The following is a 55,612-nucleotide window of genomic DNA, read 5'->3' as shown; positions in this document are numbered from 1 at the left end:
GCCTGGGTCAGGAAGGTGGCAAGGTTCATCACCCTGGTCGAAACCGGGCGCTGGCCGCCGGCCGGGTCGATGGCGGGTTCCGTCATTTCACGCGCTCCAGGATCGAGCAATAGCTGGCGACCGCCGCGCCGCCCATGTTGAAGACCCCGCCCAAGCTGGCGCCCGGCACCTGCATGGCGCCGGCATCGCCGGCCAGCTGCATCGCGACCATGACATGCTGCGAGACGCCGGTGGCGCCGATCGGATGGCCGCGCGACTTCAGCCCGCCCGAGGGGTTCACCGGCAGCGCGCCGTCGAACCGGGTCACGCCGTCGCGGATGACGCGCCAGCCCTGGCCGCGGGGCGCAAGGCCCATGGCCTCGTATTCGATCATCTCGGCGGTGGTGAAGCAGTCATGGGTTTCGACCAGCGCCAGGTCCATGATGCCGAGCCCGGCCTGATCGAGCGCCGCCGCCCAGGCCCGGTGCGGGCCGTCGAAGGCGATGGGATCGCGCCGCGACAGCGCCAGCAGGTCGCCGGCCTGGGCGCGGGCGCGAAAACGGATGGCGCGCTGCAGTTCGGCCGCCACCTCGGGCGCGGCCAGCACCAGCGCCGCCGCCCCGTCCGAGACCAGCGAGCAATCGGTGCGCCGCAGCGGCCCGGCGACGCGCGGGTTCTTGTCCGAGATGGTGTTGCAGAAGGCCAGGTCGAAGGGCTTTTGCATATGCGCATAGGGGTTGCGCATGCCGTTTTCATGGTTCTTGGCGGCGATCATCGCCAGTTCCTCGGAACGGTCGCCGTGGCGCTGGAAATAGCTCTCGGTGATGCGGCCGAAGACGCCGGCGAAGCCGCCGGGGATCTCGCCCTCCTCGGGGACGTAGCTGGCGGACAGCAGGATGTCGCCGACCTGGTCGCCGGGGGTCGCGCTCATCTTCTCGGCGCCGATCACCAGGGCGACCTGGCCGCGGCCCGAGGCGATGAAATCCGCCGCCGCATACAGCGCGGCCGAGCCGGTGGCGCAGGCGTTTTCCGTGCGCATGAAGGGCACGCCCGCCAGTTCCGGCGTGCCCATGGCGACCAGCGCGCCCTGGAAATCCTGGCGCGAGAAGCCGTTGTTGTAGACGCCGACGAAGATGCCGTCGACGGCATCGGGCGGCAGGCCGGCATGGTCCAGCGCGGGCCGCGCCACCTCGGCCATCAGGGCCAGCGTGTCGGGCGCCTCGGACTTGCCGAATTTCGTATGTGCCCAGCCGACGATCAGCGGATCTGTCATGCGATGTTCCTTTTCGGTTGCGTGTCCAGCGCGGCAAGGCGGGCTTCGACCAGCCGCGCCTCGCGATGCAGCAGGGCGGCCAGCTCGGCCTGCCGGGCCTCGCCCATGCGGTTCTCGATGGCGGCGATGGACAGCGCGCCGGCCGGCCGCCCGTCCGGCCACAGGATCGCCACGCCCAGGCCCCACGACCCCGGCACCACCCGGCCGGGGTTCAGCGCATGGCCGGCCGCGCGCGCCTGCGCCAGATCCTCGGCCAGGGCCGGGGCAAGGCCGGGGGCCAGCGCCTCGGCCAAGGGCGCCACGCGGCGCAGCAGCGCGTCGCCCTCGGGCGCGGGCAGGGCGGCGAGGATCGCCAGCGCGCCCGCGCCGACGCCGGCCGGCTTGCGGTCGCCGCGCATCAGGGCGTGGGTGCGGATCGGGAAATCGCCCTCGATCCGCTCGAGGCACAGGGTATGGTCGCCCTGCGGCACGGTCAGCAGCAGGGTGTCGCCGGTCTGGCGCGCCAGCCGCAGCATCGAGTCGCGGGCGTGATGCAGGATGCCGTGGCGCTCGGCGGCGAACGTGCCCAGCAGATAGGCCTCGGGGCCCAGGTGATAGCGCCGGCTGCGGCGGTCCTGCTCGACCATGCGCGCTGCGGCCAGGGCCAGCAGCAGCCGCCGCACCGTGGGCCTTGTCAGCCCCGAGGCGGCGGCCAATTGCCCCAGCGCCAGCCCCGCGTCGCCGCCCCTTCCGACCAGCGACAGCAGCGACAGCGCGCGCGCCACCGCCTGCGCGCCGCCGGTCGCTTCAGGGGCGGGCGCGTCCGTCATCAGGCCAGCTTCCGGCCGACGGCGGCTTCCAGGATCTCCCATGCCTCGTCGCCATAGGTCTTTTTCCACTCGGCATAGAAGCCGGCTTCGCGCAGCTTGTCCTCGAAGGGCTGCGGGTCCACGTCGTTGAAGACGAAGCCCTGGCTTTCCAGGTCGCCGCGCAGGGTGGCGTTCAGCGCCATGACATCCTCGCGCTGGCGTTCCGCGCCGGCGTTGAAATGCTTGGCGACGACCTGCTGCGCGTCCTCGGGCAGGGCGCCCCAGGCGCGGCGGTTGCCCAGCAGCCAGAACCCGTCCCACATGTGGTTGGTCATGGACAGGTATTTCTGCACCTCCCACAGCTTCGCGACCTTCATGATCGCCAGCGGGTTTTCCTGCCCGTCGACGATGCCGGTCTGCAGCGCGGTATAGACCTCGGCAAAGTTGATTGAGGCAGGCGCGGCGCCGAAGGCCGAGAACAGCGAGGTCCAGAGTGGGCTGACCGGCACGCGGATCTTGAAACCCTGGAAATCCTCGGGCGTCTGGATGGGCTTGGTCGAGGTGGTGGTCTGCCGGAAACCGTTGTCCCAGATCTTGTCCATCACCACCAGGCCGGCATTCTCGATCTGGCCGCGGGCATAGGCGCCCAGCTCGCCGTCCATCGCCTTCCAGACGGTGTCGTAGTCGGGGAAGGCGAAGCCCACGCCGTTGATCGAGGCGTTCGGCACCAGCGTCGACAGGATCACCGGCGAAAGCTGGAAGAACTCGACCCCGCCCGAGCGCAGCTGGCCCAGCACGTCGGTATCGGCGCCCAGCTGGTTCGAGGGGAAGATCTGGATGTCCACCGCGCCCGAGGTTTCCTCGAGGATCGCCTTGACCGCCTCGGCCAGCCGCACGTTGCTGGGATGCTCCAAGGGCTGGTTGTTCGCGATCTTGTAGCTGAACTCGGCGGCGCGGGCGGCGCCCGGCCGGATGAAGGGCGCGGCAAGCGCGCCTGCGGCGGCACCCATCAGGATGCTGCGGCGGGTGATGGTCATGGTTTCCTCCTCCCCGAGGGTTGTTGACGTCAAAGCAAGGCGGTCGAGAACGCCGGCACGGCGGCGATGGCCAGCAGGCCGACCAGCAGCGCCGCCAGATAGGGCCAGATCCGGCGCATGACCTGGTCGGCGGGCACGTTGGCGATCTTGCAGGCGATGTAGAAGCCGATGCCGATGGGCGGCGCCATCAGCCCGATGTTCATCGCGGTGACGATGACCATGGCGTAATGGATGTCGTGGATGCCCAGGCCGCGGGCGATGGGGAACATGATCGGCGCCAAGAGCACGATGGCCGGCAGCCCCTCGAGCACGCAGCCGAGGATCAGGAAGATCAGGATCGAGGCCAGCATGAACACCACCCAGCCGCCCGGCAGGCCGGTGACGACGGCCATCAGGTCGCGGGCGAAACCCGATTGCGTCAGCGCCCAGGCCATTGCGGATGCCGCGCCCAGGATCAGCAGGATCGCGCCGGACATGGCGGCCGTCTCGACCAGCATGGTGCCCAGCCTGCGGATCGGGATGCCGCCGTAAAGCACGACGCCGATGACGAAGGCATAGACCACGGCGATGGTCGAGACCTCGGTCGCGGTCGCCACGCCGCCGCCGACCAGGCTGCGGATCATGAAGGGCAGGACCAGCGCCGGCGCGGCGATGATCGCGGTCCTGCCGATCAGCGGCAGGGTGGCGGCGCGCACGCCCGACATGTCCTCGGCCCGTGCCTTCCAGCGCGCCAGCACCGCCAGCACGACCAGCAGCACCATCGCGATCACGAAGCCCGAGGTGAAGAGCCCTGCGATCGACACCCCGGCGACCGAGCCCAGGACGATCAGCACGATCGAAGGCGGCACGGTATCGGCCATGGCCGCGCCCGTCGCGAGCAGCGCCGTCATCTCGGGCGCGGAATGGCCCCGCCTGCGCATCTCGGGGAACAGCGCCGGGGCCACCGTCGCCATGTCCGAGACCTTGGAGCCGGAAATCCCCGAGACGAGGAACATCGAGCCCAGCAGCACATAGCTCATCCCCGCCTTGACGTGGCCGAGGAGCGAGGCGAGGAAATTGACGATGGCCTTGCCCATGCCGGTGGCGTCGAGGATGCAGCCCAGCAGCACGAAGACCGGGACCGACAGCAGGATCAGCGAGGACATCCCTTCGTCGATGCGGCCCATCATCACGAAGATCGGCGCATGGCTGGCGAAGGTCAGATAGGCCAGCGTCCCCAGCGCAAAGCAGAAGGCGATGGGCACGCCGATGCAAAGCAGCACCGCGACCAGCAGGCCCAGCCAGATCGGCAGGTTCCAGTTGCCGATGGACAGAAGCGCCGGCCGCGCGAACCACATCAGCGCCACCGCCGCCGCCGTGACGGCCAGGGTCGCGGCGATGATGCGCCATTCGCGCGACCGCAGGACCGAAATCACCGCCAGCACCGCCATCAGCCCGATCCCCGCCGGCAGGGCCGAGGCGCGCCAGGACATCGGCAGCCCCAGCGCCGGCGACCTGACGAAGCTTTCCTCATAGGCATATTCCACCGCGACCGGCAAAAGCCGCAGCAGCAGGACGCAGACCAGCACCTGCCCCGCCACCTCGGCCACCCGCGCCAGCCGCTCGGGCAGCAGCGGCAGGAACACGGTCAGGCGCATATGCTCGTGCCGGTCCACCGCCAGCGCCGCGCCCAGCATCGCCATCCAGATGAAGCTGATGGATGCGACCTCGTCGCCCCAGATCAGCGGCTTGGCCAGCACATAGCGGAAGAACACGTTCGCCAGCACGGTGACGATCATCACCACAAGAAGGCCGGCGGCCAGGATCTCGACCGGGCGCATCCAGCGTTCGGCGCGCTTGGGCTCGGCCAAGGCCTCGATGCCGCCCAGGGCCAGCTCGCCCTCTGGCTGGGTGTCGGTCAGTTGCATCGCATCCCTCCCATGGCGGCGGGCCTCCCCTCCCTGCTGGCGATCCATGATATGGACATGACAGCTGCCGCGTTTTCGGGAATTTCTGGGCGATTCTCGGCAAAGTGCAAGTAAAAATTGCTGGGAGCCGGGCTTTCGGCCCTCTCTGGCCATATTCTGCAGATATGTCATTCCATGTAATGGAATATCTTCTCCGGGCGGCAAACGACAACGGCCGCGCCAAGCCGGCGCGGCCGTTTCTGTCAGCGGGCTTGCGCCCCGCGTCCATCGAATGGTGGTCTTGCCGTCGATGCGCTGGAAGGCACCGATCAGGCCATTTGCCCGGATCGGAGGCTCGCCCCTTACTCGGCCGCCAGCGCCGGGCTGTCGGCCAGGTCCAGCGCCTGCATCACCGCATCGACGCGCTGCCGGAAAGCCTCGGCGCTGTTCGCCGTGGCCGCGACATAGAAATCCGGCCGGATCAGCACGTATTTCGCGTCGATCTCGTCGAGCCAGCGCTTGTAGGTGCCTTCGGTGTCGATCACCGCGCAGCCGCCGCCGGGGGCGCAGACCTGCACGCCGAACCCCTCCAGCAGGTCGAGCTGCGCCCGCTGTCCGGGCGTCAGCGCCGCCAGCGGATCGGCCTCGTAGCCGATCACCACCCAGCCCCGGCCCACCGCCTGGTCGAAGCGGTCGCGCCGGCCCTTGTGCTCGACCACGCCCTGCACCGACAGCTCGCCGGCATGGGCGCTGGCCGGGCACCAGGCGCCGGGGCCGAGATGGCAGATGTCGGTCGGCACCGGCCGCTGGCCGCGGGCCTGAAGCTCGGCGATCATGCGGGCGTCGCGCGCGGCGGCCTCGGCCTCGTCGGCGATGCAGATGATGCTGCCCAGCTCCTGGCTGAAGTCGATGTAGTGGCAGGCGTGGTCCTTGCGCTCGCTGGTATAGCTGTCCAGCAGGCCGAGGCCCGCCTTGCCTTCGAGGATCAGGTTCAGCCGCCAGGCCATGGCCACCGCGTCGCGGACGCCGGCGCACATGCCCTCGCCGGCAAAGGGCGGCATCAGATGCGCCGCGTCGCCGCCGATCAGGCAGCGGCCCTTGTGCCATTGCTTCGCCCAGCGGGCCTGGAAGCGATAGACGGCGGCGCGCTCCAGCTCGGCATTCTCGGGGGTCAGGCCCCAGGGTTGCAGCAGTTCCCACGCCCTTTCCGGGCTCTGCATCTCGGCCGCCGATTCGCCGGGCAGGACCATGAACTCCCAGCGGCGACGGTCGGGCTGGCCGGGCTGCGGCGCGGGCCCGCCGGGGACGATGGTGGTCGGGCGCCTGGGGTCGCAAAGCTGCCACTGCGCCGGCTCATCCGGGCGCGAGGCGCGGTAGTCGAATTTCGGCAGCATGTCGAGGATCAGCCAGTCGAAGAAATAGCCCTTGTCCTCGTTCTCGATGCCAAGCGCATGGCGCACGAAGCTGTTGGCGCCGTCGGTGCCGGCGACGAATTTCGCCCGGATCGTCCGGCGCTCGCCGTCCGGGCCGACTTCCTCGGGGTTCTGTTGCAGCGCCAGGGTGACGCCCTCGGCATCCTGGTCCAGCGCGACGGCGTTCCAGCCGCGCATCATGGTGATTTCCGGCATGCCGCCCGCCAGCTTCAGCAGGCGCTTTTCCAGCAGCGGCTGGTTGAACCAGTAGCGCACGCGCCAGCCGCTGGCCGACTGGCTCTGCCAGTCCACCACCTGCAGGTTCTCGCCCCTGGCGTTGCGCCAGTAATAAAGCTCGTCGTGATGGTTGATCGAGGGGTCGGTCTCGGCGTCGATGCCCAGCGTGGCCAGGATGCGCGCGATCTCGTGGTCGAAGGTCACGGCGCGCGGCAGGTCGTAATGCGTGCTCCAGCGCTCGATCAGCGTCACGCGCTTGCCGCGCTGGCCCAGCAGGATCGCCAGCAGCGTGCCGACCGGGCCGGCGCCGACGATGGCGACATCGGTGTCGCTGGCTTGGGTTGATGGGGTCATCCTTGCTCCTCCCTGAAACGATTGCCGGGGTTCCGGCCCGATCGCCCACGCTCCCTTGCGGGCGGATCGGTCGGCGGTGAATTTGTTCTAAAAATGAATGATCGTCAACTTTGATTATAATTCATACCGGCCGGGAACTTGCAACGCATTGGCTGGACGCCAAAAACTCCCGCACTACCCGCGGCTTCTTGTCGCGCCGGCGGCGCAAGCCCGCCCCTCGGCTTGAGATCCGATTCGTTTCCGAATATGGTTCATGTCCGAATACGGAGCAGGACATGGCCGAGGCAGGGATCCAGGGCGAAGGCCGCGTGGCGCGGCGCCAGCGGCGCAACAGGGCGGCGCTGATCAAGGCCGCGCGCGAGATCATGACCGAAAAGGGCGCCGAGGCCGCCACCATGCTGGAGATTGCCGAGCGCGCCGATGTCGGTGCCGGAACGATCTACAACTATTTCCGGTCCAAGGACGAACTGGCCATCGCCGTGCTCGAGGGGCTGATGCACGACCTGGGGGTCAGCATCCAGGCCGTCACCGACAGGTTCGAGGATCCGGCGCAGGTCTATGCCTTCGGCATCCGCACCGTGCTGGACACCGCGACCGGCGATCCGCGCTGGCGGCAGATGCTGCACCGTTCCGAGGTGATCGCGGATGCGCTGTTCCGCATGATGGGCCCCTTTGCCATCCGCGACCTGCGCCAGGCCTCGGCGGCCGGCCGGTTCGAGGCCGAAGCGGCCGAACTGACCTGGCGGCTGACCTGCCACGCGCTGATCGGCGCCAGCCTGGCGATCACCGAGGGCCAGCTTTCGCCCGCGGAAAGCGAGCGGATCGTGGCCCGCCTGCTCTGCATGGCCGGCCTGGACCTGGCCAGCGCCACCGAGCTGGCCGGCCGGCCGCGCCCGCCGCTGCCCGGCCGCTAGCGCAGCACCCGGCGCAGCCCCTCCTGCACCCGGAGCAGCGCCGGCAGGTAGAGCGTGACCAGCTCCTCGGCCGAGGATTGCACCGCCGCCACCCCGGTATTCAGCGCCGCCACCACCCGGCCATGCGCATTCCAAAGCGGCACGGCAAGCGAGCGCAGGCCCAGCTCGACCTCCTGGTCGATCACCGCATGGCCGTCGGCGCGGGCCTGCCGGATGCGCGCCATGATCTCGTCCGGCGCGGTCAGGCTGTGGCGGGTGCGCGGCGTCAGGTCCGAGCGCTCGACGATGGCGCGCGCCTCGGGCTCGGGCAGGGCGGCCAGCAGCACCCGGCCCATCGAGGTGCAATGCGCCGGCAGCCGCGAGCCCGGCATCAGCCCGATGGACATCACCCGCCGCTGCGCCGCCCGCGCCAGATAGACGATCTCGGTCCCGTCCAGGATCGAGACCGAGGTCGATTGCCCGATCTGCTCGGACAGCTGGTCCAGCCAGGGCTGCACCAGCTGCGCCAGCGGCATCGCCGCCAGCGCCCCCATGCCCAGCCGCAGGATGCGCGGCGTCAGGGTGAAGAACTTGCCGTCGTAATCGGCATAGCCCAGTTCGTGCAGGGTCAGCAGGCAGCGCCGCGCCGTCGCCCGGTCCAGCCCCGTCGCCTCGGCCACCTCGGCGATGGAAAGGCGCGGGCGTTCGGCCCGGAACGCCTCGATCACGCCAAGCCCCTTGGCAAGCGAGGCGATGAAATCGGTCTTGTTCACCATGCGCACAGGTTTTTACGCAGTTTGAACAAATGTCAACATCCGCACGAAACCTCTGGCCTCGCGGCGCCCAGGCGCGCATGACATCCCCGGAACCCGCAGGAGGAGTTCATGGACAAACGCATCCCCAACCTGGCCGAGGCGATCGTCGGCATCCCGGACGGCGCCACGGTGATGATCGGCGGCTTCGGCGGCTCGGGCGCGCCGATCGAGCTGATCCACGCGCTGATCGACCGCTCTCTGGCCACCGGCAGCCCCAGGGACCTGACCGTCATCAACAACAATGCCGGCAACGGCCATGTCGGCATCGCGGCGATGATCGAGCAGGGCATGGTCCGCAAGATGGTCTGTTCCTTCCCGCGCTCGGCCGATCCGCGGGTCTTTACCGAGAAATACCTGGCCGGAGAGATCGAGTTGGACCTGGTGCCGCAGGGCACGCTGGCCGAGCGCATCCGTGCCGGCGGCGCGGGCATCCCCGCCTTCTACACGCCCACCAGCTATGGCACCGACCTGGCCCGCGGCAAGCCGGTGGCCGAGTTCGACGGCCGGCCCTATGTGCAGGAACGCTGGCTCAAGGCCGATGTGGCGCTGATCAAGGCCGAGTTGGGCGACCATTACGGCAACCTGACCTATCGCATGGCGGCGCGGAACTTCTCGCCCCTGATGGCGATGGCGGCGGCGCGCACCATCGCGCAGGTGACGCGGGCGGTCGCGCCGGGCGGCATCGACCCCGAACATGTGGTGACGCCGGGCATCTTCGTCTCTGGCATCGTCGAGGTTGCGAACCCGGCGCAGGAAGAGGCGCTGAACCGCGCCGATGCGGCCCATCCCCCCGCCCGTCCCCAGGAGGTGCAGGCATGACCCGGAAACTGACCAACGCCCAGATCGCCTGGCGCGCGGCGCAGGACATCGCCGACGGCGCCTATGTGAACCTTGGCATCGGCTTTCCCGAGATGGTGGCCAAGTTCCAGCCCCCCGGCCGCCAGGCGGTGTTCCATACCGAGAACGGCGTCCTGGGCTTTGGCGAGGCCCCGCCCGCGGGCCAGGAGGACTGGGATCTGATCAACGCCGGCAAGAAGGCGATCACGCTGAAGCCCGGCGCGGCCTTCTTCCACCATGCCGACAGCTTCGCCATGGTGCGCGGCGGGCACTTGGACGTGGCGATCCTGGGCGCCTACCAGGTGGCGCAGAACGGCGACCTGGCGAACTGGTCCACCGGACCCAAGGGCGTGCCGGCGGTCGGCGGCGCGATGGACCTGGTGCATGGCGCCAAGCGCGTCGCGGTCATCACCGATCATGTCACCAAGGACGGCAAGCCCAAACTGCTGGAAGCCTGCACCCTGCCGCTGACCGGCGTAGGTTGCGTGACCCGCGTCTATACCTCGCTCGCCGTGGTGGACGTGCAGGACGGCCGTTTCGTGCTGCGCGAGAAGCTGCCGGCGATTTCCCTTGACGACCTGCAAGCCGTGACCGGCGCGCGGCTGCACCTGGACGGTGCGGTCGGCGACCTGGTCGTGCCGGAGCTGTGACATGACCGAAGTCTTTATCTGCGATTACATCCGCACCCCCATCGGCCGTTTCGGCGGCGCGCTGGCCTCGGTCCGCGCCGACGACCTGGGCGCGGTGCCGCTGCGCGCGCTGATGGCGCGTCATGCGGGGCTCGACTGGCAGGCGGTCGACGACGTGGTCTATGGCTGCGCCAACCAGGCCGGCGAGGACAACCGCAACGTCGCCCGCATGTCCCTGCTGCTGGCGGGCCTTCCGCTCGAAGTGCCGGGCACCACCATCAACCGGCTTTGCGGCTCGGGCATGGACGCGGTGCTGGTTGCCGCGCGCCAGATCGCAGCGGGCGAGGCCGGGCTGATGATCGCCGGCGGCGTCGAGTCGATGTCCCGCGCGCCCTTCGTGCTGCCCAAGGCGGAAACCGCCTTCAGCCGCCATGCCGAGATCCACGACACCACCATCGGCTGGCGCTTCATCAACCCGGCGATGGACGCGGCTTACGGCACCGATTCCATGCCGCAGACCGGCCAGAATGTCGCCGATGATTTCGGCATCGACCGCGAGGCGCAGGACGCCATGGCGCTGGCCTCGCAAGCCAAGGCAGCGGCAGCCATCGCCAGCGGGCGGCTCGCGGCCGAGATCGCGCCGGTGACGATCCCGCAGCGCAAGGGCGCGCCGCTGGTGGTCGATACCGACGAGCACCCCCGCGCCACCACGGCCGAGGCGCTGGCCAAGCTGCGGCCATTGTTCCCGAACGGCTCGGTCACGGCGGGCAATGCCTCGGGGGTGAACGACGGGGCGGCGGCGCTGATCCTGGCCTCGGCGGCGGCGGCGCGCGCGCATGGGTTGACGCCCATCGCCCGCGTGTTAGGCGGGGCGACGGCGGGCGTGCCGCCGCGCATCATGGGCATCGGCCCGGCGCCGGCGTCGCAGAAGCTGATGGCGCGGCTGGGCCTGACCCCGGCCGATTTCGACGTGATCGAGCTGAACGAGGCCTTCGCCGCCCAGGGTCTCGCGACGCTGCGCCAGCTGGGCATTGCCGACGACGACCCGCGGGTGAACCCGAACGGCGGCGCCATCGCACTGGGGCATCCGCTGGGCATGTCCGGCGCCCGGATCACCGGCAGCGCGGCGCTGGAGCTGGCGCTGAAAGGCGGCAGGCGGTCGCTTTCGACCATGTGCATCGGCGTCGGCCAAGGCATCGCCATGGCGCTGGAGCGGGTCTAGGCCGCTGGCGGCGGCGGGGGCCTAACAGGCTGCTGAAAAAGTCCTTGCGACAGGACAGCGCGGGCGGGGAACCGGGAAATCCGCCTCAAATTTGCCGAAAGCACCCCATTTTCGGGCCGATATTAGCTGGATCCAGAACGATTTCCGCTGCGTCGCCCTCTCAAAATCCTTTTTCAGCAGCCTGCTAGTGCTTCCGCCGCGCGGCTAGAGCTGCCGGATGCAGCGAAAGCCCAGGTGCCCGGTGGTCATGTCCGTCTGCTGCGGATGGCGGGCGGCCGGGCGGTAGCGCTGGCAATAGTTCGGCGCGCAGAGATAGGAGCCGCCCTTGATGACCTTGGTCGCGGCGCCGCTGGCCTGCGGCTTGCGGCAGCAGCTGCGCGCGGGCTCGGCGCGGGGCGCGGCATAGTCGTCCAGCGTCCATTCCCAGACATTGCCGATCATGTCGAAAAGCCCGTAGCCATTGGCCGGGAAACTGCCGACCGGAGAGGTGCGGGCGAAGCCGTCCTCGAGGTCGTTGACGAAGGGAAAGGCGCCCTGCCAGGTGTTCGCCATGTGCCGGCCGTCCGGCGTCAGGCTGTCGCCCCAGGCATATTCCGCGCCCGCGAGGCCGCCGCGCGCGGCGCATTCCCATTCCGCCTCGGTCGGCAGCGCCTTGCCGGCCCATTCGGCATAGGCCAGCGCGTCGCTCAGCGCGACATGCACCACCGGGTGATCCCCAAGCCCCGCAAGGTCGCTGGCCGGGCCGGCCGGATGCTTCCAGCAGGCGCCGGGCACCAGCCGCCACCAGCTGGCCGGGCCTTTCGGCACCGTGCCGGGCAGCGGCGGGGTGAAGACCGCCGAGCAGGGCTCGACCATGCGGCCGGGGATCGAGGGGTGCGGCTGCGGCCGCTCGGCCTGGGTGACATGGCCGGTCGCGGCGACGAAGCGGGCGAATGCGGCATTGGTGATCGGGTGGCGGTCGATGAGGAAGGCCCCGACCTCGGCCGGGCGGACGGGCCGCTCCTCGGGATAGAAGCGGTCCGAGCCCATCAGGAAGCGGCCGCCCGGAATGGGCACCATGTCGCCGGGGTCGTGCTGGCGGGCCAGGGTCATGGCCGGTCCTTTCGATAAGGCCCAGGGACGGCGATGCCCCTGGGCCGGATTGCATGGCCTCAGCGGGCGCCGGCCAGATGCGGGCGCGGGAACAGGTATTCGGCCTCGTTGGAATAGACCATCTGCGGTGCCAGCCCCTCGTTCCAGTAGATGCCGAAGCGCTCCTGGCAATCCTGCCAGTCGGCCTTCAGCCCTGCCAGCCTTTCGGGCTGATCCGCCGCCAGGTCGCGATTCTCGGCCGGGTCGGCCTTGATGTCGAACAGCTCGAAATCGCCGGTGCCCCAGGGCTTGTTGCTATGCACCATCTTCCAGCCGTCCTTCCAGACCGAGACGCGGCCGAAAAGCTCGGTGCAGACCGGCTCGTCCTGCGGGCGGGCCGTCTCGGCCCGACCCTCCAGCCAGGGCCGCAGCGAATGGCCGGTCATCGGCGCCAGCGCGATGCCGTCGCGCTGCGCGGGCGGCGTGGCGCCGGCCAGGTCCAAGAGCGTGGGCGCGATGTCGGTGACATGCACGAACTGGTCCAGCCGCGCGCCATTCTTCCAGCCGGGATAGGAGATGAAGGCGGGCGAGCGGGTGCCGCCCTCGTAGGTATAGCCCTTGACCATGCGGAACGGTGTCTGGCTGACCGAGGCCCAGCTGGGACCATAGCCGAAATACGAGCCCTGCCTGCCCAGGTTCTCGAGCGAATTGTCGAAGGCGCGGTCGATCCATTCCCGGTTCAGCCCGCCCATGATGTTTTCGGGCAGCTGGCCCTCGGCGCCGTTGTCCGAGAAGAAGATGAAGATGGTGTCGTCGTATTCGCCCTTCTGCTTCAGGTGATCGACAAGGCGGCCGACGCTCTGGTCGATCTCGTGGATCATGGCGGCATAGACCTCCATCTTGCGGGCCTCGGTGGCGCGCTGCGCCTCGTCGAATTCGTTCCAATGCGGCCACAGGTCGGGGGCGGTGTTGGGCTGCACGTCCGGGCCGATCAGGCCCAGCTCGCGCATCCGCGCCAGCCGTGCGTCGCGGATCGCGTCATAGCCGGCGTCGTATTTGCCCTTGAACAGCGCGATGGATGCGTCTGGGGCCTGCAAGGGCCAATGTGGCGCTGTATAGGCCAGATAGCCGAAGAAGGGCGCGTCGTCGGCGGCCGAATCGATCTGCTCGATCAGCTGCGCGGTGAAGTAATCCGTCGAATAGGTGAAATCCTCGCCCAGCTCGATCGGCTGGTCGTCGACGGTATAGTTCGCCTTGGGCAGCGCCTCGATCATGCCGGTCTGGTCGAAATGATGCGCGCCGCCGTTCATCATGGCGAAGGAGCGCTGAAAGCCGCGGGCGTTCGGGCGCTGGCCCTCCTTGCCGCCCAGGTGCCATTTGCCCGAGATATAGGTGTGATAGCCGCTGTCGCGCAGCACCTCGGGAAAGCTGACGACCCGCTCGTTCAGATAGCCCTCGTAGCCGGGATGGCCGCGCTGCTCGTCAAGGATTTCCTCGGCCATGCTGCCCAGGCCCGCGACATGGTTGTCGGTGCCCGACATCAGCATGGACCGCGTCGGCGAGCAGGTCGGCGCGACGTGGAAATTGGTCAGCTGCACGCCGTCCCCGACCAGCGCATCCAGGTTCGGCGTCGGGATTTCGCCGCCGAAGGCGCCCATATCCGAATAGCCCATGTCGTCGACGACGATCAGCACGATGTTGGGGCGGGCGTCCTGTGCCAGCGCCGGATGGGCGATGGCCAGCGTCGCCACGCTCAGCGCAAGGCGCGGCAAGGTGGCCAGTCTTTTCGGCTTCGTCATGTTCTTCCTCCTCCTCCTGTTCGCGAAGGAACGACCCGGCGGGGCAGCGCCGCTGCTGCGGGCCTGTCTTTCCGGGTCTCCTCCCCCCTCGGCAGGGTTAGCAAAGGCGGGCGGGGCACAGCATGACATGATCGGCGGGTAATATGCCGCGATGTTATATCAGGCCCCGCGCGCCGTCCTGCGGCGCCCCTTGCCGGGGCGGGTTGCGGCATGCCGCCGGGCGCGTGCTTGCGGAACGCGCCCGGCGGCCGGGGCTCAGCGCGCCAGCACCTGGCGCAGCACGCGGGCCAGTTCCGCCTCGGGCTGCGCGACCAGGCCGGTCGCACGCCAGCAGACATGGTGGTCGGGGCGCACCAGCAGGCAGCCGTTGTCCTTGATTTCCGAGGCGCGGGCCCAGTCGCCGCTGTGGTCGACATAGGTCTGGCGCGGGCCGATGACATGGGCGACCAGGTCGATGCCCAGGTCGCGCGCCACCTTGCCGGCCGCCTCGGCCCAGGCTTCGCCGCCCAGCCCGGTCAGCAGGGTGAAGCGGCCATGGCCGCACAGGTCCAGGGTCGAGACCTCGGCCCCGTCGTCGTGGCGATACAGCCAGGCATGCGGCAGGCGGGCGCCCGGCCAGGTCGTCGGTTGGTAATGCAGCTGGGGGTCGAGCTGGAAGTCCGGCTCCAGCTGGTCGTCGGTCACGACGGCGTCCGAGCGATAGCGCTGGTTCATCTCGACGCCATGCGCGTCGAATTCGTATTTCTTGAAGGCGATGGCCTTGCGGATCGCCTCGCGCTGCAGCTCGGCCGCGGGCGTGCCGTCGGTGCGGGCCTGCAGGTTCTTCTGCATCTGCACCGGGTCCACCCCCTCGGCCATGCCGAGCGCGGCAAAGATCGGGCCGGTCTCGGTGATCGACTGGTTGGCGCGGGTCACGATCTGCCTGGCCACCGGCGCGCGCTCGGCGTCATAGCTGTCCAGCAGCCGCTCGCCCGCCTGGCCCTTCAGCACCAGGGCCAGTTTCCAGGCCAGGTTGAACGCATCCTGGATCGAGGTGTTCGAGCCCAGCCCGTTCGACGGCGGATGCCGGTGGATCGCGTCGCCCATGCAGAACACCCGCCCGTTCGAGGTCCGGGTGGCGTAGAAGTTGTTCACCGTCCAGGTGTTGGCGGACAAAAGCTCGATCTTCAGCTCGGGATCGCCGACCAGCTGGCGGGCGACTCCGGTGGCGAATTCCTCGGTCACTTCCGGCTCGGGACCGTTGATGTCATAGCCCCAGACGATCAGCCATTCGTTCCAGGGCCGCACCATGCGCACCAGCCCCATGCCGATGCCGCCGACATCGGCGCCGGGCTGCATCACCCAGTAAAGCACCGAGGGGCGGTGCGCGACGTATTTCGACAGGTCGGCCCGGAACAGGATGTTCATCGAGCCGCCCACGCCCATCCTGCCCTCGAAGGGCAGGCCGGCATGTTCGGCGACCAGCGACTTGCCGCCATCGGCGCCGACCAGGTATTTCGAGCGGATGGTGATCTCCTGCCCGGTCAGCCGGTCGCGGCAGGTGGTGGTGACGCCGGTCTCGTCCTGCACATGGCGCAGGTATTCGGTGGAAAGCCGCCCCTGCGTGCCGCGCGAACAGGCGGTCTTGAACAGCAGGGGCTCCATATAGGTCTGCGGCAGGTCGTTCATCCGGGTGGGCGAGGACATCAGGTGCTCGGCCTTGGACAGCGGGTGGTTGCCCCAGGCCTTCAGCCGGCCGATCTCTTCCCCCGCCAGGCTTTCGCAGAAGATGTTCTCGCCCATCAGTTCCTGATGGGTGGCGAACATATAGGCCTCGTCCTCGACGTCGCGGCCAAGGTCGCGCAGCACCTCCATGGTGCGCTGGTTGGTGATATGGGCGCGGGGCGTGTTGGCCAGCCAGCGATAGCGGTTCACCGCCATGTTGGCGATGCCGTAGCTGGACAGCAGCGCGGCGGTGGCCGAGCCGGCCGGGCCGGTGCCGATGATCAGCACATCGGTGGCGATATCAGTCATTCGGGGTCTCTCCTCCCAGAGGGTTTCGTCGAAACGGGTGGTCGCGCGGGCGGCGGCTCAGCGGCCCGGCGCCTCGCCCGCCCAGGCGGCGGCCAGCAGCCGGCGCAGGGCGTCGCGCTCGACCGGGCGCGGGTTCCAGTAGGGGTTGCGGGTGGCGATCTCGGCGGCGCGGTCCAGGTCCGCCTCCTTCAGGCCCAGGTCGCGCAGCGCCAGCGGCGCGCCGCTTTCGCGGGCGAAGCGGTGCAGCGCCTGGCCGGGATCGGCATCGCCGAAGATCTCGGCCACCGGCGCCAGCAGCTCGGGCACCGCCTGCGCGTTATAGGCGATGGCATGGGGCAGGATCACGGCATGGGTTTCGGCATGGGGCAGGTCGAAGCTGCCGCCCAGCGTGTGGCAAAGCTTGTGGTGCAGCGCCATGCCGACCTGGCCCAGCACCGAGCCGCAAAGCCAGGCGCCATAAAGCGTCTCGCCCCGCGCTGCCAGGTCGCCGGGCGCCGCGATGACGCGGGGCAGGGCGTCGCGAAAGGCGCGCAGCCCCTCGACCGCCATCAGCGAGGTCAGGGGCGAGCGGTCGCGGGCGTAAAGCCCCTCGGCGGCATGGGCCATGGCGTTGAGCGCGCTGGTCACGGTCATGGCCACCGGCAGGGTGGCGACCAGTTCGGCATCGTAGAGGATGACCTCGGGCTGCACGCGGCGGTCGGTGATGGTGGTCTTCAGCCCGTTTTCGGTCTGGCCCAGGATCGGCGTCGCCTCGCTGCCGGCATAGGTGGTGGGCACGACGATCTGCGGCAGGCCGGTGCGCAGCGCGATGGCCTTGCCGAGGCCGGTGGTCGAGCCGCCGCCCACCGCGACCAGCACGTCGGCGCCGATGCTGCGGGCATGTTCGGTCGCCTGTTCCGAGACCTCGACCGGGGTGTGCATGGTCGCGCCGGTGAACCGGCCGGCCGCGCGGTCGCCGCAAAGCGCGGCGAACTCGTCGGCCATCCCGGCCTGCTGCTGCGTCGTCAGGATCAGCGCGCGGCGGGCGCCGAGCGCGTCGATCTCGTCGGCGATGCTGTTGCGCAGGCCGCTGCCGAACCGCACGCGGACGGCCGGGCTTTGCGCGGTGAATTCCTCGCGGAAAAAGGACACTGGTTTTCCTCCCTCGATCCTGGTCCTGGGCAAGCTACACCGGCCAAAGACAGATATTGATCGGATGAACGGAACATAATATGATAATGAGTTATGAAAATTGACAGCGAACATCTGGAAATCCTGGCGGTGATCGTCGAGAAGGGCGGGCTGACCGAGGGGGCCGAGGCGCTTGGCAAGTCGCAGCCCTCGGTCTCGCGCAGCATGGCGCTGCTGGAAAAGCGCATCGGCATGCCGCTGTTCCAGCCCGGCCGCCGGCCGCTGCGCCCGACCGAGCTGGGGCTGAGCCTGGCGCGGTTCGGCGCCCGCATCCGTGCTGCCAACCAGGAGGCCAGCCTGCTGGTCCAGCGCTTCCGCAAGGGCCATGCCGGGCGGCTGCGGGTCGGCGGCTCGCCGATCTTCATGGACGGGGTGGTCTCGACCATGATCGCGGATTTCCAGATGCGCCACCCCGAGGTGCAGATCGACCAGTCCTATGGCTATGTCGATACGCTGGAGGCGTCCTTGCGCAATGGCGCGCTGGACATGGCGATCCTGCCCCTGCATCCCAGCCAGGTGCCGCCGGGGCTGAGCTTCACCCCGGTCCTGCCCAGCCGCAACGTGGTCGCTGCCCGCGCCGGCCATCCGCTGACCCGGCGCAAGGCCATCGCCCAGGCCGACCTGGCCCCCTATACCTGGATCGCGCCGCCGGCGAACAGCCCGCTTTACCGCGACCTGGAGCGGGCGCTGAAATCCATCGGGCAAGAGGATTTCAACGTCAGCTTCTCGGGCGGCACGCTGGCCTCGATCCAGTCGGTGATGGCGGGTTCCGACGCGCTGACCGTGCTGCCCTATTCGGTGGTGTTCCTGTCGCGCCGCAGCGTGCCGATGGAGGCGCTGCCGCTGCGCATCGACCACCCCGAGCGGCAGCTGGGCCTGCTGATGCCCGAGAACCGCCCCGGCCCGCCGGCCATGCGCCAGCTGATCGCCTTCCTGACCGAGGAATTCGCCCGGCTGACCGCGCGGATGGAACACGACCAGCAGGTGACGCGGAGGCGCGGCTGAGGGTCTATTTCAGCGCCAGATAGGTCTCGGGGTCCAGCATGCCCACCCGCACCGCGACATCGAGGCCGCTGGCCTGTTCCAGCATCTGCCGCATGGTCCCGGCGACGGCGCGGATCCGTTCCGGCGTGCGCCCGTTGCGCGGCAGGATCAGCAGCTCGGCATTCACCTGCGGCTGGTCGGGCAGGCCCACCACCGGCAGCGCGGCGATCTGGCAGGCGCTGGCCTCGACCGCCAGCCCGTCGCACAGCAGGTCGCGCAGGCGGGGCAGCGCGTCCTCGATGGCGTCGCGGCAGGCGGCGAGGCGGGTTTCGTCGATATAGATCTTGACGTTGGGCATGATCGGCTCAGGCAGGGACAAGGATGAAGTCGAAGGGCGAGCGCCAGAGGGTGTCGCCGTCGATACGCTGGAAGGGGGCGATCAGGGTCTCCTTGACGCCGAAGACGGTATCGTCGGCGATATAGTCGTCCTCGGCGACGAAGGTATGGGTGACGACGCGCTGATAGCCCGGCGCCGTCACCATGTAATGCATATGCGCCGGCCGATAGGGATGGCGGCCCAGCTTGCCCAGCATCTGCCCGACCGGCCCGTCGTCGGGGATCGGATAGCTGACCGGCTTGATGCCGATAAAGCTGTAGCGCCCGTCCGGCCCGGTGACGAAGCGGCCGCGATTGTTCCATTTCGGCTGGATGCCCGGCTGCTGCACGTCATAGAAGCCGTCGGCATTGTCGGACCAGACATCGACGGTCGCGCCCTCGACGGGATTGCCGTCCAGGTCCAGCACCCGGCCCTCGAACAGGCAGCTTTCGCCCTTGCCGTCCAGGCTGATGCATGCGCCCATCTCGCGGATCGGCGCGCCCTCGACATGGAAGGGGCCGAAGACGGTGTTTTCCGTCGCGCCCTCGGGGCGGCGGTTGTTGATCGCATCGACCAGCATGGAGAAGCCCAGCACGTCCGAGAGCAGGATGAACTCCTGCCGTTCGCCCGAGCAGATCTGGCCGGTGCGGGTCAGGAAGTCGATGCCGATCTCCCATTCCTCCTGGGTCAGGACGATTTCCTTGGCGAAGGCGTGCAGGTGCTTGACCAGGCAGGCCATCACCTGCCGCAGCCGCGGGTCGATGTCCTCGGCCATGCGGGCGTTCACCGCCTCGACCGAGCCTGCTTCGGTGAAATAGGACATGATGCTTTCCTTTCTTGAATCTCAGGGCCGGAGGGCCGGTGCAGGGTCGGGGGCGCGGTGGCCCAGCGGCAGAAGCTCCAGCCCGGTGCGCCCGGACAGGCTGCCCCAGATGCCGCGCCGGGCGAACAGCATGACCGCGATGCCGAACAGGCCCAGCACGATCAGATAGGCGCTGCCGTAATCCGACAGCAGCCGCTCCAGCGCATAGAACACCACCACGCCGACGATGGGGCCGGGCAGGGTGCCGATGCCGCCGATCACCACCACGAACAGCACGAAGGCGGTCCAGTCCAGCAGCGAGAAGGCCGCGTCCGGGGTGATGCGGGTGATCTGGATGAACAGCAGCCCGCCGCAAAGGCCGGTGCCGAAGGCGGTCAGCAGAAAGACCAGCGCCTTGAGCCGCACCGGATCGACGCCCACCGAACGCGCGGCCATGGCATTGTCGCGGATCGCCTGCAATCCCAGCCCCATGCGCGAGCGCAGGAAGGCCCAGGACATGCCCAGCGTCACCAGCACCAGCCCCAAGGCCAGCCAGTAAAGCACGATGTCGCTGGCCGCCGCGCTGGAGACGCCCAGCCATTCCTTGATCGGCCCGACGCCCAGCATGTCGCGCGTCGTGCCCTTGGGCAGCGAGGTGCCGGTGCCGCCGCCAAGCGCCTTCCACTGGCCCAGGCCCAGCCGGGCGATCTCGGCCGCGACCCAGGTGCCGATGGCGAAATAGGCGCCGTTCAGGCGAAAGACGAAACAGGCCACCGGCACGGCCAGCGCCATGGCGACCAGCCCACCCAGCAGCACGCCGGCCAGCGGGTCCAGCCCGAACAGGATGACGGCGGCGAACATGGCATAGGCGCCGATGCCGACGAAGGCCTGCTGCCCGACCGAGACCAGCCCGGCAAAGCCCGCCAGCATGTTCCAGTTCAGCGCCAGCACCAGCAGGCAGAGGATGCCGAACAGATCCTGCACCACGGCGCGCGGGCCGATCAGCGGCACCAGCGCCAGGGCGGCTGCGGCAAGGACGGCGAGCGCCAGGGGGCGATATGCGGGAAAGGTGGTTTTCATCATGGCGCCCTTTCAGTCGATGGCTCGGGGGAACAGCCCGCGCGGGCGGACCATCAGGATCAGCACGAAGGCGACATGCCCGGCCAGGATCTGCCATTCCGGGTTGACCGCCGCGCCCATGGTCTGGGCAAGGCCGATGATCACGCCTCCGGCCAGCGTGCCCCAGAGGCTGCCCAGCCCGCCGATGATCACCGCCTCGAAGGCATAGAGCAATCGCGCCGGCCCGATGGACGGGTCGAAATTCGCCCGCGTGCCCAGGTAGAGCGCGGCGATGGCGGCGACGACCAGGGCGATGCCGGTGGCCATGGCGAAGATGCGCTGCGGCCGGATGCCCATCAGCTGCGCCGTCACCGCATCGTCCGAGGTGGCGCGGAAGGCGCGTCCCAGCGCGGTGCGGTAGAACAGCAGGTTCAGCCCCAGGATGACCGCGACCGCCGTGGCCAGCGTCATCACCGGCATCACGCCCATATGCACCGGCCCGATGGCGACCGAGGCGGATTCGACCGGCCCCGCCGCCAGCTTGCGGCTGTCGGCGGTAAAGGCGGCAAGCAGCCCGTTCTGGATCACCACCGAAAGCCCGAAAGTGACCAGCAGCGGCGGCAGGATGTCCTCGCCCAGCACGCGATTCAGCAGGCGGGTCTGCAAGAGCCATCCCAGGCCGAACATCAGCGGCATGGCGATCAGCGCCGCGACAAAGGGGTTCATGCCCGTCACCGTGCCCAGGCCGAGGATCAGATAGGCGCCCAGCACGATCAGGTCGCCATGCGCCAGGTTCACCAGCCGCATGATGCCGAAGACCAGGCTGAGCCCGGCGGCGAAAAGCGCGTATAGCCCGCCCACCAGCAGGCCCTGCACGATTGTATCCAGCGAAAACATCAGTGGGTCGCTCCGAAATAGGCGTCGTGGATCGCGTCGCGCGACAGCTCGGCCGGCCGGCCGGACAGGGTGATGCGGCCCTCCATCATGCAATGCACGTAATCGGCCACCTTCAGCGCCTGGCTCACGTCCTGCTCGATCACCACGATCGAGGCGCCGCTGGCGCGGATCTCGGGGAAGGCGGCATAGATCTCGCGGATCACCACCGGGGCGAGGCCGAGGCTGAGTTCGTCGCACAGCAGCACGCGCGGGTTGGACATCAGCGCCCGGCCGATGGCGACCATCTGCTGCTGGCCGCCCGACAGCGCCGTGCCGGGATGGTCGCGCCGCTCGCGCAGGACGGGGAACAGGCGATAGACGCTTTCCAGGTTCCAGTGCCCCTGGATGCGGCGCGCATGGGCGCCGATCAGCAGGTTCTCCTCGACGCTGAGCGAGGGGAAGAGCCGCCGCCCCTCGGGAACCATGGCGATGCCGGCCATCAGGATGTCGGGCGCCGGGGTGCCGGTGATATCGCGCCCGTCCAGCCGGACGCGGCCGGCGCTGATGCGGGCGATGCCGGTGATCGCCCGCATCAGGGTGGTCTTGCCGGCGCCGTTGGCGCCGATGATGGCCACGACCTCGCCCTGCTCCAGCGCCACGTCGACGCCGAACAGCGCCTGGAAATCGCCGTAATGCGCGGTCAGGCCGGAAACCGACAGGATGGGTTCGCTCATACCTCGGCCCCCAGGTAGATCTCGCGCACCTCGGCCGAGTTCATCACTGTCCTGACGTCGCCGACCATCAGCAGCCGGCCGAAATTCAGCACGATCAGCCGGCCGACCACGCTGTTGAGCGCATGCAGCACATGCTCGATCCAGACGATGGCGGTGCCCTCGGCATGGATGGCGCGGATGGTGGCGACCAGCTCGACGCATTCGGCATCGGTCAGCCCGCCGGCAATCTCGTCGAGCAGCAGCACCCGCGGCCGCGTTGCCATGGCGCGCGCCAGCTCCAGCCGCTTGCGGCTGAGCAGCGGCAGGCCGCCGGCGGGACTGTCGGCCACGCCGGCCAGCCCGGTGCGGCGCAGGATGTCCATGCAGAACTCCGGCGCCTCGGCCGCCGCAAGCCCGCCGCCGAAGCGTGCCGCGACCAGCAGGTTTTCATAGACCGACAGGTGGCCGAAGGGCTGCGGGATCTGGAACGAACGGCCGATGCCCGCCGCGCAGCGCGCCATGACCGAATCACCGCTGACGTCGCGCCCGTCCAGCAGGATCTGCCCGGAATCCGGCCGCAGGTTGCCGGTGATCAGGTTGAACAGCGTCGATTTCCCGGCGCCGTTGGGGCCGATGATGCCAAGCGCCTCGCCGGGTTGCAGGTCGAAGCTGACATCGTCGGTGACTTTCAGCGCGCCGAAGCTTTTCGACACGGATTGCAGCGAAAGCAGCGCCATCACGCCAAGGTCCGAATGCTGTCGCCCAGCGGGATCTCGGGCGCCAGCGCGTTCTCGACGATCACCAGATCGAAGCCGCCGTCCTGCTTGCGGCGCCATTGCCCGCCGACCAGGGGCGTCTTGGCAACGTTCCTGCGGGCGAATTCGGGCACGTTCTGCTGCCCCCAGGCGACGCGGCCGACCACGGTTTGCAGGTCGGTGGCGGCGATGGATTCGGCCAGCGCATCGCCGTCGGTCGGGTCGTCCGTGCGGCGGATGGCGTCCGCGGCGACCTCGAACAGCGCATGGACGAAGCCGGCGGGCTGGGTCCATTGCCGCTTGGCCGCGGTTTCGAAATCGGCGGCCAGCTCGCCCGCGCTCTGCCCGGTCAGGGACGAGCGGAACGGGTGCTGCGGCGACCACCAGACCTCGCAGGTCAGGTTGTCGCCCAGCTCGCCAAGCGCGGCGATGCTTTCGGGAAACAGCAGCGCCTTGGCGACCGAGACCAGCTTGGGCCGGTAGCCCTGCTGGCGGGCCTGGGTCCAGAAGGTGGTGAAATCCGGCGGGATCGGGATGCCGACCAGGATCTCGGCCTGCGCCTGCTTGAAGGCGTTGATCTGGGCGCTGAAATCGTCGGTCAGGTTCTGGTAGCGGCCCGGATCGGTCAGCCGATAGCCGGCCTCGGCCAGCGCCGGCGGCATGCCCACGTCCGAGGACCAGGCATTGCCGTCGCTGTCGTTGGGCCAGAGCGCGCCGACCGATTTGTTGGTCTGAACGGCGTCCCACATGTTCATGAAGACGCGGACATTGTCCTCGAGCCCCCAGAAGAAGTGATAGACATAGTCGAATTCCTGCCAGCTTTCCGGGTCGGCCGGGTTGCCCTGCTGGCCGATGAACCAGGGCTGCCAGGGCGCCACGGTCGAGATCACCGGGATCTCCTCGGATTCCGCCACGCTGCACACCGGGTTGGTGGTCTCGGGGGTCGATGCCACCAGGATCAGGTTCACCTCGTCGCGGCTGATCAGTTCGCGCGCCACCTCGGCGGCGCGGTTGGGGTTGGACTGGCTGTCCTTGACGATGACCTCGACGTCCAGGCCAAGGCCGGGCGCGGCGGCCAGGAACTGCCTGACGGTGAAGGTGTCCGAGGCCGAAAAGGCCGAAAGCGGCCCGGTCTGCGGGCTGACATAGCCGATCCTGATCGCCTTGCGCTGCGCCAGCGCCGGGCGCCCCAGCCCCAGCCCCGCCAGCGCCGCGCCCGAGGCGATGAATGTCCGTCTGTTGAGCATTGCCTAACCTCCCATGATCCGCCGCATTCCGTCGCGGTGGCGCGGCCCTCCTCTGGCCGGCGCCTGCGGCAAGCGTCCTGAGGCAGCACTCTATCTTGGGGAAGGCGGCCATATCATCGCATGGTCGCGCAGAAATATACCCTTGGGTTATATCCATGCGGGTTGCATCCGCGGGCGGGGCGGCACCGATCCCGCCGATTACCGCGGCGAAGATCCGGCCGGCCTTTCCGTGACGCGGCAAGAAGCGCCGCCCCGCCGGGGGACGGCGCTGCAAGGCATTCACCTTGGCCGGGGCCTGCATGGGACGGGTCGGCGGGGGGCGACCCGTCCCGGCGGTCACAGATACATGTGCCGGATCGTGTCGTCCCGCAGCATCTCGGCGCGGGTGCCGCTGACCGCGATCCGGCCCCGCACCAGCAGATAGCCGCGGTCCGAGATCGACAGCGCGGTCTCGGCATTCTGCTCGATCAGCAGCACGGTCTTGCCCTCGGCATGGATGCGGACCACGGTCTCGAAATATTCGTCGATCAGCTTGGGCGACAGGCCCAGCGAGGGCTCGTCCATCACCAGCATCTCGGGATCGCCGATCAGGGCCCGCGCCAGCGCCACCATGGCCTGTTCGCCCCCGGACATGGTGTTGGCCTGCTGGTTCATCCGCTCGCGGATGCGCGGAAACATGTCGTGGATCAGCTCCAGCCGGGTCTCGAAGGGGATGGCGCAGCCCGAGGCGTCGTAGCCGAGCTTCAGGTTCTCGCGTACGGTCAGGGTCGGGAACAGCCGCCGCCCCTCGGGGACGAAGCCGACGCCGAGCGCGGCCAGCCTTTCGGTGCCCAGCCGGGCGATGTCGCGGCCCATCATCCGCACCGCGCCGCCGTCCAGCGGCAAAAGCCCGGTCAGCGCCTTGAATGTGGTGGACTTTCCGGCGCCGTTCGGGCCGAGCAGGCAGACCAGTTCGCCCTTGCCGATGGTCATGCTGACCCCGCGCAGCATGGCGACGGGGCCATAGGAGGTGCTGACGTTGCTGAGTTCAAGCATGTTCGACCGCCTTCTGTCCGAGATAGGCTTGCTGCACGCGGGGAAGCTGGCGCACGGTGGCGAAATCCCCCTCGGCGATCTTCTTGCCATAGTCGATCACCACGACATTGTCGGGCAATTCGGCGACCAGCCGCATGTCGTGCTCGATGATCAGGAAGGACAGGCCGGGATTGTCGGCCATGACGCGGCGAATATCGGCCATCAGCGCCGCCGTGTCGCGGTCGTCCATGCCGGACGAGGGCTCGTCCAGCAGGATCAGCTTCGGATGCGAGGCCAGCGCCCTGGCGATCTCCAGCCGGCGCCGGTCGGCCTGCGGCAGGATGCCGGCGGGCTGGTAGCGGCGGGCGAAAAGCTCGTCCGAGATGCCGCGCAGGATCGTCTCGGCCTCGGTGGCGCAGGCCTCCAGCTCGCGCCGGGACTTCGCCGGGCGCAGCAGCGCGGTCAGCACGCCGGTGCGGGTGCGGCCATGCATGCCGATGATGACATTGTCGAGGATCGACAGGTCCTCGAACAGGCGCGAGGACTGGAAGGTGCGGGCGATGCCGCGCGCGGCGATCCTGTGGGCGGGCAGGCCGGTGATCGGGTCGCCCTGCAAGGCCACGGTGCCCGAGGTCGGGCGGTAGATCCCGGTAATCAGGTTGAACAGCGTGGATTTCCCCGCCCCGTTCGGGCCGATGATGCAGGTGATGGTCGAGGGGGCGACGGTCAGGTCGACGGCATCGACGGCGACGAGGCCGCCGAAGCGGATGCCGAGCCCGCTCAGTTTCAGCAGCGGCGTGGTCATCACTGGCCTCCGTAATGGCGCTGGCGTTGCGGGAACAGCCCCTTGGGGCGCAGGATCAGGAACAGGATCACCACGACCGAGACGAACAGCAGGCGGTAGTCGGAAAACACCCGCAGCTTTTCGGGCAGCATGGTCAGCAGGAAGGCGCCCAGGATCACCCCCAGCGTGTTGTCCATGCCGCCGACGATCACCATGGTCATGATCGTGACCGAGACCAGGAAGGTGAAGTTGTCGGGCGAGATATACGAGATGTAGAAGGCATAGATCGTGCCGGCGAAGGCGGCCAGGAAGGCGTCCACGCCGAAGGCCAGGATCTTGTACCAGACCACGTTGATGCCCTGGCATTTCGCCGCCAGCTCGTCGGCGCGGATCGCGTTCCAGGCCAGGCCCACGCGGCTTTCGTGCAGCCGCTTGGCCGACAGGATCGCCAGCCCCAGCAGCGCCGCCGAGAGATAGTAGAAATTCGCCTGCGACGGCAGCCGGAAGCCGAACAGCTCGATGGGCCGCATGAAGGAATGGCCCAGCAGGCTGGGCGCCGGGATGCCGACCAGGCCGTTCGGGCCGCCGGTCCAGCTGAGGTTGTTCAGCATCTGGTGGATGACGATGCCGAAGGCGATCGTCACCAGCGCCAGGTAGCTGTCGCGCGTGCGCATCGACGGGATGCCCAGCAGGAAGCCGAAGACGGTGGCGACGATGGCGGCGGCGGGCAGCGTCGCCCAGAAGCTCCAGCCGAGATGGATCGCCAGCAGCGCCGAGGTATAGGCGCCGATGCCATAGGTCGCGCCGGTGGCGAAGTTCGGGATATTGGCCGAGCCGAGCTGGAAGTTCAGCGCCAGGGCCAGCACCGAATAAAGCAGCGAGACGATCAGCAGGTGCAGCGCATAGGTGTTGCCGCCCAGGAAGAACGGGTAGATCAGCACGATGGCGACGGCCAGCGCCGTGGCCAGCCCGCGCGCGTCGTGGAAGGCGGCGACGATCACCTCCTCGATCTGCGGGCGATACTGCAGGGCCGCGAACAGCGCGCCCATCACCGCCAGCAGCGCCACCACCAGCGGCGTCGATTCCGCCAGCAGAAAGGCGCCCAGCAGGATCGCGCCGCCGATCTCGGTCGCGGCGACGATCAGGCTGGCGGGCAGGGCCGTGCGGCTGTGGATATTGGTCAGGGTCGTGGACATCGGCTCAGACCTTTTCGAAGACGGGCTTGCCCAGCAGGCCCGAGGGCCGCAGGCACAGCATCAGGATGACGAGCAGGAAGGCGAAGACGAGGCGGTATGAGGCGCCGTCGGCGATGTTGGCCTGCACGATGCTTTCGATCCCGGCGATGGCCAGCGCGCCGAGGATCGCCCCGGTCATCGAACCCAGCCCGCCGATCACCGCGGCCGAAAAGCCGATCAGCCCCAGCTGCACGCCGAAGTCGAATCGCACCACCCCGGCATGGCTGGCAAAGAACAGCGCCCCCAGCGCCCCCGCCGCCGAGGCGAGGAAGAAGGTGAAGGCGAAGATGCGCGAGGGCGTGATCCCCATCAGCCGCGCGGTCGCCGCATCCTCGGCCACGGCGCGGATGCGGGTGCCGATGGGCGTCTTCTGCATCAGCCCATACATCAGCGCCACGACCAGCACGGTCGTGCCGACGATCAGCACCGGCTGGGCGGGCAGGCGCAGCGGGCCGATCTCCAGGAAGCCCTGGGCGATGGCCGGGAACGCCTTGGGGTTCGAGCCCTGCGGATAGAAGCCCCGGATCAGCTCGCGGATCACCGTGCCCAGGGCCACGGTGGCCACCAGCGCCATCATCGCCGGCGAGCGGCGAAAGCGCGAGATCACCAGCTTGTCCGCGCCGATGCCGATCAGCCCCGTGACCAGGATCGCGATGGCCAGCGCCGCCAGGATCGGCAGGACGCCCATGGCGCCTCCGGTGATGCCGAAGATCGCCTGAAGGCTGCCAAGCGCTACGAAGGGGGCGATCATCGACACGTCGCCATGCGAGAAATGGATGACGTTGAGCAGCCCGAAGAGCAGGCTGAACCCCAGCGCCACCAGCGCGTAAATACTTCCCAGAACCAGCCAGTTAAGCAGGTGCTGGAGGATCAGACTTTCCATGTCGTCCTCCCGTGTTGATGCGTTGGATTGGTTTTTCCGACGAAGATGACGGCGGGATCGCCCGTCAGGCAAATGAAATGCTGGGCCGGATGCTTCGTATTTTTTGAGGCACTGGTTCAGTTAATGCGACTTCTCAGCCGGGCGGAAATCGGTCGATGTTCGGGGTGCGACAACAAGCCGCGAGGCCGGCAGACCAGCGCCCGGCAAGGGCGCCCGGCCGGGCAACGCGGCAGATCCCAACGCAAACGCGACCGCGGAAACTTCCGCTTCGACAGGAGAGGTCCATGGCTTTCATCCCCACCACCCGCCGCGCCGTTCTGGCCGGTCTCGTGCTTTCGACGGCGGTCTTCGCCGCCCCCGCCTTCGCCGAGAAGGCCAAGATCAAGATCGGCTTCATGGGCCCGCTGTCGGGCGGCAACGCCCAGCAGGGCCTGGGCGCCCGGAACGGCTTCCTGCTGGCCATCGAGCAGGCAAATGCCGGCCCCGCCGGCAAGTATGAGATCGAGCCGGTGGTGCTGGACGACGCCTCGGACCCGCAGACCGGCGTCGGCGCGGCGATGAAGCTGGTGAACGATCCCGACGTGGTGGCCGCGACCGGGCACTGGAACTCGCCCGTGGCGCTGGCGACCATGCCGGTCTTTGCCCGCTTCCAGACGCCGCTGGTGATCTGGGGCGCGATCTCGCCGGCGATCACCGAACAGAACCTGCCCGAGGTGACGCGCGTCACCCCGACGCTTCTGACCGAGAACCAGCCGCTTGCGGAATGGATGGTCAAGGAACTGGGCGCCAAGCGCATCGCCGTCATCGCCGACACCTCGGACTACGGCAAGTCGAACGCCGAGGCGATTGCCGAATTCGTCCCCGCGGCGGGCGGCGAGGTGGTCTCGACCGACCTGCTGCCGGTGGGCTCGACCGATTTCCGCACCGTCCTGACCTCGCTGAAGGGCAAGCAGGTCGATGCGGTCTATTTCGGCGGCGTTATCACCGAGGCTGGCATCCTGGCCCGGCAGATGAAGGAGGTGGGGCTCGACAAGCCGATGCTGGGCATCTCGGGCTTCTACGACCCGGAATTCATCGCGGTGGCGGGCGACGCGGCCGCGAACACCATCGTCTCCTATCCGGTGGCCTCGCAGACGCCGAAGCTGGCCAGGATGGAGGCCGACTACCAGGCCAGGGGCTTTGCCGAGCCGATGAGCCCCTATACGAAATACGCCTTCGACGCCGCGAACATCATCATCCAGGCGATCAACGAGGCCGGGGTCGAGGACAAGGCCAGGCTGGCCGAGGCGATCCGCGCCATCCAGCATGACGGCGCCACCGGCCAGATCACCTTCGACGCCAATGGCCAGACCCAGACCCCGATCGCCATCGAGCTCAAGACCGTCAAGGACGGCGCCTGGACCACCTATGCCAAGTCCTGACGCCCGCTGACCGACCCATCCCCGCCGGCCGATCCCGCCCCTGCGCGCCCGCTCGCAAGGGACGGGAGAGGTCTGCCCGATCCGCCGAGGGCCAGCGCGCCCGGCCCAATCCCATCCGCCGAAAGGCCAATCCCGAGGAAATCATGCTAAGAACCGGAGAACAGTATCGCGACTCAATCCGCGACGGCCGCCGCGTCTGGATCAATGGCGAGCGCGTGCAGGACATCACCCGGCACCCGATGTTCAAGCCGCTGGTCGACATCCGCGCGCATATCTACGACATGGCCCATGCCGAGGCCACGCGCGACCTGATGAGCTACGAGGAGAACGGCGAGCGTTTCTCGGTCGGCCTCAAGCTGCCCTTCACCCGCGAGGACTGGCGCGCCAAGCGCGCCGCCACCAATGCGGTGCTGGAAGAGGTCGGCGGCATCGTCACCCGCGTCGGCGACGAGACGGCGGGCGAGATGTGGTCGCTCTTCGACGGCCAGGACATCCTGAACGAGGTGGACCCGCGTTTCTCGGAAAACATCCGCAACCACATCCACCGCGTCATCATGACCGACCCCTTCCACGTCTCGGCCAATACCGACCCCAAGGGGGACCGCTCCAAGCGGCCGCAGGACCAGGATCCTGACATGCTGCTGCATGTGGTCAGGGAAACCGACGCCGGCATCGTCGTGCGCGGCGCGAAATACGAGACCGCCGCCGCCTATGCCAACCAGGCCTTCACCAAGCCGACCATCGCCAACTGGGGCAACGAGGCGATGTCGGATTACGCGGTGGGCTTCGTGTGCGACTTTTCCTCGCCCAACCTGCGCTTCATCGCCCGCACCGGCTTTGCCGGCCGCGCGCCGGCCAGGGACTATCCGCTGTCGAACCGCTTCGACGAGGTCGAGACGCTGGTGATCTACGACGACGTGCTGATCCCGTGGGAAAACGTGCTGTTCTACCAGCATACCAAGGCCGCGACCTTCATCCGCGCGACGCTGCACCGCTATTCCGCCTTCGCCTTCGTGCAGCGCAACCTGAAGCTTGCCGACCTGCTGATCGGCGCGGCGCTGTGGAACGTGCGCCAGACCGGGCTGGAGCATCAGCCGGCGGTGCAGGAGAAGCTGGCGACGCTGGCCTGCTATCGCGAGGGGATCAACGCCCACCTGACCGCGGCCATCGCCGAGGCCGAGGAAAGCCCCGGCGGGCTCTTGATGCCGAACCAGTCGCTGCTGATGACCGGCCGCGTGCTGGCCTGTTCGCAGCTGCATCACATGATGCACCTGGCGCGCGAGCTTTGCGGCGGCCAGATCTGCATCACCCCGGACGCCGCCTGCTTCGACGACCCCGAGACCGCGCCCTGGCTCGACAAGTTCTACACCCTGAACGAGAACTGGGGCAGCGAGGATCGCCGCAAGCTGCTGGCCTATGCGCGCGACCTGCTGAACTCGGACTATGCCGGCCACCGGCTGACCTTCCAGCTTTTCGCGCAATCCCCGCCCTTCGCCCATCTGGCTGCGGTTTATCGCAACTTCGACTGGAACGAGGCGCTGCGCTTCACCCACAAATCCGCGGGCCTGTCCGATCAGGTCTGGGGCACGAAACACTGACCGACCGGAGCAGAAACCATGACCATCCATCACCGCATCCGCCCCTTCAACACCAGGGAGACCTATCCCGAGCAGAAGCTGGACAACGACCTGAGCCAGGGCGTCGTCGCCCGCGGCACCATGGTCTTCCTGCGCGGCCAGGTTTCGCAGGACCTGGAGACCCGCGAATGCCTGCATGTCGGCGACCCGGCGATGCAGACCCGCAAGACCATGGAAAACATCCGGATGCTGCTGGAAGAAGCGGGATCGCGGATGGAGCATATCTGCCGCATCGTCGTCTATGTGACCGACATCCGCTATCGCGAGGCGGTCTATCAGGAAATGGGCCGGCACCTGCAGGGCGTGCATCCCTGCTCGACCGGGATCGTGGTTCCGGCGCTGGCCCGGCCCGAATGGGTGGTCGAGATCGAGGCCACCGCCGTCATCCCCGACGCATGAGGCCGGCATGACCTTCTCGATCTCCGCCCGCTGCCCCGAGACCGGCATGTTCGGCATCGCGGTCTCCTCCTCCTCGCCCTGCGTGGCGGCACGTTGCGCCCATGCGCGGGCGGGCGTGGGGGTGGTCGCGACCCAGAACGTCACCGACCCGAGCCTGGGGCCCAAGGGGCTGGACCTGATGGCGCAGGGGCTTTCGGCGGCCGAGGCGCTGGAGCGGCTGGTGGCCGGGGCGCCGCATGTCGAATATCGCCAGCTGGCGCTGGTCGATGCGGCGGGCCGCACCGCCGGGCGTTCCGGCGCCCGGACGCTGGGCACGCATGGCATCGCCCATGGCGAGGGCGTGGCGGCTGCGGGCAACCTGCTTTGCTCGGCCGGGATCCCGCAGAAGATGGTCGATGCCTTCATGGCGGTCAGGGGCCGGCACCTGGGCGACCGGCTGCTGGCGGGCATGCGCGCCTCGGTCGCCGCGGGCGGCGAAGAGGGGCCGGTGCATTCCATGGGCATGCTGATCGTGGACAAGGTCAGCTGGCCCATCGCCGACCTGCGCATCGACTGGAGCGAGGGCGATCCCATCGAGGATTGCGCCGCCCTGTGGGAACGCTGGCGGCTTGAGATGGACGCCTATGTGACCCGTGCGCTGAACCCCGACGCCGCCCCGAGCTATGGCGTGCCCGGCGACGAATGATCCCCCCGACGCGGGGGCGGCCCGTTCCGCCCCCGGTCCTTGCGACAAGGATTTCCATGACCGCGATCCCCTCGACCGTCGACATCCTGCGCCGGCTGGTGGCCTATGAGACGCTGTCCCGCCGCCCGAACCTCGACCTGCTGGATTATGTCGAGGGGCTGCTGGTGCCGGCGGGCGCGCGCGTCGAACGCTTCGCCCATGCCGATGGCAGCCGCGCCAATCTCTGGGCGACCATCGGTCCCCAGGGGCCGGGGGGCGTGGTGCTGTCGGGCCATACCGACGTGGTGCCGGTGGCCGGCCAGGACTGGAGCGTCGATCCCTTTGCCCTGACCGAGCGGGACGGGCGCTATTACGGGCGCGGCACGGCGGACATGAAGGGCTTCGTCGCCGCCGCGGTCCATGCCGCGATCCGCGCCGCCCGGCGCGACCTGCGCAGGCCGCTGCACCTGGCGCTGTCCTATGACGAGGAGATCGGCTGCATGGGCGTGCGCGGCATGATCGAGGCGCTGGCCGCGCGTCCCGACCGCCCGGCGCTTTGCATCGTGGGCGAGCCGACCGGCATGCGCATCGCCACCGGCCACAAGGGCAAGCTCGCCTGCCGCGCCTGCTGCCACGGCCGCGAGGGCCATTCGGCGCTGGCCCCGAACGCGCTGAACGCCTTGCACCTGGGCGCGGCCTTCATCGCCAGTATTCAGGCCCGGCAAGAGGAACTGGTCCGAGCCGGCGCCCGCGACCCGGCCTATGACATTCCCTTTTCCACCATCCATCCCGGCCTCATGCAGGGCGGCACGGCGCTGAACATCGTGCCGAACCGCTGCGAGATCGACTTCGAGATCCGCAACATCGTCGCCGACGACCCCGCCGCGATCCTGGCCGCCATCGCCGGCGATGCCGAGGCCATTGCCGCCCCGCATCGCGCCCGTTTCCCCGAGGCGCGGATCGAGATCGAGACGGTCTCGGGCTATCCGGGCCTCGATGCCCCCGAGGATGCCGCCGCGGTCCGGCTGCTGCGCCGCATCACCGGCCAGGATGGGCCGGCGATCAAGGTCGCCTTCGGGACCGAGGGCGGGCTGTTCCATCAGGGCCTGGGCATGTCCACGGCCATCTGCGGGCCGGGCTTCATGGAACAGGGCCACAAGCCCGACGAATTCATTGCCGCCAAACAGCTGTCGGCCTGCGACCGGATGCTGTCGCGCCTGCTCGACGCGCTGGAGGCGCCGGCGGCCTGACCCAAGAACCAGCTTCCCTTTCGGCGGGCCAGCGCGGAAAGAATGTTGCCACTTTGCGCGCATGACAGGGGACGAAGACGATGCGATTCACGCTCAGGCAACTCAGCTATTTCATCGCGGCGGGCGAGACGCTGTCGGTCACGAAGGCCGCCGAGCAGGTCAATATCTCGCAGCCCTCGATCTCGGCCGCCATCGCGCATCTGGAGACCGAGCTGAACGTGCAGCTTTTCGTGCGCCATCACGCGCAGGGCCTGTCGCTGACCCCCGCGGGCACCCGGCTGCTGCGCGCGGCCAAGGAATCGCTGCGCGCCGCCTCGGAGCTTTACGACGTGGCCAGCGACGTGAACGACCATGTCGCGGGGACGCTGAATGTCGGCACCTTCTTCACCTTCGCGCCGCTGATCGCGCCGGAACTCTGGACCGGCTTCTCGGGCCGCTACGAGGCGGTGCAGATGACCATGACCGAGGGCAGCGAGGTCGATCTCTTGGAAAAGCTGCGGCTGGCGCGGATCGACCTGGCGCTGACCTATGACCTGAACCTGCCGCCGGATGTCTCGTTCATCGAGCTGGCGCGGCTCAGGACCTATGTCATCGTCGGGGCCGGGCATCGCATGGCGGGGCGCCGGTCGATCCGGCTGGCCGAGCTGATCGACGACCCCTTCGTCCTGCTGGACCCGCCGCTGACGCGCGACTACTTCCTGGGCATGTTCCGCAAGATCGGCGGCACCCCCCGGATCGTGATGGAGACCTCGTCCACCGCCTCGCTGCGTTCCTATGTCGCGGCGGGCATCGGCTACAGCATGATGACCGTCCGGCCTGCCAACCGCCACGCCGAGAACGGTCTGCCGCTGGTCTATCTGCCGATCGAGGACGTCTCGCAATCCATCGCCTTCGGCATCGCCTCCCTGACCGAGCTGCGCCGGTCGCGCGCGGCCGAGGCCTTTGTCGACTATTGCCGCGAGGTGATCCGCGACGGCGCCCTGCCGGGCATGCTGCCGGCCGGGCAGACCGAATGTGGCCCCGATCATCCGGCCCATCAATCTTCCTGAGGCAGAGCTGCGGAAAACACGATTTTGGCCCGACGGCAAAAGCCGGCAATCTGCATTCAGGACAATCGGAACGAACCCCACGCAAGGAAAGCAGCCATGAATGCCGACCCGCAGATGCCCCAGATCCCGTTGCGCGACCGTTTCGTCGCCGGGATGAGCCATGCCGCCTGCACGGTGAATGTCGTGACCACCGACGGGCCGGCGGGCAGGGCGGGCGTCACGGTTTCGGCCATGGCCTCGGTCTCGGCCGATGGCGAGGCGCCGACGCTGCTGATCTGCGTGCATCACCTCAGCCCGGCGGCACCGAAGATCATCGAGAACGGCGTCCTTTGCGTGAACGTGCTGCGCGAGGACCAGTCCTATATCTCGGAAGCCTTCGCCGGCCGCTTCAAGGACGAGCTGGGCGACAAGTTCGAATGCACCGACTGGGTGGTGCTGGCCAATGGCACGCCCCGCGTCGCCGACCCGCTGGTCGCCTTCGAATGCCGGGTGCTGTCGGCCGAGCGGGTGGGCACGCATCACGTCCTGCTTTGCGGCGTCGAGGACACGCATAGCGCGCGGCTCGGCTCGCCGCTGATCTATGCCAACCGCTCCTATGGCTCGTCGCGCCGGATCGAGGCGCCGCGCAGCATGCGGGGCGTGCTGAACGGCGAAGGGATCAAGCTGAAGGTCGGCTGTTTCCACACCTTCGGGCCGTTCCTGATGCCCTCGCTGATCCGGCAGCTGGGCGGGCTCGACATCGAGCTGCTGGAAGGGGACCAGCGCCGGCTGACCGAAAGCCTGGTCTCGGGCGAGACCGAGATCGCGGTGATCTACGACAACGACCTGGACGAGCGCTTCGACTGGCAGGCGCTGAGCGTGCTGAAGCCCTATGTGCTGATGGCCGAGGATCATCCCATGGCCCGGCAGGCCGAGATCCTGCCGACCGAGCTGGCGGCCGAGCCGATGGTGCTTCTGGATGCGCCGCCCTCCAGCGCCTATTTCACCGGCATCCTCGAGGCGCAGGGGGTCGAGCCGCTGATCGCGCATCGCTCGGCCTCGTTCGAGATGGTGCGGGGCATGGTCGCGCATGGGCTGGGCTATACGCTGCTTTGCACCAAGCCCGCATCGAGCATGAGCTATGACGGGCTGCCGCTGGTGGCGCTGCCGCTGGCGGGCGATCATGCGCTGTCGCAGATCGTGCTGGCCTGGCGCAAGGGGCATGCGCTGTCCAGCGCCGCCCAGCGTTTCGCCCAGAAATGCCGCGAGAAATTCGCGCGGGCCTGACGGCCGCCACGCGTCAGCCCGCGGGCGCCAGGGTGACGACCAGCGCCCGCCCGCCGCGCCGCAGCGGCCCCGGCCCGCAGATCAGCGTATCCTGACGGGCCAAGTCGTGCAGGCGGCCGCCGGTCCTGGCCTGCTGGGGTTCCAGCGCGAAGAGGACGGTCAGGCCGGTCGCCTCCGCCGTTCCCTTCTCAAGCACCGCGGCATGGGGGATGGTCCAGTCGTTGCGATCGGCCATGACGTTGAAGACCCGGACCGGACCGCCGACCGGCCGCCCCTGGGGCGCCAGGCCGGTGTCGAAGCGGAACGGGGCGAGCGGCGCCAGATGTTCGCGGCGATGGCCGAAATCCAGCTCCAGCCCCGCGCCCTCGATCAGCGTGATGACCCGGTCGGCGCCGGCAAAGGCGGAAAAGCCGCCATCCGCCAGGATCGGTGCGCGCGAGATGCGGATCGAAAAGGCGTCGCGGTCGCTGCGGGGCGGCCAGAGCCAGATCTCGTCGGTGGCGCCCGTGCCGTTCTTCCACGGCATGGTGCGATAGGTGCTGGCCGGCAGGTGCAGGGGCAGGTCCATGGGGCTCCTTTTTCTCGGGCAAGGCGGATCAGTCGTGCCGATCCAGGAATTCGATCCGGCGCGGCAGGCTATCGGGGGACAGGATGCGGCCGTCCGCGTCCAGCCGGACCGGCCCTGCCTGCGCGGACCGATGGGTTCGGACCAGATAGCGCCCCGCCGGCGGGCGGATCTGGTCGGGTGCAAGCCGGCCGGCATCCAGCACGCCTTCCCACGGGCGGCCGAGGCAGCGCCGTGCCTGCCGCATGTCGCCGGCCAGGATCGCCTGGCGCGCCGCGGTCGAGGAAAAGCCGCCCTGCAACGGCAGCACCGTGACGCCGATGCCGCGCGCGGTGCATTCCTGCGCCAGGGTCCGGGTGGTGCCGGCGCGTTTCGCGCCGAAATGGAAATCCGCGCCGACCACGACATGCGAAACCCCCAGCCGCCGGCACAGCACCTCGTCGATGAACGCGCAGGGCGTCATGCCGGCAAAGGCGCGGTCGAAGACCGGCTCGAACAGGTAGTCCAGCCCGATGCGCCGCGCCGTGCGGTGCTTCTGCTCGGGCAGGGCCAGGCGAAAGGGCGCGGCCTCGGGGGAAAACACCTGGCGCGGATGGGGCTCGACCGACATGACGCCGACCGCGCGGCCATCCGCCGCGATCCGGCGGGCCGAGCGGATCAGGAACTGGTGGCCGCGGTGGAAGCCGTCGAAATTTCCCAGCACGACGACGCCCCGCCGCAGCGCCGATCCCGTCGCGATGCCGCTGCGCAGGATCGCCAGTTCCGGGCGGAACGGATGGGAAGAGGGGATCTGGGTCATGGGCAACTCGTCGTCCTGGCCGTTTGCCCAAGACTAGTGAAGCCGCGACGCCGCAAAAAATCGCCATTCCCTTGCCAGCGTCTCAGGATTTCCGATGCAGCGGTGCGCGGGGCGTCACAGAAAGCCGATCCAGCGCCCCGCCAGCAGCACCGACAGCCAGATCGCCAGCGAAAGCGCCGCCAGGATGCGCGCATCCGGGCCGGGCACCCCGGTCTCGACCGCCTGTTGCCAGCCCTTGCCGGCATGTTGCAGGGCGACGACCGCAAGGCCAAGGCCGATCAGCGCGATCTTCCAGCGAAAGGCGGCATTGGCCAGATAGTCGCGGGCCGAGACCGACCACAGCACCGGGCCGGTCGCAAGGGCGATGGCAAGCCCGACCCCCGCCGCGCGGGACAGAAAGGGCGCCAGCACGCGCAGCGCCCCGCCGCGGACGATCCCGACAAGGCGCAGGTCCAGCGGAACGATCGCGCCCAGCAGCAGCGCGATGCCCAGGATATGCGTGGCGTTCACCACCATGTAGAGATGGCCCGACCGGCGCAGCACCGCGGCAAGCGCGGTGCCCTCGGCCCAGGCCGCGAGTTCCTGCACGGCTCAGTCCGCCTGGATGCGCTCGGGATATATGTCGTAGTTCTGCCCGTCGATCACGATGCGGACGGCCTTCATATGCGCGCTTTGATCCTGGTTGCGATTGCCGATCACCGTGATCGCATCGCCCGGCTCTGCCGTGTCGGCGGTAAAGCCCGAGCGGGCGGTCTGGTTGGGATTGCCCAGGTCGACCTGCCAGACGGTGCCCTGGGCGTCGCGGACCTGAAGCGTGGGATGGGGCGGGTTCATCGAGACGCTCTCGACGGTTCCCTCGAGCGTCGTCTGTTCCCCCTCGGCCCATGACCAGCCGTGATGCGCCAGCGCGGGCATGGTGCCTAGCGCCAGCGCGGCGGCAAGCATGGCGGAGGAAAGGGTGCGGGCTCGGATCTGCATGTCGGACCTCCTTGGGATGTGGGTCGGGACTGCGTCGCGGCGGATGGGGCCGCCCCACCATGATCGGCCAGCCTGCGCCCGTTGGGGCTGACAATCGCGTGAACGCGGCGATCCTCGGCCCATCCGCCGGCGCAGGGCGGCCGCCGGCAGATGGGTGCCTTCAATAATTGACCGACCGAACGGTTAAATATAACCATGGCGATGCGCCGGAGGAGGCGCTTGCACCCGGAGGAGAATCACATGCTCAGGTCTTCGCTTGGCCGCCTGCTGCTGTCGGCTGGCCTTTCTGCCCTTCTGGCCTGCCCGGCGCTGGCCGACACCAAGGTCGAGATCATCCGCGACAGCTGGGGCGTGCCGCATGTCTATGCCGACGACGTGCATGGGCTTTACGCGGGCTTCGGCTACAGCGTGGCGCAGGACCGGCTGTTCCAGATGGAGATGGCGCGGCGCTCGGTCCTGGGCGAGGTGGCCGAGGTGCTGGGCATCGAGCGGTTGCCCTTCGACATCCAGACCCGCGCGATGTTCGACCATGCCGAGATCCGCCGCCAGATCGAGGCGCTGGCGCCGGAAGAGCGCGACATCCTGCGTGGCTATGCGGCGGGCTTCAACCTGTGGGTGGACCGGGTTCTGGCCGAACCGGCCGGGCTGATGCCCAAGCAGTTCAACGATTTCGGCTTCAAGCCCCGCCGCTGGACCGAATTCGACGTGGCGATGATCTATGTCGGGACCATGGCCGGACGCTTTTCGGGCTACAGCTCCGAACTGGCCAATGCCAGGACGCTGGCCGAGCTGGAGGCGCAATTCGGCGCCGAACAGGCGCGCGCGCTTTTCGACCAGATGTTCTGGGACGAAGACCCGCTGGCCCCGACCACCGTGCCCGAGGGCGAGCAATACCAGCGCAAGGCCGCGCTGACCCCGCCTTCGGCCAGCCGCTTTGCCGCGTTGCTGAACGCGCCGGACCTGCCCGACGACGATGGGCGTCCGCGCGCCAGCAACCTGTGGATCGCCGGGCCGCAAAAGACCACCGACGGCAGCATCATCCTGATCAACGGCCCGCAATTCGGCAATTTCAACCCGTCCTATGTCTTCAGCATCGGCCTGCATGGCGCCGGGTTCGACCTGACCGGCAACACGCCCTTTGCGGTTCCCAATGTGCTGTTCGGCACCAATGGCACCATCGCCTGGGGCGCCACCGCCGGGCCGCGCGACGTGAACGACTACTACCGGCTGGAGCTGAACCCCGAGAACCCGCGGCAATACCGCGCCGGCGACGGCTGGAAGGAGATGACGGCGCGCCGCGAGACCTTCCGCGTCAAGGGCCAGCCCGAGGTCGAGACCACGGTCTGGGAAAGCGATTACGGCGTGGTCGGCCAGATCGACCCCGAGACGGCGACCGCCTATGCCTTCAACCGCGCCTGGAAGGGGCAGGAGATCTCGACGCTCATGGCCTGGGTGAACTCGACCAAGGCGCAGAATTACCAGGAATGGCTGGACCAGGCGGAAAGGGTCGCGACCACGATCAACTGGTATTACGCCGACCGGGACGGGAATATCGGCTATGTCTCGCCCGGCCATGTCCCGGTCCGCGCCGAAGGCCACGACCAGCGCCTGCCGGCCCAGCCGGGCAAGGACGACTGGCAGGGCCTGCGGCCCTTTGCCGATGCGCCCAAGGCCTATAACCCCAGCCAGGGCTGGATCGCGAACTGGAACAACCGCTCGGCCAAGGGGGACGCCGCGAATTTCGAGGCCACGCCCTGGGGCAGCGCCGACCGGGTGGTCGAGATCACCGCGCGGCTGGACGCCAAGGACAAGCTGACCCCCGAGGAGGTCTGGAACATCAACCGCGAGATCAGCTTCCTCGACATCAACGCCCGCTATTTCCTGCCCTTCATCCTCGATGTGGCCGAGGGCATCGACCCGCAAAGCCAGCGCGCCGAACTGGTCGAGATCCTGCGCAACTGGGACGGGCAGCAGATCCGGGCCGAGGACGGCCGCGCCACCACCCCGGCGGTGGGGCTGTTCCAGACCTGGCTGGACGTGATGGTCGAGGACGTGCTGCGCGACGACAGCCCGGCCATCCCGCCGGCGATCCTTTACAACCGCATCTCGCGCGCCGCGCAGATGCTGCACAACGCGCTGCTGGGCGAGCGGGCCGGCGTGCCGCAGACCCATGATTTCTTCAACGGCGCCGACGAGGCCGGCCGCAACGAAATCATCCTCGCCTCGCTCGACAAGGCGGCGGCGCGGCTGGCCGACCGCTTCGGCAGCCAGGAGCCCGCGGACTGGCGCATCGAGATCAAGCAGCATGTGTTCGAGACCAGCAACTACCTGGGCATCCCGCAGGCCGGCGAGGACGAGGTCCGCGCCATCGGCACCGCGATGAACCGCGGCACCGAGAACAACCGGATCACCTTCCGCGACGGCAGGGCCGAGTTCTGCGCCGTGACTCCTCCGGGCCAGAGCGGGTTCATCAGCCCCTCGGGCGAGGCCTCGCCGCATTACGAGGACCAGCTGGCGCTTTACGAGGGCTTCGACTGCCGCCCGCAGGCGCTGACCCGCGACGAGGTCGAGGCGGCCGCCGTGTCGCGCGAAACCATCGCCGTTCCGCGCTGAGAACCCGCCGGCCATCGCGACAGGTGGCCGGCATCTCCGCGCCCGAGGGGCAAGCCGCGTTGCACATGACCGCTTTCCGGGCTTCTATGGCGGCGGTTGCAGGCAGCGGGGAAACATGCGGCGGGGCGGAATGGCCGAGCGCGGGCTGATCGACGGAATATTGCAGGGAATGGCGCTGCGTTCGGCCGCGTTCATCGTCACCGTCTATGGCGACGTGGTGGTGCCGCGCGGCGGCGTGCTGTGGACCGGCACGCTGATCGAGGTCTGCGAGCGGGTCGGCATCAGCGAATCGCTGGTGCGCACCGCCGTCTCGCGCCTGGTCGCCGCGCATCGGCTGCGCGGCGAGCGGCTGGGGCGGCATAGTTATTACCGGCTGGACGCCTCGGCCCAGCGGGAATTCGACCAGGCGGCGCGGCTCCTCTACAAGGCCGAGGTGCCGGCGCGGGGCTGGCAGATCCTGCACGCCCCGGAGCTGACCGAGGACGAGGCCCGCCACCAGCGCATGGGCCATATGGGCGGGGCGGTCTTCATCCGGCCCGACCGCGGCCAGCCGGTGCCGGAAGGCGCGCTGGTCTTTCACGCCCCGGACCCGCCGGCGCTTGGCCGGATCGGGCAGTTCTGGGATCTCTCGGCGCTGCATCAGCGTTATCTCGACATGCTGGCACGGTTTGCGCCCCTGGCCGAGGCGGGCGCGGCGCTGTCCGACGAGATGGCGCTGATCGCCCGGCTGCTTTTGGTGCATGACTATCGCGGCGTGCTGCTGCGCGACCCGCGCCTGCCGCAGGCCGCCCTGCCGCCGGACTGGCAGGGGCACGAGGCGCGGGCGCTGTTCCGCCGCCTCTATTGCCAGCTTTCCCCGGCGGCGGAACGCTGGATCGGGGCGCATTTCGAGGGCGGCGACGGCTTCCTGCCCGAGAAAACCGCCCAGAGCGAAGAGCGGCTGGCCGATCTGTGCAGGATAACCGGCTGAATTGAAATTATCTTTTTCGCATGCCGCCAGACATTACACGGCGTGCGAAGAATTTTCTTTCTTTGTGATGTTTGGCCATGTATAAACTGACCAATCGGTCGGCGAATTGGAGAATCGCCGGTCTTTCGTCTTGAAAATGGGAGAGAGCATGCAGGACGCCTTCATCTGTGACGCGGTGCGCACGCCGATTGGTCGCTATGGCGGGGCGCTGGCCTCGGTCCGGGCGGACGACCTGGCGGCGGTGCCGCTGAAGGCGCTGATGGAGCGCAACCCCGGCGTGGACTGGGCTGCGGTCGACGACCTGATCTATGGCTGTGCCAACCAGGCGGGCGAGGACAACCGCAACGTGGGCCGCATGGCGGTGCTGCTGGCGGGCATGCCCGTCGCGGTGCCGGGGACCACGGTGAACCGGCTTTGCGGCTCGGGGATGGATGCGGTCGGCATGGCGGCCCGCGCGATCAAGGCGGGCGATTGCGATTTCGTCATCGCCGGCGGCGTCGAAAGCATGACCCGCGCGCCTTTCGTGATGCCCAAGGCGGAAAGCGCCTTTTCCCGCGCCAATGCGGTCTATGACACCACCATCGGCTGGCGCTTCGTCAACCCGGCGATGAAGGCGCGGTTCGGCATCGACTCGATGCCGCAGACCGCCGACAACGTCGCCGCCGATTTCGCCGTCAGCCGCGCCGACCAGGACGCCTTTGCCGCGCGCAGCCAGGCCCGCTGGGAAGCGGCGCAGCAGGCCGGCGTCTTTGCCGACGAGATCGTGCCCGTCACCATCCCGCAGAAAAAGGGCGAGCCGGTGGTCTTCGGCACCGACGAGCATCCGCGCCCCGGCACCACGGCCGAGACGCTGGCCCGGCTCAAGGGCGTGAACGGCCCCGATCTGTCGGTGACGGCGGGCAATGCCTCGGGCGTGAACGACGGCGCCGCGGCGCTGGCGATCCTGTCCGGCGAGGCGGCGGAACGGCACGGCCTGACGCCCAAGGCGCGCATCGTCGCCATGGCGGCGGCGGGGGTCGAGCCGCGCATCATGGGCATCGGCCCGGCGCCGGCGGCGAAAAAGGTGCTGGCGCGCGCGGGACTGACCATCGACCAGATGGATGTGATAGAATTGAACGAGGCCTTCGCCAGCCAGGCGCTGGCGACCCTGCGCGACCTTGGCCTGCCCGACGACGCCGCCCATGTGAACCCCAACGGCGGCGCCATCGCGCTTGGCCACCCGCTTGGCATGTCGGGGGCCCGGCTTGTGACGACGGCGATGTATCAGCTGCATCGCACCGGCGGGCGCTATGCGCTTTGCACCATGTGCATCGGCGTGGGGCAAGGCATCGCGCTGATCCTCGAACGCGTTTGACCCAGGGAGAAGTTTGCCATGTATGCCCAGCTTGTGAAGTCCGAAGGGATGAAAGCCCGCGAGGAGATGACCCCCCAGGAGATCGCCTTCCAGGAGCGCATCGACCGCGGCGAGAAGATCGAGCCCAAGGAATGGATGCCCGAGGGTTATCGCAAGACGCTGGTCCGCCAGATCGGCCAGCACGCCCATAGCGAGATCGTCGGCCAGCTGCCCGAGGGCAACTGGATCACCCGCGCCCCCACGCTGGAGCGCAAGGCGATCCTCTTGGCCAAGGTGCAGGACGAGGCCGGGCACGGGCTCTATCTCTACTCGGCGGCCGAGACGCTGGGCGTCTCGCGCGACGAGCTGATGGAGCTCTTGCACGCCGGCAAGATGAAATATTCCTCGATCTTCAACTATCCGACGCTGACCTGGGCCGACATGGGCGCGGTGGGCTGGCTGGTCGATGGCGCGGCGATCATGAACCAGGTGCCGCTGCAACGCACCTCCTACGGTCCCTATTCCCGCGCCATGATCCGCATCTGCAAGGAGGAAAGCTTCCACCAGCGCCAGGGCTATGCGGTGATGATGAAGCTGGCCCAGGGCACGCCCGCGCAGAAGCGCATGGCGCAGGACGCGCTGAACCGCTTCTGGTATCCGGCGCTGATGATGTTCGGCCCCTCGGACAAGGATTCGGTGCATTCGGCGCAGTCGATGGCCTGGAAGATCAAGATCAACACCAATGACGAGCTGCGGCAGAAATTCGTCGACCAGACCGTGCCGCAGGCGGAATACCTGGGCCTGACCGTCCCCGACCCGGACCTGAAATGGAACGAGGAAAAGGGCGGCTACGATTTCAGCGAGCCGGATTGGTCGGAATTCTTCGACGTGATCGCCGGCAACGGGCCCTGCAACAAGGACCGGCTGGGCGCCCGCGTCAAGGCCTGGGAGGACGGCGCCTGGTTCCGCGAGGGGCTGATGGCGCATGCCGAGAAGGCCGCAGCCCGCCGCGCGCAAGCCGCCGAGTAAGCCCGCAATCGCCAGGAACGGCGCCGCCGGCCAACCGGGTCCGGGGCGCAACCAAGTTTAGGGAGAGAGAACCATGTCCAAGGAATGGCCGCTCTGGGAAGTCTTCATCCGGGGCCAGCACGGGCTGAACCACCGCCATGTCGGCAGCCTGCACGCGCCCGACGCCGAAATGGCGATCATGAACGCCCGCGACGTCTATACCCGCCGCAACGAGGGCGTGTCGATCTGGGTGGTGCCCTCGGCGCAGATCACCGCGTCGAGCCCCTCGGAAAAGGGGCCGCTGTTCGAGCCCTCGAACGCCAAGGTCTATCGCCACCCGACCTTTTTCGACATTCCCGAAGAAGTGGGGCATATGTGATGCCGTCGCTGCCCGTCATGACCACGCCCCAGGTGGCGGAACTGGCCCGGCATCAGGCCGAGGCCCATCCGGCCCATCCGACCGTGCCCCAGCCCGACGAGGGCCAGGAGGCGTTCTTCGAGACGCTGCTGCGCATCGGCGACAGCGCCCTGGTCCTGGGCCATCGCGTGTCCGAATGGTGCGGCCATTCGCCGGCGCTCGAGGAAGACATCGCGCTGGCCAACGTGGCGCTGGACCTGATCGGCCAGACCCAGCTGTGGCTGGGGCTTGCCGGCGAGGTCGAGGGGCAGGGCCGCTCGGCCGACGACCTGGCCTATCTGCGCGACGCCTGGGATTTCCGCAACCTGCTGATCTGCGAGCGTCCGAACGGCGATTTCGGCCATACGCTGATGCGGCAGTTCCTGTTCGACGCCTGGCACCATGAACTGCTGAAGGGGCTGGCGGCATCCTCGGACCCGCGCGTGGCCGAGATCGCGGCCAAGGCCGGCAAGGAAGTGGCCTATCACCTGGAACGCTCGTCCGACCTGGTGGTGCGGCTGGGCGACGGGACCGAGGAAAGCCACCGGCGGATGCAGCAGGCGCTGGACGCGCTCTGGCCCTATGCCGGCGAGATGTTCCTGGGCGACGACAAGGATGCCCAGATGGCCGCGCGCGGCATCGCCCCCGATCCGGCCAGCCTGCGCGCCGGCTGGGACGCCACGCTGCGCCACGTGCTGGGCGAGGCGACCTTGCAGATCCCCGAAAGCGACTTTGCGCACAAGGGCGGCAAGCAGGGCATCCACACGGAACATCTGGGCTATATCCTGGCCGAGATGCAGTTCCTGCAACGCGCCTATCCCGGCGCCAGCTGGTAAAGCCCATGGCCGCTGCGACCCATCCCAGCGTCGAGCAGGTCTGGGGCTGGCTGTCCGAGGTGCCCGACCCGGAGATCCCGGTGATCAGCCTGACCGACCTGGGCATCATCCGCGGCGTCGAATGGCAGGGCGACACGCTGGTCGTCAGGGTCACGCCGACCTATTCCGGCTGCCCCGCGACCAGCATCATCAACCTGGACATCGAGACCGCGCTGCGCAGCCACGGCATCGACAAGCTGCGGCTGGAACGCCAGCTGACCCCGCCCTGGACCACCGACTGGATCACCCAGGCGGGCCGCGAAAAGCTGCGCGCCTATGGCATCGCGCCGCCCATCGACGGCACGGCGGCGGACGGGGTCCTGGCCGGGCGCATCGCCCGCATGAGCGGCGCGAACCTGACCATCGCCTGCCCGCGCTGCGGCTCGACCAATACCGAAAAGATCAGCCAGTTCGGCTCGACCCCCTGCAAGGCGAATTATCGCTGCAAGGACTGTCTGGAACCCTTCGACTATTTCAAATGCCTGTAAGAAGGCGCCCCGCTTCAGGAAGGATACCCCCATGGCACGCTTCCATCCGCTGAAGGTCACCGATGTGCGTCGCGAGACGCGCGACGCGGTGGTCGTCACCCTGGCCCCCCGCGACGAGGACCGCGCGCTGTTCGACTTCACCCAGGGCCAATACCTGACCTTCCGCCGCGACTTCGACGGCGAGGAGCTGCGCCGGTCCTATTCGATCTGCGCCGGCAAGGACGAAGGCACTCTGCGCGTGGGCATCAAGCGCGTCGACGGCGGCGCCTTCAGCACCTGGGCCAACGAGAACCTGGCGCCCGGCGACGAGATCGAGGCGATGCCGCCGATGGGCAAGTTCTTCACCCCGATCGAGCCCGAGGCGGAAAAGCAGTATCTGGGCTTTGCCGCCGGCTCGGGCATCACCCCGGTGCTGTCGATCATCAAGACCGTGCTGGCGCGCGAGCCGCGGGCGCAGTTCACGCTGGTCTATGCCAACCGCCAGATCAACACCATCATGTTCCGCGAGGAGCTGGAGGATCTGAAGAACCTCTATCTCGGCCGCTTCTCGGTCATCCATGTGCTGGAGCAGGAGGGGCAGGAGATCGACCTGTTCACCGGCCGCATCGACGAGGGCAAGATGACGGCGCTGTTCCAGCATTGGCTGGACGCCGAGGCGGTCGACACCGCCTTCATCTGCGGCCCCGAGCCGATGATGCTGACCGTGGCGGCGTCCCTGCGCGGCCACGGGCTGCACGACGAGCAGATCAAGTTCGAGCTGTTCGCCTCCAGCCAGCCGGGCCGCGCCAAGGCCCGCCCCGTCTCGGCCCAGGCGGCCGGCGCGGGCGAGGGCGTGGCCGCCACGGTGACGCTGGACGGCGCCACCCGCGCCTTCCAGATGCCGCGCGAGGGCGAGACGATCCTGGAGGCGGCCCTGGCCAACAACATGGACGCGCCCTATTCCTGCAAGGCGGGCGTCTGCTCGACCTGCCGCTGCAAGGTGCTGGAGGGCGAGGTCGAGATGGCGGTGAACCACGCGCTGGAAGATTACGAGGTCCGCGCCGGCTATGTGCTGAGCTGCCAGGCCTATCCGGTCAGCGACCGCGTGGTCGTCACCTATGACGAATGATCCGGGCGCAGGAGGGGAACCCATGTCCGATACCATGAATATCGAGGACTACCTGGCGCAGGGCGGCGTGCTGACCGCGCCCGGCAACGTGCCCGCCCGCTATCGCGGCGAGCTTTTGCGGCTGATGTCGTCCTTCGTGGACAGCGAACTGGCCGCCTCGGCCGGCTTCGCCGATGCGATCAACCTCGCCCCCGGCATCAAGGAGCGTATCGCCGCCAGTCGCATCACGCTGGAAAAGGCCGACCATGCCGGGCGCGTGCTGCGGGTGATGGCCGAGTTCGGCACCGATGCCGCCCGCTATCAGACCAGCCACGACTGGGCCGCCCGCGTCCCGCGCGACGCCGATCTGGGCACCGCGCGCCGGCCCGGCGACATGCGGCTGTCGGTGTTGCACTATCCCATCGCCGGCTGGACCGATGCGGTGGTGATGAACGTGCTGCAGGGGCTGGCGACCGGGGTGCAGATGACCGAGCTGACCCGCGTCTCCTACGGCCCGCTGGCCGAGGTCTTTCGCGAGATCGCCCCGCGCGAGGCCCGCCATGCCGAGCTGGGACTGGAGGGGCTGGAGCAGATCGCCCAGACCGAGACCGGGCGCGAGGAAGCCCGCGCCGCCATCGCCTATTGGCAGCCGCGCGTCGCGGCGGGCTTCGGCCTGACCCATTCGGCGCGCTATGACACGCTGGCGCGCTTCGGCCTGCGCCACAGCCCGAACGAGGCGCTGCTGGCGCGCTGGGAGGCGCTGGTGTCGGAACATCTGGCCGCGCTTGGCCTCTGAACCGGCGCTTGCGGCCGCGCTCCCCGACGGGCGCGGCCTTGCCGCCCGAGCAAAACGAAGACTGACCAAGGAAACGCCAATGACCACTCCGCGCCGTCTTGAAAGCTATGTCTGCGGGTGCTGGACCCCCGGCAGCCAGCCCGGCCAGACCCTGCTGGACGCCGCCACCGGCGAGCCGGTGGCCGTGATCGATTCGACCGGCATCGACTTTGCCGCCGCGCTGGCCCATGGCCGCGAGGCGGCGGGGCCAAGGCTGCGCGCCATGTCGTTTCACGAACGCGCCGGCATGCTCAAGGCCCTGGGCCTGGCGCTGATGGCGCAGAAAGAGGAATTCTACGCCGAAAGCCTGCATACCGGCGCCACCCGCACCGACGGCTGGGTGGACATCGAGGGCGGCATCGGCACCATGCTGACCTTTGCCTCCAAGGCGCGGCGCGAATTGCCCAATGCCCGCGTGCTGACCGATGGCGATGTCGAGCCGCTGTCCAAGGACGGCAGCTTCAGCGCCCAGCATATCCTGACGCCGCTGCATGGCGTGGCGGTGCATATCAACGCCTTCAACTTCCCGATCTGGGGGATGCTGGAAAAGATCGCGCCGACGCTGCTGGCCGGGATGCCCTGCCTGGTCAAGCCCGCCAGCCAGACCGCCTATCTGACCGAGCTGATGGTGCGCCGCATCGTCGAGACCGGCATCCTGCCCGAAGGCGCGCTGCAACTGATCTGCGGCTCGGTCGGCGATCTGCTGGACCACGTGACCGAACAGGACGCCGTGACCTTCACCGGCTCGGCCTGGACCGGGCGCAAGCTCAAGACCCATCCGGCGGTGATCGCCAATTCCGTGCGCTTCACCATGGAGGCGGACAGCCTGAACGCCGCCATCCTCGGCCCCGACGCGGTGGCGGGCACGCCCGAGTTCGACCTGTTCGTGCGCGAGGTCGCGCGCGAGATGACGGTCAAGGCCGGGCAGAAATGCACCGCCATCCGCCGCGTCATCGCGCCCCGCGCCCAGGTCGACGCCCTGGTCGCCGCGCTGGACGAGCGGCTGGGCAAGACCGCCGTCGGCCTGCCGGGCGACGAGGGGGTGCGCATGGGGCCGCTGGCCAGCCTGGACCAGCGCGAAGAGGTGCGCGAGCGCATCCGCGACCTGCAGGCGGCGGCCGAGATCGTCGCCGGCGATCCCGATGCGGTGCGCGTGACCTCGGGCGACGCGGCCAGGGGCGCCTTCCTGAACCCGGTGCTGATGTATGCCGCCAAGCCCTTCGCGGCCGGGGCGGTGCATGAGGTCGAGGCTTTCGGCCCCGTCTCGACGGTCATGCCCTATGACGACCTGGACGAGGCGGTGGCCCTGGCGCGGATGGGCCGCGGCTCGCTGGTCACATCGGTCTTTACCGACGATCCGAAGGTCGCCGAGGAGCTGGTGCTGGGCGCCGCGCCCTGGCACGGCCGGGTGCTGATCGGCAACCGCGCCTCGGCCAAGTCCTCGACCGGGCATGGCTCGCCCCTGGCGCCGCTGGTCCATGGCGGCCCCGGCCGCGCCGGCGGCGGCGAAGAGATGGGCGGCATCCGCGGCGTCAAGCATTACATGCAGCGCACCGCCGTGCAGGGCGCGCCGCGGCTGCTGTCGGCCGTCACCGGGCGCTGGATCCCCGGTGCCGACGTGCGGCAGGGCGAACATCCTTTCCGCAAGTCGCTGGCCGAGCTGCGCATCGGCGACCAGCTGGTCACGGCGACCCGCACCGTCACCCGCGAGGATGTCGAGCATTTCGCCCATTTCACCGGCGACACCTTCTATGCCCATATGGACGAGGCGGCAGCCAAGGCGAACCCGTTCTTCGACGACCGCGTGGCGCATGGCTATCTGATCGCCAGCTTTGCCGCGGGTCTTTTCGTCGAGCCGAACCCCGGCCCGGTCCTGGCCAATTACGGCGTGGACAACCTGCGCTTCCTGACCCCGGTCTATTTCGGCGACACGCTGCAAGTGCGGCTGACCTGCAAGGAGATCAACCCGCGCGAGAACGCCGGCCATGGCGAGGTGCGCTGGGATTGCCAGGTGACGAACCAGAAGGGCGAGGTCGTGGCGCAATACGACGTGCTGACCATGGTGGCCAAGGAATGGCCGCTGGCCCAGGCGGCGGCGCAATAGGGCCGTCGCCGGGCTTGCATCGCCGGATGCGCGAACGGACCGGCGGGACGGTGGGCGCCTGCGCCCCGCCGGTCGTCGGGCGGGACCGCCCCGCCCGATGCCTCAGCACTGCGCGGGCAGCAGGCTGCGCGCGATCGAGGCGTCCAGCGCCTCGAAGGCGTTGAGCCCGATCGCCTCGTAAAGCTCGGCCCTGGTCTGCATCTCGGGCAGCATGGCCGTCGTCGCGCCGTCGCGGGCCAGTGCGGCGTAAAGCCGCTCTTGCGCCTTGTTGGCCACGCGCAGCGACGAGACCGGCCAGATCACCATGTCATAGCCAAGCTCCTGGAACTCCTGCGCGGTCAACGCGGGGGTGCGGCCGAACTCGGTCATGTTGGCCAGCAGCTTCACGCCGGGCAGGCGGGCGCGGACCTCGCGGAACATCTCGACCGAGGTCAGCGCCTCGGGAAAGATCGCGTCCGCCCCGGCCTCGACGTAAAGCTTGGCGCGGGCCACGGTGCCTTCGATGCCCTCGGCCGCGGCCGCATCGGTGCGGGCGATGACGAACAGATGCCGCCGCGCGCGGGCCGCCGCCGCCACCTTGGCCGCCATGTCCTGCGCCGGGGCCAGCTTCTTGTCGTTCAGGTGGCCGCATTTCTTGGGCAGCAGCTGGTCCTCCAGATGCACGGCCGCGGCGCCCGCATCCTCGAAGCTGCGCACCATGTGCATGACGTTCAGCGCCTCGCCATAGCCGGTGTCGCCGTCGACCAGCAGCGGCAACCCGCTGGCCCGCGCGATCTGGCGGATGAAGAAGCAGACCTCGTCCACGGTGATGATGCCCAGGTCGGGCAGGCCCATCGAGGCGGTCATGGCGGCGCCCGAGAGGTAGAGCGCCTGAAACCCCGCCGCGCGGGCCTGAAGCGCGGCCATGCCGTTATGCGCGCCGGGCAGGCGCAGGATGCCGGGACGGGCCAGGGCTGCGCGGAACCGCGCGCCGGCCGGCGCCTCGGGCAGGTCGGAGCCGATCAGATAGGGCATCACTCGGCCTCCAGGGACAACTGCCCGCCGCGCTGGTCGATGGGCAGGAAGCGGCGGTTTTCCGGGCCGATGTAATGGGCCGAGGGGCGGATGATCTTGTTGTCCTGGCGCTGCTCGACCACATGCGCGCCCCAGCCGGCGGTGCGGGCGATGACGAAGATCGGCGTGAACATCGCGGTCGGCACGCCCAGCAGGTGATAGGAGACGGCCGAATACCAGTCGAGGTTCGGGAACATCCCCTTGGCGTCCAGCATGACGTCCTCGATCCGCTCGGCCACGGCGAACATGCGGGTCGCGCCCTTGTCCTCGGACAACCGGCGGGCGACGCGCTTGATGACCACGTTGCGCGGGTCCGAGACGGTATAGACCGGATGGCCGAAGCCGATGATGACCTCGCGCGCCGCGACGCGGGCGCGGATGTCGACCTCGGCCTCGTCGGGGGTGGCGTAGCGCTTCTGGATCTCGAAGGCGACCTCGTTGGCGCCGCCGTGCTTGAGCCCGCGCAGCGCGCCGATGGCGCCGGCGATGGCGGAATAGACGTCGGCGCCGGTGCCGGCGATGGTGCGCGCGGTAAAGGTCGAGGCGTTGAACTCGTGCTCGGCGTAAAGGATCAGCGTGGTGTGCATGGCGCGGATCTCGGCCTCGGTCGCGGGACGGCCGTGCAGCAGGTGCAGGAAATGCCCGGCGATGCCGTCGTCCTCGGTCTCGACCTCGATGCGGCGGCCATGCTGGGCGTGGTGATACCAGTAAAGCAGCATCGAGCCCTGCGCCGCGATCAGCCGGTCGGCGATGTCGCGGGCGCCGGGGATGTTGTGGTCCTGCGCCTCGGGCAGCACGCAGCCCATGGCCGAGACGCCCGAGCGCAGCACGTCCATCGGATGCGCCGCGGCCGGGATCGCCTCGAGCGTCTGGCGCACCGCCAGCGGCAGGCCGCGCAAGCTGCGCAGCTTGGCCTTGTAGGCGGCCAGTTCCGCGGCCGAGGGCAGGGTGCCGTGGATCAGCAGATGCGCAATCTCCTCGAACTCGCAGGCTTCGGCGATGTCGAGGATGTCGAAGCCGCGATAATGCAGGTCATTGCCGCTTTGGCCGACGCTGCACAGCGCAGTGTTGCCGGCGACGACCCCCGAAAGGGCCACCGACTTCTTGGGTTTCCTGGCGGAACCGCTCATTGTGATCTCCTTATTTCCAGTCGAAGATGCCATGGGGCGCGGCCTCGCCCAGGCGCGCGGGCGAGACGGCGAAGTTCAGCTCTCCCAGTCGCCCGGCGGGCAGGTCGGGCAGGCCTTGCACCGCGTCGAGGAAGCGGTGCTGCTCGGCGGTGGCGATGATGCCGTCGGACAGGGTCAGGAACTTCTGGACATACTTTTCCCGCACGAAGGGACGCGCGCCGTCGGGATGGGCGTCGGCCAGCGCCAGTTCGTCCTCGATCACCCGGCCGACCCTGAGCGTGACCACGACGCGGCCGCCGAACGCCTTTTCCCTGGGGTCGCGGGCGTGATAGCGCCGGGTCCATTCGGGGTCTTCGACGGTGGTGATCTTGTGCCACAGCGCCACGGTCTCGGGGCGCTGCGCGCGCTGCGGGGCATAGGAGCGTTCGTGGTGCCAGCCGCCATCCTCCAGCGCCACGGCAAAGATATACATGATGGAATGGTCCAGCGTCTCGCGGCTGGCCTTGGGGTCCAGCTTCTGCGGGTCGTTGGCGCCGGTGCCGATGACATGATGCGTATGGTGGCTGGTGTGGATCACGATGCCGTCCACCTGCGACAGGTCGCCGATCTGCGGCCCCAACCGGCGGGCAAGGTCGATCAGCGCCTGGCTTTGATATTCCGCCGAATGCTCCTTGGTGTAGGTGTCGAGGATGGCGCGCTTGGCCTCGCCCCGGCCCGGCAGCGGCACCTGGTAGCGGGCCTCGGGGCCGGAAAGCAGCCAGGCGATGAAGCCGTCCTCGCCCTCCCATGCCGGGCTGGGGGCGCCTTCGCCGCGCATCACCCGGTCCACCGCCTCGATCGCCATCTTGCCGGCAAAGGCGGGGGCATAGGCCTTCCAGCTGGAAATCTCGCCCTTGCGGCTTTGCCGGGTGGTGGTGGTGACGTGCAGCGCCTGCTGCACCGCCTGGTAGATGGTCTGCGCGGGCAGGTTCAGAGCCGTGCCGATGCCGGCGGCGGCCGAGGGTCCCAGATGGGCGATATGGTCGATCTTGTGCTCGTGCAGGCAGATGCCGCGCACCAGGTTCACCTGGATCTCGTAGCCGGTGGCGATGCCGCGGATCAGGTCGCGCCCCGAGCGGAGGCAATGCTGCGCCACGGCCAGGATCGGCGGGATGTTGTCGCCGGGGTGGGAATAGTCGGCGGCCAGGAAGGTGTCGTGGAAATCCAGCTCGCGCACCGCGGTGCCATTGGCCCAGGCCGCCCATTCCGGGCTGACGCGGGTGGCGTCGGTCATGCCGAAGACCGTGGCGCCGCGCTGGAACGGATGGCACAGCGCCTGCGCCCTGGCCGAGGCCACCGGGCGCCGCGCCAGCGAGGCCGCCGCCACCGCAGCATTGTCGATGATGCGGTTCACGATCATCTCGGTCACGGCCGGCTCCACCGCCACCGGGTCGGCCGCCACCTCGGCGATCTTCCAGGCCAGCTGCTGTTCGCGCGGCAGGTGTTCGGCGGATTTCCAGGTCCGCAGGTCATGGGTGATCATGGGTCAGTCCTTCGCTGGTGATGTTCTGGGCGATGGGCAGCGGACGGCCATGCGCATCCACCGCCACCATTTCGAAGCGGCCCGAGAGCGCCTGCCTTTCGGTCGCGCCGGTCGTCGCCTGGGCCAGGCCAAGCACCTCGACGGTCATCGAACTGCGGCCGGTGCGGATGACGCGGGCGGTCAGGTCCAGGATCTCGCCCACGCGGATCGGGGTGGTGAAATCCACCCGCTCCGAGCGCGCCATGACGACCGAGCCGCCGGCGTGGCGGGTGGCGGCGATGAAGGCCGCCTTGGCCATCAGGGCCAGCGCATTGCCGCCGAACAGCGTGCCGTAATGGTTCGCGGCATCGGGAAAGATCATCTCGACCATGCGGGTCTCTGTGCCCATCGTTCCTGCCTTCGCAAAATTGGCAAAGCCATCTATCCACAAGGCGCATCGCCGGTTAAACTACTGAAAAAGCGTTGATCAGCGAAGATTGCGCATGCAAATTGCGAAGGTTGCGAAGATGACGAAAAGCTATATGGGCGTCCGGTTGCGCCGCTTGCGCGAGGAACGCGGCATGACCCAGGCGGCCCTGGCGCGGGCCCTGGGGATTTCGCCCAGCTATCTCAACCAGATCGAGCAGAACCAGCGCCCGCTGACCGTGCCGGTGCTGCTCAGGCTGAACGGCGCCTTCGGCCTCGACGTGCAGCTGTTCTCGGATGCCGAGGAGGCGCGGCTGATCACCGACCTGCGCGCGGCGCTGGCCGACCAGGGCGCGCCGGCGGCGACGGCGGAATTGCGGGAACTGGCTTCGAACATGCCCGGCATCGCGCGGGCCATCATCGCCATGCAGGCCCGGCTGCGCGAGACCGCCGAGCGCGCCGACCTGCTGGCGGGCCGGCTGACCGAGCCGCAGGCCGCCGCCACCCCCGCCGCCTTCGAGGCGGTGCGCGACTGGTTCTATGACCGCCGCAACCATGTCCCGGACCTGGAGACCCCGGCCGAGGCCATCGGCTCGGCCCTGCCGCCGGGGCGGATGGTGGCAGGGCTGATCGACCGGCTGGCCGGGCGGCACGGCATCCGCATCGCGCTGGACGCAGGCAGCCTGCGCCGCTTTGACGCCGGCGCGCGCATCCTGCACCTGGCGCCGCACCTGACCGAGGGGCAGCAGGCCTTCCAGATCGCCACGCAGCTGGCCTTCCTGGAACAGGGCGAGACCATCGCCCGGCTTGCGGGCGATCCGGGGCTGGCCCCCGACGCGCAGGCGCTGCTGCGGATCGGGCTGGCGAATTACTTCGCGGGCGCGCTGGTCCTGCCCTATGGCGCCTTCCTGCGCGAGGCCGAGGCCGTGGCCTATGACATCGACCTGATCGCGCGCCGCTTCGGCGTGGGGTTCGAGACCACCTGCCACCGCCTGTCCACCCTGCAACGCCCCGAGGCGCGCGGCGTGCCGTTCTTTTTCATCCGCGTGGACCGGGCCGGGAACATCTCGAAACGGCAATCGGCGACGGATTTCCACTTCTCGCGCATCGGCGGCTCGTGCCCGTTGTGGAACGTCTACGAGGCGTTTTCCCGGCCCGGAGAGATCGTGCGCCAGATCGCGCAGATGCCGGACGGGCGCAGCTACCTGTGGATCGCGCGCATGGTCAGCCATGGCCAGGGCGGCTTCGGCGCCCCGGTCAAGACCTTCGCCGTGGCGCTTGGCTGCGACCTGGCCCATGCCGACCGGCTGGTCTATGCGCGCGGGCTGGACCTGAGGAACCCCGGGCTTGCGACCCGGATCGGCCCCGGCTGCAAGGTGTGCGAGCGTCCCGCCTGCCCGCAGCGCGCCTTTCCCATGGTCGGCCGCCCGCTGGCCGTCAGCACCGCCGAGGCCCGTTTCGCCCCCTATTCCAGCGGCGGCTGAGGCCGCGGCCCGGCGCGGCGGGCCAGGTCCAGGAAGCCGGCGATGTAGCCGGTGGCCTCCTCGCCGCGCCGGGTGCCCAGGTGGATCGACTTTTCCAGCCCGGCGCCGATGCGCAGGCCGCGGACCGGTAGGCCCGC

General features: G+C 68.8%; 54 protein-coding genes (2 of these 54 only partly in view). 23 read left to right on the top strand and 31 right to left on the bottom strand.

All coding sequences use genetic code 11. The features are described 5' to 3' along the window. The 6 genes from E3U26_RS16820 to mhpA all read right to left on the bottom strand — a co-directional run. A protein-coding gene (locus E3U26_RS16820; protein ID WP_499106101.1) for an acyl-CoA synthetase crosses the window boundary here: on the bottom strand, positions 1-86 show its start. Its footprint begins 1,516 nt before the window's first position; the window shows 86 of its 1,602 coding nt (coding positions 1-86); the start codon lies at positions 84-86; its stop codon lies beyond the left edge, outside the window. Beyond that, complete coding sequence (locus E3U26_RS16815; RefSeq protein WP_499106099.1) at positions 83-1,252, bottom strand: acetyl-CoA acetyltransferase; 1,170 nt, start codon at positions 1,250-1,252, stop codon at positions 83-85. The genes E3U26_RS16820 and E3U26_RS16815 overlap by 4 nt, the downstream gene beginning before the upstream one ends. Then, positions 1,249-2,061, bottom strand: a complete 813-nt coding sequence (locus E3U26_RS16810) for an IclR family transcriptional regulator (protein ID WP_036754482.1) — start codon at positions 2,059-2,061, stop codon at positions 1,249-1,251. Before E3U26_RS16810 ends, E3U26_RS16815 begins: the two co-directional genes overlap by 4 nt. Beyond that, the gene (locus E3U26_RS16805) at positions 2,061-3,077 is read right to left on the bottom strand and encodes a TRAP transporter substrate-binding protein (protein WP_036754479.1); all 1,017 of its coding nucleotides are present in this window, start codon (positions 3,075-3,077) and stop codon (positions 2,061-2,063) included. Before E3U26_RS16805 ends, E3U26_RS16810 begins: the two co-directional genes overlap by 1 nt. Positions 3,078-3,106: 29 nt before the next feature. Then, a complete protein-coding gene (locus E3U26_RS16800; protein WP_499106098.1) occupies positions 3,107-4,984 on the bottom strand; it encodes a TRAP transporter large permease in 1,878 nt (625 codons plus the stop codon). Positions 4,985-5,325: 341 nt separating this feature from the next. Next, positions 5,326-6,966, bottom strand: coding sequence for a bifunctional 3-(3-hydroxy-phenyl)propionate/3-hydroxycinnamic acid hydroxylase MhpA (mhpA, locus tag E3U26_RS16795; RefSeq protein WP_499106097.1), 1,641 nt, complete (start codon positions 6,964-6,966; stop codon positions 5,326-5,328). Between the two features lie 275 nt (positions 6,967-7,241). Here mhpA and E3U26_RS16790 point away from each other — a divergent pair, with 275 nt between their 5' ends. Continuing rightward, positions 7,242-7,880 (top strand): TetR/AcrR family transcriptional regulator, encoded by a 639-nt coding sequence (locus E3U26_RS16790; protein ID WP_072461219.1) that lies wholly within the window; start codon positions 7,242-7,244, stop codon positions 7,878-7,880. Here E3U26_RS16790 and E3U26_RS16785 read toward each other — a convergent pair. Next, a complete protein-coding gene (locus tag E3U26_RS16785; protein ID WP_036754469.1) occupies positions 7,877-8,635 on the bottom strand; it encodes an IclR family transcriptional regulator domain-containing protein in 759 nt (252 codons plus the stop codon). The two genes, E3U26_RS16790 and E3U26_RS16785, sit on opposite strands and share 4 nt — an antisense overlap. 108 nt (positions 8,636-8,743) lie before the next feature. Here E3U26_RS16785 and E3U26_RS16780 point away from each other — a divergent pair, with 108 nt between their 5' ends. From E3U26_RS16780 to pcaF (E3U26_RS16770), 3 genes are read left to right on the top strand one after another with little or no spacing between them, the layout of a single operon-like run. Further along, a complete protein-coding gene (locus E3U26_RS16780) occupies positions 8,744-9,493 on the top strand; it encodes a sugar phosphate isomerase family (RefSeq protein ID WP_499106096.1) in 750 nt (249 codons plus the stop codon). After that, on the top strand, positions 9,490-10,161 hold the full coding sequence (locus E3U26_RS16775) for a 3-oxoacid CoA-transferase subunit B (RefSeq protein ID WP_140847905.1): 672 nt from the start codon (positions 9,490-9,492) through the stop codon (positions 10,159-10,161). Before E3U26_RS16780 ends, E3U26_RS16775 begins: the two co-directional genes overlap by 4 nt. A 1-nt stretch (position 10,162) precedes the next feature. Beyond that, complete coding sequence (pcaF, locus tag E3U26_RS16770) at positions 10,163-11,362, top strand: thiolase family protein (protein ID WP_499106095.1); 1,200 nt, start codon at positions 10,163-10,165, stop codon at positions 11,360-11,362. Between the two features lie 204 nt (positions 11,363-11,566). Here the strand turns inward: pcaF (E3U26_RS16770) and E3U26_RS16765 are convergent, their stop codons facing one another. From E3U26_RS16765 to E3U26_RS16750, 4 genes are all read right to left on the bottom strand, one after another. After that, complete coding sequence (locus E3U26_RS16765; RefSeq protein WP_499106094.1) at positions 11,567-12,454, bottom strand: formylglycine-generating enzyme family protein; 888 nt, start codon at positions 12,452-12,454, stop codon at positions 11,567-11,569. A gap of 59 nt (positions 12,455-12,513) precedes the next feature. Then, complete coding sequence (locus E3U26_RS16760) at positions 12,514-14,232, bottom strand: arylsulfatase (protein ID WP_499106093.1); 1,719 nt, start codon at positions 14,230-14,232, stop codon at positions 12,514-12,516. Between the two features lie 255 nt (positions 14,233-14,487). After that, positions 14,488-16,245, bottom strand: coding sequence for an FAD-dependent oxidoreductase (locus E3U26_RS16755; RefSeq protein WP_499106092.1), 1,758 nt, complete (start codon positions 16,243-16,245; stop codon positions 14,488-14,490). 57 nt (positions 16,246-16,302) lie between these two features. Beyond that, positions 16,303-17,376 (bottom strand): maleylacetate reductase, encoded by a 1,074-nt coding sequence (locus E3U26_RS16750; RefSeq protein WP_036754456.1) that lies wholly within the window; start codon positions 17,374-17,376, stop codon positions 16,303-16,305. 93 nt (positions 17,377-17,469) lie between these two features. Between E3U26_RS16750 and E3U26_RS16745 the strand changes: the two genes are divergently transcribed. Next, positions 17,470-18,420, top strand: coding sequence for a LysR family transcriptional regulator (locus tag E3U26_RS16745; protein ID WP_036754453.1), 951 nt, complete (start codon positions 17,470-17,472; stop codon positions 18,418-18,420). Between the two features lie 4 nt (positions 18,421-18,424). Here the strand turns inward: E3U26_RS16745 and E3U26_RS16740 are convergent, their stop codons facing one another. The 11 genes from E3U26_RS16740 to E3U26_RS16690 form a co-directional block, all read right to left on the bottom strand. Continuing rightward, positions 18,425-18,757 (bottom strand): hypothetical protein, encoded by a 333-nt coding sequence (locus tag E3U26_RS16740; protein ID WP_499106091.1) that lies wholly within the window; start codon positions 18,755-18,757, stop codon positions 18,425-18,427. A 7-nt stretch (positions 18,758-18,764) separates the two neighbouring features. Beyond that, positions 18,765-19,601 (bottom strand): intradiol ring-cleavage dioxygenase, encoded by an 837-nt coding sequence (locus E3U26_RS16735; RefSeq protein ID WP_499106364.1) that lies wholly within the window; start codon positions 19,599-19,601, stop codon positions 18,765-18,767. Positions 19,602-19,619: 18 nt separating this feature from the next. Further along, positions 19,620-20,660 (bottom strand): branched-chain amino acid ABC transporter permease, encoded by a 1,041-nt coding sequence (locus E3U26_RS16730; protein WP_499106090.1) that lies wholly within the window; start codon positions 20,658-20,660, stop codon positions 19,620-19,622. Positions 20,661-20,669: 9 nt separating this feature from the next. Then, the gene (locus tag E3U26_RS16725; RefSeq protein ID WP_499106089.1) at positions 20,670-21,533 is read right to left on the bottom strand and encodes a branched-chain amino acid ABC transporter permease; all 864 of its coding nucleotides are present in this window, start codon (positions 21,531-21,533) and stop codon (positions 20,670-20,672) included. Further along, positions 21,533-22,246, bottom strand: a complete 714-nt coding sequence (locus E3U26_RS16720) for an ABC transporter ATP-binding protein (RefSeq protein WP_072461230.1) — start codon at positions 22,244-22,246, stop codon at positions 21,533-21,535. The genes E3U26_RS16725 and E3U26_RS16720 overlap by 1 nt, the downstream gene beginning before the upstream one ends. Beyond that, the gene (locus tag E3U26_RS16715; RefSeq protein ID WP_499106362.1) at positions 22,243-22,962 is read right to left on the bottom strand and encodes an ABC transporter ATP-binding protein; all 720 of its coding nucleotides are present in this window, start codon (positions 22,960-22,962) and stop codon (positions 22,243-22,245) included. The genes E3U26_RS16720 and E3U26_RS16715 overlap by 4 nt, the downstream gene beginning before the upstream one ends. After that, positions 22,962-24,227, bottom strand: coding sequence for an ABC transporter substrate-binding protein (locus E3U26_RS16710; protein ID WP_499106088.1), 1,266 nt, complete (start codon positions 24,225-24,227; stop codon positions 22,962-22,964). The genes E3U26_RS16715 and E3U26_RS16710 overlap by 1 nt, the downstream gene beginning before the upstream one ends. Positions 24,228-24,563: 336 nt before the next feature. Then, the gene (locus E3U26_RS16705) at positions 24,564-25,262 is read right to left on the bottom strand and encodes an ABC transporter ATP-binding protein (protein ID WP_114534763.1); all 699 of its coding nucleotides are present in this window, start codon (positions 25,260-25,262) and stop codon (positions 24,564-24,566) included. Next, positions 25,255-26,046 carry an ABC transporter ATP-binding protein gene (locus E3U26_RS16700; protein ID WP_214274820.1) on the bottom strand — a complete coding sequence of 264 codons (792 nt, stop codon included), beginning with the start codon at positions 26,044-26,046 and terminating at the stop codon, positions 25,255-25,257. Before E3U26_RS16700 ends, E3U26_RS16705 begins: the two co-directional genes overlap by 8 nt. After that, on the bottom strand, positions 26,046-27,221 hold the full coding sequence (locus tag E3U26_RS16695) for a branched-chain amino acid ABC transporter permease (RefSeq protein WP_499106087.1): 1,176 nt from the start codon (positions 27,219-27,221) through the stop codon (positions 26,046-26,048). The genes E3U26_RS16700 and E3U26_RS16695 overlap by 1 nt, the downstream gene beginning before the upstream one ends. Before the next feature lie 4 nt (positions 27,222-27,225). Continuing rightward, positions 27,226-28,143, bottom strand: a complete 918-nt coding sequence (locus tag E3U26_RS16690) for a branched-chain amino acid ABC transporter permease (RefSeq protein ID WP_036754426.1) — start codon at positions 28,141-28,143, stop codon at positions 27,226-27,228. A gap of 284 nt (positions 28,144-28,427) precedes the next feature. On the opposite strand from E3U26_RS16690, the gene E3U26_RS16685 reads away from it, so the two are divergent. The 7 genes from E3U26_RS16685 to E3U26_RS16655 all read left to right on the top strand — a co-directional run bounded on the left by E3U26_RS16685 (position 28,428) and on the right by E3U26_RS16655 (position 35,829). Further along, positions 28,428-29,564 (top strand): branched-chain amino acid ABC transporter substrate-binding protein, encoded by a 1,137-nt coding sequence (locus E3U26_RS16685; protein WP_499106086.1) that lies wholly within the window; start codon positions 28,428-28,430, stop codon positions 29,562-29,564. Positions 29,565-29,707: 143 nt separating this feature from the next. Next, on the top strand, positions 29,708-31,162 hold the full coding sequence (locus E3U26_RS16680; protein ID WP_036754420.1) for a 4-hydroxyphenylacetate 3-hydroxylase family protein: 1,455 nt from the start codon (positions 29,708-29,710) through the stop codon (positions 31,160-31,162). 18 nt (positions 31,163-31,180) lie between these two features. Then, positions 31,181-31,600: a RidA family protein gene (locus E3U26_RS16675; RefSeq protein WP_036754417.1), complete on the top strand. Its 420-nt coding sequence runs from the start codon at positions 31,181-31,183 to the stop codon at positions 31,598-31,600. A gap of 7 nt (positions 31,601-31,607) precedes the next feature. Further along, on the top strand, positions 31,608-32,285 hold the full coding sequence (locus tag E3U26_RS16670; protein ID WP_499106085.1) for a DUF1028 domain-containing protein: 678 nt from the start codon (positions 31,608-31,610) through the stop codon (positions 32,283-32,285). Positions 32,286-32,341: 56 nt separating this feature from the next. Next, the gene (argE, locus tag E3U26_RS16665; RefSeq protein ID WP_499106084.1) at positions 32,342-33,514 is read left to right on the top strand and encodes an acetylornithine deacetylase; all 1,173 of its coding nucleotides are present in this window, start codon (positions 32,342-32,344) and stop codon (positions 33,512-33,514) included. Positions 33,515-33,594: 80 nt separating this feature from the next. Next, on the top strand, positions 33,595-34,563 hold the full coding sequence (locus tag E3U26_RS16660) for a LysR family transcriptional regulator (RefSeq protein WP_114534756.1): 969 nt from the start codon (positions 33,595-33,597) through the stop codon (positions 34,561-34,563). 96 nt (positions 34,564-34,659) lie between these two features. Next, complete coding sequence (locus tag E3U26_RS16655; protein WP_084197026.1) at positions 34,660-35,829, top strand: LysR substrate-binding domain-containing protein; 1,170 nt, start codon at positions 34,660-34,662, stop codon at positions 35,827-35,829. Positions 35,830-35,842: 13 nt separating this feature from the next. Here E3U26_RS16655 and E3U26_RS16650 read toward each other — a convergent pair whose 3' ends face one another. The 4 genes from E3U26_RS16650 to E3U26_RS16635 form a co-directional block, all read right to left on the bottom strand. After that, positions 35,843-36,397: a HutD/Ves family protein gene (locus E3U26_RS16650; protein WP_499106083.1), complete on the bottom strand. Its 555-nt coding sequence runs from the start codon at positions 36,395-36,397 to the stop codon at positions 35,843-35,845. Positions 36,398-36,425: 28 nt separating this feature from the next. Next, complete coding sequence (locus E3U26_RS16645; protein ID WP_499106082.1) at positions 36,426-37,193, bottom strand: adenylyltransferase/cytidyltransferase family protein; 768 nt, start codon at positions 37,191-37,193, stop codon at positions 36,426-36,428. Between the two features lie 114 nt (positions 37,194-37,307). Continuing rightward, positions 37,308-37,781, bottom strand: coding sequence for a DUF6644 family protein (locus E3U26_RS16640; protein ID WP_499106081.1), 474 nt, complete (start codon positions 37,779-37,781; stop codon positions 37,308-37,310). A 3-nt stretch (positions 37,782-37,784) separates the two neighbouring features. Further along, complete coding sequence (locus E3U26_RS16635) at positions 37,785-38,171, bottom strand: DUF6152 family protein (protein WP_499106080.1); 387 nt, start codon at positions 38,169-38,171, stop codon at positions 37,785-37,787. Positions 38,172-38,411: 240 nt separating this feature from the next. Here E3U26_RS16635 and E3U26_RS16630 point away from each other — a divergent pair, with 240 nt between their 5' ends. From E3U26_RS16630 to paaZ, 10 genes are all read left to right on the top strand, one after another. Continuing rightward, the gene (locus tag E3U26_RS16630; RefSeq protein ID WP_499106079.1) at positions 38,412-40,784 is read left to right on the top strand and encodes an Ntn hydrolase family protein; all 2,373 of its coding nucleotides are present in this window, start codon (positions 38,412-38,414) and stop codon (positions 40,782-40,784) included. Positions 40,785-40,899: 115 nt separating this feature from the next. Beyond that, a complete protein-coding gene (locus E3U26_RS16625; RefSeq protein WP_499106078.1) occupies positions 40,900-41,754 on the top strand; it encodes a PaaX family transcriptional regulator C-terminal domain-containing protein in 855 nt (284 codons plus the stop codon). Between the two features lie 148 nt (positions 41,755-41,902). Continuing rightward, positions 41,903-43,108 carry a 3-oxoadipyl-CoA thiolase gene (gene pcaF, locus E3U26_RS16620; RefSeq protein WP_114534750.1) on the top strand — a complete coding sequence of 402 codons (1,206 nt, stop codon included), beginning with the start codon at positions 41,903-41,905 and terminating at the stop codon, positions 43,106-43,108. A gap of 18 nt (positions 43,109-43,126) precedes the next feature. Further along, positions 43,127-44,116 carry a 1,2-phenylacetyl-CoA epoxidase subunit PaaA gene (gene paaA / locus E3U26_RS16615; protein WP_072461247.1) on the top strand — a complete coding sequence of 330 codons (990 nt, stop codon included), beginning with the start codon at positions 43,127-43,129 and terminating at the stop codon, positions 44,114-44,116. A gap of 73 nt (positions 44,117-44,189) precedes the next feature. Then, positions 44,190-44,474, top strand: coding sequence for a 1,2-phenylacetyl-CoA epoxidase subunit PaaB (gene paaB, locus E3U26_RS16610; protein WP_011751029.1), 285 nt, complete (start codon positions 44,190-44,192; stop codon positions 44,472-44,474). Beyond that, entirely contained in the window at positions 44,474-45,328 is an 855-nt protein-coding gene (gene paaC, locus E3U26_RS16605) for a 1,2-phenylacetyl-CoA epoxidase subunit PaaC (RefSeq protein WP_499106077.1), read from the top strand. The genes paaB and paaC overlap by 1 nt, the downstream gene beginning before the upstream one ends. A 5-nt stretch (positions 45,329-45,333) precedes the next feature. After that, a complete protein-coding gene (gene paaD, locus E3U26_RS16600; RefSeq protein WP_036754391.1) occupies positions 45,334-45,855 on the top strand; it encodes a 1,2-phenylacetyl-CoA epoxidase subunit PaaD in 522 nt (173 codons plus the stop codon). Positions 45,856-45,886: 31 nt separating this feature from the next. Further along, positions 45,887-46,963 (top strand): 1,2-phenylacetyl-CoA epoxidase subunit PaaE, encoded by a 1,077-nt coding sequence (gene paaE, locus E3U26_RS16595; RefSeq protein WP_499106076.1) that lies wholly within the window; start codon positions 45,887-45,889, stop codon positions 46,961-46,963. Positions 46,964-46,985: 22 nt separating this feature from the next. After that, on the top strand, positions 46,986-47,738 hold the full coding sequence (locus E3U26_RS16590) for a Phenylacetic acid catabolic protein (protein ID WP_499106075.1): 753 nt from the start codon (positions 46,986-46,988) through the stop codon (positions 47,736-47,738). A 79-nt stretch (positions 47,739-47,817) separates the two neighbouring features. Beyond that, complete coding sequence (gene paaZ / locus E3U26_RS16585; RefSeq protein WP_499106074.1) at positions 47,818-49,881, top strand: aldehyde dehydrogenase family protein; 2,064 nt, start codon at positions 47,818-47,820, stop codon at positions 49,879-49,881. A 102-nt stretch (positions 49,882-49,983) separates the two neighbouring features. On the opposite strand, the gene prpB is transcribed toward paaZ, so the two are convergent. From prpB to E3U26_RS16565, 4 genes are read right to left on the bottom strand one after another with little or no spacing between them, the layout of a single operon-like run. Next, entirely contained in the window at positions 49,984-50,895 is a 912-nt protein-coding gene (prpB, locus tag E3U26_RS16580) for a beta/alpha barrel domain-containing protein (RefSeq protein WP_499106073.1), read from the bottom strand. Continuing rightward, positions 50,895-52,064, bottom strand: a complete 1,170-nt coding sequence (prpC, locus tag E3U26_RS16575) for a 2-methylcitrate synthase (protein ID WP_499106072.1) — start codon at positions 52,062-52,064, stop codon at positions 50,895-50,897. Before prpC ends, prpB begins: the two co-directional genes overlap by 1 nt. Before the next feature lie 10 nt (positions 52,065-52,074). Beyond that, positions 52,075-53,586: an MmgE/PrpD family protein gene (locus tag E3U26_RS16570; RefSeq protein ID WP_499106071.1), complete on the bottom strand. Its 1,512-nt coding sequence runs from the start codon at positions 53,584-53,586 to the stop codon at positions 52,075-52,077. After that, on the bottom strand, positions 53,573-53,974 hold the full coding sequence (locus E3U26_RS16565; protein WP_036754375.1) for an acyl-CoA thioesterase: 402 nt from the start codon (positions 53,972-53,974) through the stop codon (positions 53,573-53,575). Before E3U26_RS16565 ends, E3U26_RS16570 begins: the two co-directional genes overlap by 14 nt. Positions 53,975-54,092: 118 nt before the next feature. On the opposite strand from E3U26_RS16565, the gene E3U26_RS16560 reads away from it, so the two are divergent. Continuing rightward, positions 54,093-55,475 (top strand): short-chain fatty acyl-CoA regulator family protein, encoded by a 1,383-nt coding sequence (locus tag E3U26_RS16560; RefSeq protein WP_499106070.1) that lies wholly within the window; start codon positions 54,093-54,095, stop codon positions 55,473-55,475. On the opposite strand, the gene E3U26_RS16555 is transcribed toward E3U26_RS16560, so the two are convergent. After that, positions 55,457-55,612 carry the final stretch of a LysR substrate-binding domain-containing protein gene (locus E3U26_RS16555; protein WP_499106068.1) on the bottom strand. 456 nt of this gene lie beyond the right edge of the window, so only the last 156 of its 612 coding nucleotides appear in the window; the start codon falls outside the window, past its right edge; the stop codon is at positions 55,457-55,459. The two genes, E3U26_RS16560 and E3U26_RS16555, sit on opposite strands and share 19 nt — an antisense overlap.

Origin of the sequence: Paracoccus ferrooxidans, assembly GCF_029909815.1 — a bacterium.
GTDB lineage: Bacteria > Pseudomonadota > Alphaproteobacteria > Rhodobacterales > Rhodobacteraceae > Paracoccus > Paracoccus versutus.
Note: the sequence above shows the minus strand (reverse complement) of the source record. Positions and strands in the feature narration are given on the sequence as shown.

Excerpts from the sequence above, each read along its gene's own strand:
- E3U26_RS16660 (WP_114534756.1), top strand. The coding sequence starts at position 33,595 with ATGCGATTCACGCTCAGGCAACTCAGCTATTTCATCGCGGCGGGCGAG.
- E3U26_RS16725 (WP_499106089.1), bottom strand. The coding sequence starts at position 21,533 with ATGTTTTCGCTGGATACAATCGTGCAGGGCCTGCTGGTGGGCGGGCTA.
- E3U26_RS16675 (WP_036754417.1), top strand. The coding sequence starts at position 31,181 with ATGACCATCCATCACCGCATCCGCCCCTTCAACACCAGGGAGACCTAT.
- prpB (WP_499106073.1), bottom strand. The coding sequence starts at position 50,895 with ATGCCCTATCTGATCGGCTCCGACCTGCCCGAGGCGCCGGCCGGCGCG.
- E3U26_RS16810 (WP_036754482.1), bottom strand. The coding sequence starts at position 2,061 with ATGACGGACGCGCCCGCCCCTGAAGCGACCGGCGGCGCGCAGGCGGTG.
- E3U26_RS16715 (WP_499106362.1), bottom strand. The coding sequence starts at position 22,962 with ATGGCGCTGCTTTCGCTGCAATCCGTGTCGAAAAGCTTCGGCGCGCTG.
- E3U26_RS16710 (WP_499106088.1), bottom strand. The coding sequence starts at position 24,227 with ATGCTCAACAGACGGACATTCATCGCCTCGGGCGCGGCGCTGGCGGGG.
- pcaF (WP_499106095.1), top strand. The coding sequence starts at position 10,163 with ATGACCGAAGTCTTTATCTGCGATTACATCCGCACCCCCATCGGCCGT.
- argE (WP_499106084.1), top strand. The coding sequence starts at position 32,342 with ATGACCGCGATCCCCTCGACCGTCGACATCCTGCGCCGGCTGGTGGCC.
- E3U26_RS16760 (WP_499106093.1), bottom strand. The coding sequence starts at position 14,232 with ATGACGAAGCCGAAAAGACTGGCCACCTTGCCGCGCCTTGCGCTGAGC.
- paaZ (WP_499106074.1), top strand. The coding sequence starts at position 47,818 with ATGACCACTCCGCGCCGTCTTGAAAGCTATGTCTGCGGGTGCTGGACC.
- E3U26_RS16720 (WP_072461230.1), bottom strand. The coding sequence starts at position 22,246 with ATGAGCGAACCCATCCTGTCGGTTTCCGGCCTGACCGCGCATTACGGC.
- E3U26_RS16730 (WP_499106090.1), bottom strand. The coding sequence starts at position 20,660 with ATGATGAAAACCACCTTTCCCGCATATCGCCCCCTGGCGCTCGCCGTC.
- E3U26_RS16800 (WP_499106098.1), bottom strand. The coding sequence starts at position 4,984 with ATGCAACTGACCGACACCCAGCCAGAGGGCGAGCTGGCCCTGGGCGGC.
- paaD (WP_036754391.1), top strand. The coding sequence starts at position 45,334 with ATGGCCGCTGCGACCCATCCCAGCGTCGAGCAGGTCTGGGGCTGGCTG.
- pcaF (WP_114534750.1), top strand. The coding sequence starts at position 41,903 with ATGCAGGACGCCTTCATCTGTGACGCGGTGCGCACGCCGATTGGTCGC.
- paaE (WP_499106076.1), top strand. The coding sequence starts at position 45,887 with ATGGCACGCTTCCATCCGCTGAAGGTCACCGATGTGCGTCGCGAGACG.
- E3U26_RS16645 (WP_499106082.1), bottom strand. The coding sequence starts at position 37,193 with ATGACCCAGATCCCCTCTTCCCATCCGTTCCGCCCGGAACTGGCGATC.
- E3U26_RS16590 (WP_499106075.1), top strand. The coding sequence starts at position 46,986 with ATGTCCGATACCATGAATATCGAGGACTACCTGGCGCAGGGCGGCGTG.
- E3U26_RS16670 (WP_499106085.1), top strand. The coding sequence starts at position 31,608 with ATGACCTTCTCGATCTCCGCCCGCTGCCCCGAGACCGGCATGTTCGGC.
- E3U26_RS16680 (WP_036754420.1), top strand. The coding sequence starts at position 29,708 with ATGCTAAGAACCGGAGAACAGTATCGCGACTCAATCCGCGACGGCCGC.
- E3U26_RS16650 (WP_499106083.1), bottom strand. The coding sequence starts at position 36,397 with ATGGACCTGCCCCTGCACCTGCCGGCCAGCACCTATCGCACCATGCCG.
- E3U26_RS16815 (WP_499106099.1), bottom strand. The coding sequence starts at position 1,252 with ATGACAGATCCGCTGATCGTCGGCTGGGCACATACGAAATTCGGCAAG.
- E3U26_RS16780 (WP_499106096.1), top strand. The coding sequence starts at position 8,744 with ATGGACAAACGCATCCCCAACCTGGCCGAGGCGATCGTCGGCATCCCG.
- E3U26_RS16740 (WP_499106091.1), bottom strand. The coding sequence starts at position 18,757 with ATGCCCAACGTCAAGATCTATATCGACGAAACCCGCCTCGCCGCCTGC.
- E3U26_RS16560 (WP_499106070.1), top strand. The coding sequence starts at position 54,093 with ATGACGAAAAGCTATATGGGCGTCCGGTTGCGCCGCTTGCGCGAGGAA.
- E3U26_RS16755 (WP_499106092.1), bottom strand. The coding sequence starts at position 16,245 with ATGACTGATATCGCCACCGATGTGCTGATCATCGGCACCGGCCCGGCC.
- E3U26_RS16630 (WP_499106079.1), top strand. The coding sequence starts at position 38,412 with ATGCTCAGGTCTTCGCTTGGCCGCCTGCTGCTGTCGGCTGGCCTTTCT.
- E3U26_RS16625 (WP_499106078.1), top strand. The coding sequence starts at position 40,900 with ATGCGGCGGGGCGGAATGGCCGAGCGCGGGCTGATCGACGGAATATTG.
- E3U26_RS16690 (WP_036754426.1), bottom strand. The coding sequence starts at position 28,143 with ATGGAAAGTCTGATCCTCCAGCACCTGCTTAACTGGCTGGTTCTGGGA.
- E3U26_RS16745 (WP_036754453.1), top strand. The coding sequence starts at position 17,470 with ATGAAAATTGACAGCGAACATCTGGAAATCCTGGCGGTGATCGTCGAG.
- mhpA (WP_499106097.1), bottom strand. The coding sequence starts at position 6,966 with ATGACCCCATCAACCCAAGCCAGCGACACCGATGTCGCCATCGTCGGC.
- paaA (WP_072461247.1), top strand. The coding sequence starts at position 43,127 with ATGTATGCCCAGCTTGTGAAGTCCGAAGGGATGAAAGCCCGCGAGGAG.
- E3U26_RS16765 (WP_499106094.1), bottom strand. The coding sequence starts at position 12,454 with ATGACCCTGGCCCGCCAGCACGACCCCGGCGACATGGTGCCCATTCCG.
- E3U26_RS16805 (WP_036754479.1), bottom strand. The coding sequence starts at position 3,077 with ATGACCATCACCCGCCGCAGCATCCTGATGGGTGCCGCCGCAGGCGCG.
- E3U26_RS16790 (WP_072461219.1), top strand. The coding sequence starts at position 7,242 with ATGGCCGAGGCAGGGATCCAGGGCGAAGGCCGCGTGGCGCGGCGCCAG.
- E3U26_RS16775 (WP_140847905.1), top strand. The coding sequence starts at position 9,490 with ATGACCCGGAAACTGACCAACGCCCAGATCGCCTGGCGCGCGGCGCAG.
- E3U26_RS16785 (WP_036754469.1), bottom strand. The coding sequence starts at position 8,635 with ATGGTGAACAAGACCGATTTCATCGCCTCGCTTGCCAAGGGGCTTGGC.
- prpC (WP_499106072.1), bottom strand. The coding sequence starts at position 52,064 with ATGAGCGGTTCCGCCAGGAAACCCAAGAAGTCGGTGGCCCTTTCGGGG.
- paaB (WP_011751029.1), top strand. The coding sequence starts at position 44,190 with ATGTCCAAGGAATGGCCGCTCTGGGAAGTCTTCATCCGGGGCCAGCAC.
- paaC (WP_499106077.1), top strand. The coding sequence starts at position 44,474 with ATGCCGTCGCTGCCCGTCATGACCACGCCCCAGGTGGCGGAACTGGCC.
- E3U26_RS16705 (WP_114534763.1), bottom strand. The coding sequence starts at position 25,262 with ATGCTTGAACTCAGCAACGTCAGCACCTCCTATGGCCCCGTCGCCATG.
- E3U26_RS16700 (WP_214274820.1), bottom strand. The coding sequence starts at position 26,046 with ATGACCACGCCGCTGCTGAAACTGAGCGGGCTCGGCATCCGCTTCGGC.
- E3U26_RS16635 (WP_499106080.1), bottom strand. The coding sequence starts at position 38,171 with ATGCAGATCCGAGCCCGCACCCTTTCCTCCGCCATGCTTGCCGCCGCG.
- E3U26_RS16695 (WP_499106087.1), bottom strand. The coding sequence starts at position 27,221 with ATGTCCACGACCCTGACCAATATCCACAGCCGCACGGCCCTGCCCGCC.
- E3U26_RS16565 (WP_036754375.1), bottom strand. The coding sequence starts at position 53,974 with ATGGGCACAGAGACCCGCATGGTCGAGATGATCTTTCCCGATGCCGCG.
- E3U26_RS16570 (WP_499106071.1), bottom strand. The coding sequence starts at position 53,586 with ATGATCACCCATGACCTGCGGACCTGGAAATCCGCCGAACACCTGCCG.
- E3U26_RS16655 (WP_084197026.1), top strand. The coding sequence starts at position 34,660 with ATGAATGCCGACCCGCAGATGCCCCAGATCCCGTTGCGCGACCGTTTC.
- E3U26_RS16685 (WP_499106086.1), top strand. The coding sequence starts at position 28,428 with ATGGCTTTCATCCCCACCACCCGCCGCGCCGTTCTGGCCGGTCTCGTG.